50 protein-coding genes (2 of these 50 cut by a window edge) are annotated in these 57,671 nt (G+C 45.2%); 19 read left to right on the top strand and 31 right to left on the bottom strand.

Going from position 1 to position 57,671, the window contains the following annotated elements; all coding sequences use genetic code 11:
- Together IRQ95_RS09650 and IRQ95_RS09645 are read left to right on the top strand one after the other, a co-directional pair.
- Positions 1-1,395: the 3' portion of an ATP-binding protein gene (locus IRQ95_RS09650; RefSeq protein WP_194436741.1), read on the top strand. It extends 36 nt beyond the left edge of the window; the window shows 1,395 of its 1,431 coding nt (coding positions 37-1,431); its start codon lies off the left edge, out of view; its stop codon occupies positions 1,393-1,395.
- Between the two features lie 2 nt (positions 1,396-1,397).
- The gene (locus IRQ95_RS09645; RefSeq protein ID WP_194436740.1) at positions 1,398-2,630 is read left to right on the top strand and encodes an ABC transporter substrate-binding protein; all 1,233 of its coding nucleotides are present in this window, start codon (positions 1,398-1,400) and stop codon (positions 2,628-2,630) included.
- 64 nt (positions 2,631-2,694) lie between these two features.
- On the opposite strand, the gene IRQ95_RS09640 is transcribed toward IRQ95_RS09645, so the two are convergent.
- Positions 2,695-2,889, bottom strand: a complete 195-nt coding sequence (locus IRQ95_RS09640) for a hypothetical protein (protein WP_194436739.1) — start codon at positions 2,887-2,889, stop codon at positions 2,695-2,697.
- 439 nt (positions 2,890-3,328) lie between these two features.
- Here IRQ95_RS09640 and glgX point away from each other — a divergent pair, with 439 nt between their 5' ends.
- The 3 genes from glgX to IRQ95_RS09625 all read left to right on the top strand — a co-directional run bounded on the left by glgX (position 3,329) and on the right by IRQ95_RS09625 (position 8,228).
- A complete protein-coding gene (gene glgX, locus IRQ95_RS09635) occupies positions 3,329-5,293 on the top strand; it encodes a glycogen debranching protein GlgX (RefSeq protein WP_194436738.1) in 1,965 nt (654 codons plus the stop codon).
- A gap of 163 nt (positions 5,294-5,456) precedes the next feature.
- Positions 5,457-7,223, top strand: coding sequence for a sensor domain-containing diguanylate cyclase (locus IRQ95_RS09630; protein WP_228481360.1), 1,767 nt, complete (start codon positions 5,457-5,459; stop codon positions 7,221-7,223).
- Between the two features lie 135 nt (positions 7,224-7,358).
- Entirely contained in the window at positions 7,359-8,228 is an 870-nt protein-coding gene (locus tag IRQ95_RS09625; RefSeq protein ID WP_194436737.1) for a glycerol kinase, read from the top strand.
- A gap of 64 nt (positions 8,229-8,292) precedes the next feature.
- On the opposite strand, the gene IRQ95_RS09620 is transcribed toward IRQ95_RS09625, so the two are convergent.
- From IRQ95_RS09620 to IRQ95_RS09600, 5 genes are all read right to left on the bottom strand, one after another.
- Positions 8,293-8,724, bottom strand: coding sequence for a YccF domain-containing protein (locus IRQ95_RS09620; RefSeq protein WP_075650640.1), 432 nt, complete (start codon positions 8,722-8,724; stop codon positions 8,293-8,295).
- A gap of 168 nt (positions 8,725-8,892) precedes the next feature.
- Positions 8,893-9,627, bottom strand: a complete 735-nt coding sequence (locus IRQ95_RS09615) for a sulfite exporter TauE/SafE family protein (protein ID WP_194436736.1) — start codon at positions 9,625-9,627, stop codon at positions 8,893-8,895.
- Positions 9,628-9,720: 93 nt separating this feature from the next.
- A complete protein-coding gene (locus IRQ95_RS09610; RefSeq protein ID WP_194436735.1) occupies positions 9,721-10,929 on the bottom strand; it encodes an MFS transporter in 1,209 nt (402 codons plus the stop codon).
- Between the two features lie 7 nt (positions 10,930-10,936).
- Positions 10,937-11,116, bottom strand: a complete 180-nt coding sequence (locus tag IRQ95_RS09605) for a hypothetical protein (RefSeq protein ID WP_075650647.1) — start codon at positions 11,114-11,116, stop codon at positions 10,937-10,939.
- 99 nt (positions 11,117-11,215) lie between these two features.
- On the bottom strand, positions 11,216-11,641 hold the full coding sequence (locus IRQ95_RS09600) for a rhodanese-like domain-containing protein (RefSeq protein ID WP_194436734.1): 426 nt from the start codon (positions 11,639-11,641) through the stop codon (positions 11,216-11,218).
- A gap of 153 nt (positions 11,642-11,794) precedes the next feature.
- On the opposite strand from IRQ95_RS09600, the gene IRQ95_RS09595 reads away from it, so the two are divergent.
- On the top strand, positions 11,795-12,754 hold the full coding sequence (locus IRQ95_RS09595; protein WP_194436733.1) for a helix-turn-helix domain-containing protein: 960 nt from the start codon (positions 11,795-11,797) through the stop codon (positions 12,752-12,754).
- Positions 12,755-12,826: 72 nt separating this feature from the next.
- Complete coding sequence (locus tag IRQ95_RS09590) at positions 12,827-13,117, top strand: putative quinol monooxygenase (RefSeq protein ID WP_194436732.1); 291 nt, start codon at positions 12,827-12,829, stop codon at positions 13,115-13,117.
- A gap of 60 nt (positions 13,118-13,177) precedes the next feature.
- Here IRQ95_RS09590 and IRQ95_RS09585 read toward each other — a convergent pair whose 3' ends face one another.
- A complete protein-coding gene (locus IRQ95_RS09585) occupies positions 13,178-13,984 on the bottom strand; it encodes a Cof-type HAD-IIB family hydrolase (protein ID WP_194436750.1) in 807 nt (268 codons plus the stop codon).
- Positions 13,985-14,152: 168 nt separating this feature from the next.
- Between IRQ95_RS09585 and IRQ95_RS09580 the strand changes: the two genes are divergently transcribed.
- The 4 genes from IRQ95_RS09580 (at position 14,153) to secF (ending at position 19,507) form a co-directional block, all read left to right on the top strand.
- Entirely contained in the window at positions 14,153-16,000 is a 1,848-nt protein-coding gene (locus IRQ95_RS09580; protein ID WP_194436731.1) for a M3 family metallopeptidase, read from the top strand.
- Positions 16,001-16,206: 206 nt separating this feature from the next.
- Positions 16,207-16,686, top strand: a complete 480-nt coding sequence (locus tag IRQ95_RS09575) for a hypothetical protein (protein ID WP_228481359.1) — start codon at positions 16,207-16,209, stop codon at positions 16,684-16,686.
- Positions 16,687-16,793: 107 nt separating this feature from the next.
- Positions 16,794-18,608, top strand: a complete 1,815-nt coding sequence (gene secD, locus IRQ95_RS09570; protein WP_194436730.1) for a protein translocase subunit SecD — start codon at positions 16,794-16,796, stop codon at positions 18,606-18,608.
- Positions 18,609-18,610: 2 nt separating this feature from the next.
- Entirely contained in the window at positions 18,611-19,507 is an 897-nt protein-coding gene (secF, locus tag IRQ95_RS09565) for a protein translocase subunit SecF (protein WP_194436729.1), read from the top strand.
- A gap of 115 nt (positions 19,508-19,622) precedes the next feature.
- Here secF and IRQ95_RS09560 read toward each other — a convergent pair whose 3' ends face one another.
- From IRQ95_RS09560 to ppsR, 3 genes are all read right to left on the bottom strand, one after another.
- A complete protein-coding gene (locus IRQ95_RS09560) occupies positions 19,623-21,050 on the bottom strand; it encodes a coniferyl aldehyde dehydrogenase (RefSeq protein ID WP_194436728.1) in 1,428 nt (475 codons plus the stop codon).
- Between the two features lie 100 nt (positions 21,051-21,150).
- Positions 21,151-21,582 carry a hypothetical protein gene (locus tag IRQ95_RS09555; RefSeq protein WP_194436727.1) on the bottom strand — a complete coding sequence of 144 codons (432 nt, stop codon included), beginning with the start codon at positions 21,580-21,582 and terminating at the stop codon, positions 21,151-21,153.
- Between the two features lie 133 nt (positions 21,583-21,715).
- Positions 21,716-22,549 (bottom strand): posphoenolpyruvate synthetase regulatory kinase/phosphorylase PpsR, encoded by an 834-nt coding sequence (gene ppsR, locus IRQ95_RS09550; RefSeq protein WP_194436726.1) that lies wholly within the window; start codon positions 22,547-22,549, stop codon positions 21,716-21,718.
- Positions 22,550-22,725: 176 nt separating this feature from the next.
- Here ppsR and ppsA point away from each other — a divergent pair, with 176 nt between their 5' ends.
- The gene (gene ppsA, locus IRQ95_RS09545) at positions 22,726-25,095 is read left to right on the top strand and encodes a phosphoenolpyruvate synthase (RefSeq protein WP_194436725.1); all 2,370 of its coding nucleotides are present in this window, start codon (positions 22,726-22,728) and stop codon (positions 25,093-25,095) included.
- A gap of 146 nt (positions 25,096-25,241) precedes the next feature.
- Here ppsA and IRQ95_RS09540 read toward each other — a convergent pair whose 3' ends face one another.
- The 3 genes from IRQ95_RS09540 to norV are packed head-to-tail and all read right to left on the bottom strand — an operon-like array spanning position 25,242 to position 28,285.
- Positions 25,242-25,580 (bottom strand): TehB family protein, encoded by a 339-nt coding sequence (locus IRQ95_RS09540; RefSeq protein ID WP_194436724.1) that lies wholly within the window; start codon positions 25,578-25,580, stop codon positions 25,242-25,244.
- Between the two features lie 14 nt (positions 25,581-25,594).
- Positions 25,595-26,776 (bottom strand): NADH:flavorubredoxin reductase NorW, encoded by a 1,182-nt coding sequence (gene norW, locus IRQ95_RS09535; protein ID WP_194436723.1) that lies wholly within the window; start codon positions 26,774-26,776, stop codon positions 25,595-25,597.
- Between the two features lie 9 nt (positions 26,777-26,785).
- Positions 26,786-28,285: an anaerobic nitric oxide reductase flavorubredoxin gene (gene norV / locus IRQ95_RS09530; RefSeq protein ID WP_194436722.1), complete on the bottom strand. Its 1,500-nt coding sequence runs from the start codon at positions 28,283-28,285 to the stop codon at positions 26,786-26,788.
- A gap of 188 nt (positions 28,286-28,473) precedes the next feature.
- Between norV and norR the strand changes: the two genes are divergently transcribed.
- Positions 28,474-30,012 (top strand): nitric oxide reductase transcriptional regulator NorR, encoded by a 1,539-nt coding sequence (gene norR / locus IRQ95_RS09525; RefSeq protein ID WP_194436721.1) that lies wholly within the window; start codon positions 28,474-28,476, stop codon positions 30,010-30,012.
- 63 nt (positions 30,013-30,075) lie between these two features.
- Here norR and IRQ95_RS09520 read toward each other — a convergent pair whose 3' ends face one another.
- Positions 30,076-31,653, bottom strand: coding sequence for a phosphodiester glycosidase family protein (locus tag IRQ95_RS09520; RefSeq protein WP_194436720.1), 1,578 nt, complete (start codon positions 31,651-31,653; stop codon positions 30,076-30,078).
- Positions 31,654-31,824: 171 nt separating this feature from the next.
- Positions 31,825-32,808, bottom strand: coding sequence for a 3',5'-cyclic-nucleotide phosphodiesterase (locus IRQ95_RS09515; RefSeq protein WP_194436719.1), 984 nt, complete (start codon positions 32,806-32,808; stop codon positions 31,825-31,827).
- Positions 32,809-33,145: 337 nt separating this feature from the next.
- Between IRQ95_RS09515 and IRQ95_RS09510 the strand changes: the two genes are divergently transcribed.
- Positions 33,146-33,439 carry a PTS sugar transporter subunit IIB gene (locus tag IRQ95_RS09510; protein WP_114764849.1) on the top strand — a complete coding sequence of 98 codons (294 nt, stop codon included), beginning with the start codon at positions 33,146-33,148 and terminating at the stop codon, positions 33,437-33,439.
- A gap of 32 nt (positions 33,440-33,471) precedes the next feature.
- Entirely contained in the window at positions 33,472-34,869 is a 1,398-nt protein-coding gene (locus tag IRQ95_RS09505) for a glycoside hydrolase family 1 protein (protein ID WP_194436718.1), read from the top strand.
- 78 nt (positions 34,870-34,947) lie between these two features.
- On the opposite strand, the gene IRQ95_RS09500 is transcribed toward IRQ95_RS09505, so the two are convergent.
- From IRQ95_RS09500 to IRQ95_RS09475, 6 genes are read right to left on the bottom strand one after another with little or no spacing between them, the layout of a single operon-like run.
- A complete protein-coding gene (locus tag IRQ95_RS09500) occupies positions 34,948-36,114 on the bottom strand; it encodes a tetratricopeptide repeat protein (protein ID WP_194436717.1) in 1,167 nt (388 codons plus the stop codon).
- Positions 36,098-36,766: an energy transducer TonB gene (locus IRQ95_RS09495; protein WP_194436716.1), complete on the bottom strand. Its 669-nt coding sequence runs from the start codon at positions 36,764-36,766 to the stop codon at positions 36,098-36,100. The genes IRQ95_RS09500 and IRQ95_RS09495 overlap by 17 nt, the downstream gene beginning before the upstream one ends.
- Entirely contained in the window at positions 36,741-37,142 is a 402-nt protein-coding gene (locus IRQ95_RS09490) for an ExbD/TolR family protein (protein WP_194436715.1), read from the bottom strand. Before IRQ95_RS09490 ends, IRQ95_RS09495 begins: the two co-directional genes overlap by 26 nt.
- On the bottom strand, positions 37,126-37,644 hold the full coding sequence (locus tag IRQ95_RS09485) for a MotA/TolQ/ExbB proton channel family protein (protein WP_194436714.1): 519 nt from the start codon (positions 37,642-37,644) through the stop codon (positions 37,126-37,128). The genes IRQ95_RS09490 and IRQ95_RS09485 overlap by 17 nt, the downstream gene beginning before the upstream one ends.
- The gene (locus tag IRQ95_RS09480; RefSeq protein ID WP_194436713.1) at positions 37,645-38,934 is read right to left on the bottom strand and encodes a MotA/TolQ/ExbB proton channel family protein; all 1,290 of its coding nucleotides are present in this window, start codon (positions 38,932-38,934) and stop codon (positions 37,645-37,647) included. It lies immediately after the preceding gene.
- Positions 38,934-39,716 (bottom strand): DUF3450 domain-containing protein, encoded by a 783-nt coding sequence (locus IRQ95_RS09475; protein WP_194436712.1) that lies wholly within the window; start codon positions 39,714-39,716, stop codon positions 38,934-38,936. Before IRQ95_RS09475 ends, IRQ95_RS09480 begins: the two co-directional genes overlap by 1 nt.
- Positions 39,717-39,942: 226 nt before the next feature.
- On the opposite strand from IRQ95_RS09475, the gene IRQ95_RS09470 reads away from it, so the two are divergent.
- From IRQ95_RS09470 to IRQ95_RS09460, 3 genes are all read left to right on the top strand, one after another.
- Positions 39,943-42,417, top strand: coding sequence for a TonB-dependent receptor plug domain-containing protein (locus IRQ95_RS09470; RefSeq protein WP_194436711.1), 2,475 nt, complete (start codon positions 39,943-39,945; stop codon positions 42,415-42,417).
- Positions 42,418-42,480: 63 nt separating this feature from the next.
- Positions 42,481-44,163, top strand: a complete 1,683-nt coding sequence (locus IRQ95_RS09465) for an ABC transporter ATP-binding protein/permease (protein WP_194436710.1) — start codon at positions 42,481-42,483, stop codon at positions 44,161-44,163.
- Between the two features lie 4 nt (positions 44,164-44,167).
- The gene (locus tag IRQ95_RS09460; RefSeq protein WP_194436709.1) at positions 44,168-46,999 is read left to right on the top strand and encodes a M16 family metallopeptidase; all 2,832 of its coding nucleotides are present in this window, start codon (positions 44,168-44,170) and stop codon (positions 46,997-46,999) included.
- A gap of 79 nt (positions 47,000-47,078) precedes the next feature.
- On the opposite strand, the gene IRQ95_RS09455 is transcribed toward IRQ95_RS09460, so the two are convergent.
- The 4 genes from IRQ95_RS09455 to IRQ95_RS09440 all read right to left on the bottom strand — a co-directional run bounded on the left by IRQ95_RS09455 (position 47,079) and on the right by IRQ95_RS09440 (position 51,330).
- Positions 47,079-48,065, bottom strand: a complete 987-nt coding sequence (locus IRQ95_RS09455; RefSeq protein ID WP_075650234.1) for a cytochrome-c peroxidase — start codon at positions 48,063-48,065, stop codon at positions 47,079-47,081.
- A gap of 361 nt (positions 48,066-48,426) precedes the next feature.
- Complete coding sequence (locus tag IRQ95_RS09450; RefSeq protein ID WP_194436708.1) at positions 48,427-48,966, bottom strand: GNAT family N-acetyltransferase; 540 nt, start codon at positions 48,964-48,966, stop codon at positions 48,427-48,429.
- Positions 48,967-48,991: 25 nt separating this feature from the next.
- Positions 48,992-50,155, bottom strand: a complete 1,164-nt coding sequence (locus tag IRQ95_RS09445) for a MerR family transcriptional regulator (protein ID WP_194436707.1) — start codon at positions 50,153-50,155, stop codon at positions 48,992-48,994.
- Between the two features lie 155 nt (positions 50,156-50,310).
- Entirely contained in the window at positions 50,311-51,330 is a 1,020-nt protein-coding gene (locus tag IRQ95_RS09440; RefSeq protein ID WP_194436706.1) for a zinc-binding alcohol dehydrogenase family protein, read from the bottom strand.
- Positions 51,331-51,467: 137 nt separating this feature from the next.
- On the opposite strand from IRQ95_RS09440, the gene IRQ95_RS09435 reads away from it, so the two are divergent.
- Positions 51,468-52,376: a GntR family transcriptional regulator gene (locus IRQ95_RS09435; protein ID WP_194436705.1), complete on the top strand. Its 909-nt coding sequence runs from the start codon at positions 51,468-51,470 to the stop codon at positions 52,374-52,376.
- A 30-nt stretch (positions 52,377-52,406) separates the two neighbouring features.
- On the opposite strand, the gene IRQ95_RS09430 is transcribed toward IRQ95_RS09435, so the two are convergent.
- The 6 genes in view from IRQ95_RS09430 to IRQ95_RS09405 are tightly spaced (at most 51 nt apart) and all read right to left on the bottom strand, a layout consistent with a single transcriptional unit that may run on beyond the window.
- Positions 52,407-53,036 (bottom strand): bifunctional 4-hydroxy-2-oxoglutarate aldolase/2-dehydro-3-deoxy-phosphogluconate aldolase, encoded by a 630-nt coding sequence (locus IRQ95_RS09430; RefSeq protein ID WP_194436704.1) that lies wholly within the window; start codon positions 53,034-53,036, stop codon positions 52,407-52,409.
- Positions 53,033-53,992, bottom strand: a complete 960-nt coding sequence (locus IRQ95_RS09425) for a sugar kinase (protein ID WP_194436703.1) — start codon at positions 53,990-53,992, stop codon at positions 53,033-53,035. Before IRQ95_RS09425 ends, IRQ95_RS09430 begins: the two co-directional genes overlap by 4 nt.
- 10 nt (positions 53,993-54,002) lie before the next feature.
- A complete protein-coding gene (locus tag IRQ95_RS09420) occupies positions 54,003-55,289 on the bottom strand; it encodes a TRAP transporter large permease (RefSeq protein WP_075650220.1) in 1,287 nt (428 codons plus the stop codon).
- A gap of 2 nt (positions 55,290-55,291) precedes the next feature.
- Positions 55,292-55,825 (bottom strand): TRAP transporter small permease, encoded by a 534-nt coding sequence (locus tag IRQ95_RS09415; RefSeq protein WP_075650218.1) that lies wholly within the window; start codon positions 55,823-55,825, stop codon positions 55,292-55,294.
- A 51-nt stretch (positions 55,826-55,876) separates the two neighbouring features.
- Complete coding sequence (locus IRQ95_RS09410; protein WP_194436702.1) at positions 55,877-56,869, bottom strand: C4-dicarboxylate TRAP transporter substrate-binding protein; 993 nt, start codon at positions 56,867-56,869, stop codon at positions 55,877-55,879.
- Positions 56,870-56,905: 36 nt separating this feature from the next.
- A protein-coding gene (locus tag IRQ95_RS09405; protein WP_194436701.1) for a tagaturonate reductase crosses the window boundary here: on the bottom strand, positions 56,906-57,671 show its 3' portion. 668 nt of this gene lie beyond the right edge of the window; the window shows 766 of its 1,434 coding nt (coding positions 669-1,434); its start codon lies off the right edge, out of view; its stop codon occupies positions 56,906-56,908.

The following is a 57,671-nucleotide window of genomic DNA, read 5'->3' as shown; positions in this document are numbered from 1 at the left end:
CGCACTAGTCTATTTTTGCTGTGCGTGATCATTATTGCGCAGTTTTTAGCTGGCCTCATTTGGTACCAACACAGCAGCGATAAAGATGAGCAGGGCTTGAAGACAACGGTAAACAGTTTGGCACTAAGTGCCGCGTCAACGATTTCATTTTTCCAAACCCTACCGCCTGAATATCGCCATTTAGTTCTAAACCAATTACGTAACATGGGCGGAACACGCTTTTTCGTTTCCCTTAATAACCATCAGATCCCAGTGGCTCCTCTGCCAGAAAGTAATAGAAAAGCGATGGTAATAAACGAGGTTGAACAAGTCCTGCACAACGAACTGCAAGATGCGCCCGATATTCAGGTCGAGTTCACCCGTCGTGACAAACTCAAAGTGTTCAATAAAGAGTTACCGATAGACGAACTGCCAATGTTGTGGGGGCATTACTCACTCTCTTATGGTGATCTTAATCCACCGATTTTAGTGATCCAAGTAAAAGTCGACCAACAAGCTTGGTTCTATCTGGCCGCGGTGTTGCCCGCACCCTATATCAATTTAGAAACCAGCTATTTTGATATAAGAGAGTGGTTCACTATGTTGCTCTCGGCACTTTTACTGTTGATTTGCACTTGGTTTGTCGTCCAGCGTGAAATTCGCCCAATTCGCCAACTGGCGAAAGCGGCGACCTTGATGTCGAGCCGCCTAAAAGTGCCTGAGGTGAAAGAAGAAGGAAGTGCAGAACTTCGCGCAGCTGTACACGCATTCAATAAGATGAATCGACGGATTGATAGCCACATTAAAGATCGTGAAATGCTATTTGGCGCTATATCGCACGACTTAAAAACACCAATAGCCTGCCTTAAGCTACGCGCAGAAATGCTCAACGATGAAACCGAACGAGAACGCTTTAGCCGTATCGCAAATGACCTCGATTTAATGGTTAAGGGCGCACTGCAATGTATCAAAGAGACCGACATTCACGAAGATATCGAGCCTATCGATCTTAATCAGTTAGTCACCCATATCGCCAGCGCTATCGACCCAAACGGCGATAAAATCACAGTTCATAACCATAATGTTGACTATTACGCGGGTAAGCCGTTGGCCATTAAACGCTGCATTCAAAACTTAGTCGATAATGCGATCAAATACGGCCATAAAGCTGATATTCACCTTACCGAGTCCATTGACTCAGTCACCATCAGCGTACAAGACCACGGCACCTCGCTTGATTCAGCCACATTAGATAAATTGACCCAGCCCTATTACCGAGGTTCAAATGACCAAGAAGGTAATGGACTTGGTTTAACGATTTCCCAAAGTATTGCCAAAGCCCATGGAGGACAGCTCTCACTCGAGATGAGTAACCGAGGTGGCTTAATCGCAACACTTGCCTTCCCAAGAGATTAGTTATGAGAAAAATAACCCTAGCAGTCGTCCTTGCTAGCCTTTCAGCCAATAGTGTTGCTGACGTAGAATTCTTACATTGGTGGACATCTAAGGGTGAGAAAAAGGCACTCGATGCTCTCGAACAACAACTTCTCACGCACGATATCCCTTTACTGCCATCACCGATTCTAGGTGGAGGCGGTGATAGCGCAATGACGGTACTTCAAGCTCGCGCTCTCGCTGGCAATACACCCGATATTGCACAGATAGAGGGTCCAAGCATCAAAGCTTGGGATGAGGTGGGGATTGTTCATACGATCAACCAAACCGCCACTGAACAAGACTGGGACAACAACCTTTATCCGCTCACGATTAACATCAATAAAACCGATAATGGCTATGTTGCACTTCCTATTACTCTCCATCGCCTTAACTGGATGTGGGTAAACCACGACTTATTGGAAAAGCTGGATCTTAGCGTGCCAAAGACATGGCCAGAAATGTTTCAAGCAATGGAAAAAGCAAAGCAACAGAATGTCATCCCTCTTGCGGTTGGAGAGCAAGCATGGCAAGTGGCATTGTTGTTCGAAAGCTTAGTGATTGCGAACGGCGGTGTCGATTTTTACTACCAAGCACTGGTCGAATTACAACGAGACCACATCGACAGTGATCAAATGCGAACCGCATTGCGCCAATTGAGACAAATATCCAATTTGGTACCCGCGCAGCAGCCCAACCAAAATTGGGATACCGCAACTCAAGCGTTAATTGATGACCAAGCGCTATTTCAACTTGGTGGTGATTGGATATTAGGCGACTTACTGGCCTCTGACGTTAACGTTCCACAAAAGATAGGTTGCTACCCTGCTCCTCAATCTCACAACGCCTTTCTCTATAACATGGATAGTTTTCTGTTTATGGTAGCGAGTGACTTTACACAACAGCAAGCGACTCAAGTTGCCAACGTTCTAGCGGACAAAGAATTTCAAACAACATTTAACCGAGTGAAAGGCTCAATACCAGTCCGTACTGACATTGACTTAGCTGGTTTTAATCCATGCCAAATTCAATCTCACAAGGACTTTATCCAAGCGACCGAGCAAGGATTGGCGGTACCAAGTATGACTGATTCAATGGCGGTTAATCCGGTTGCCCAACAAGCCATCAACTCTGAAATCTTCCGCTATTATCGTAACCCCGAGGTTACAGAGAACGAAGTGCTCAGACGTATTATTTCAATTGCAAAAAGTACCTAACAGACACGGACAAATTAACAAGACCGCCCAAATGGCGGTCTTGTCGATTTAAGATTTCATCCCACTATTTCGCGATAGACAAACCTGCATCTTCGACTCGCTGAATAAATGCATCGACGCTTTCTGCTTGATAAGTAGGTGAACCATTAAAATAGCGTGGCTTTTCTGGTGCTAATGCATTTTTTAACGCTTTCTCTTGCTCAATATCATCATGGTAAACGGTTACTCGATTTGGAATGTCCTGCTTAAATGTCGCCATTATAGTCTCCTTTCATTTGGCTTCCGATTACCTCTAAGCGTAGATAAGCAAACAAAAGAGTCAAAGCAAGCACGCTCACACTGTGTAACAAAAGTTGATTAAAAATGAAATAAACGATTAGTTTTTAGAAACTTATACGGCACAAGCGTTAAGTATGATTTACCTTACTTTGTGATCCTAGTTGCGTTAGCTGAGAACTTCGACTAGCACGAATTCCTTCACCACCCCGCCTTATCACGTGACTATCACAACAAAAAAATAACGTTATTCGAACTTGATCACTATTTAGACAACAAATTACTGGCTGGGGCACACTTTTTGTCACGAGTAATGCCCTATAGTTCACTATTTAAGACATAAATTAAAAGCAATGCGCCCATAAGTAGAAAAATTAGCACTATCCAGACGCATTGCACTGCATTGGTAATAAACGACAGACATGACAACAACAGTTTCTAGCCCATTCCCACTAGGGGTAACCTTGAACGATCAAGGTTGTAACTTCGCTATTTATGCACCCGACAGTGAAGATATTCGTTTGGCTCTTTTTGACGCTCAAGGTCAACACACCACTTATGAGTTAACTGGTGAATATGCAGGCATCAAACACGTCTTTATTGAAGGTATTCAAGCCAGTCAACGTTATGGCTATATCTCACTCGTACAAGGTCAAGAACACTATATCGCCGATCCTTACGCGAAAGCGCTTGATCATCCTCTTGACTACAAAACACCTTTTAATGCCCGAAAAAGCTTCCAACTTGCGAAATGTGTCGTCACTGACGATCGATTTGATTGGCAAGGCATTGAATCACCTAAACGAGCCAAAGAAGAGATGGTTTTGTTTGAAACGCACGTTAAAGGTGTCAGCAAGCTCAATCCGGAAGTTCCCCTTGAGCAGCAAGGTTGTTATCTAGGGTTAATCAGTGAAGCCATGCTGAACTTCTACAAACAGCAAAATATCAACACTATTCAGCTTCTCCCTGTGGCGGCTTGTATGCACGAACCTCACCTACTCAATATGGATAAGGTGAATTATTGGGGTTACAACCCATACCTCTTTATGGTGCCAGATCCAAGATATGCCGATAAAGACGCGGTAATTGAATTAAAGACTGCGATTCGCGAACTACACAGAAACGGCATCGAAGTGATACTTGACGTAGTCTACAACCATACAGCCGAAGGCGGTCCTGATGGACCTGTCTTTAACCTTAAAGCGCTAGATAAACATTACTATCTTAAACATGGTCAACACTATGCTAACTATACTGGCTGCGGTAACACCCTAGATTTATCTTATCAGCCAACGCTCAACTTAGTGATGGATACCTTACGCTACTGGGTAAGTGAATATCATATTGATGGGTTTAGATTTGATTTGGCAGCGACTCTGGGCAGAGAGGGTGAAAACTTTAATCCGAATGGTGGGTTCTTCAAGGCCATAGCTCAAGACCCAACCCTAAAACAAACCAAGTTGATTGCTGAACCTTGGGATATTGGACCTAACGGCTATCAGGTAGGCAACTTTCCATTCGGCTGGAATGAATGCAACGACCGTCTGCGAGATACTAGCCGTAGCTTCTGGCGGGGAGATCAAGGTTATCTTACCGAACTTGCCACTCGTATTATGGGCTCACGCGATCTTTATAGTGCAGCCAACTGGCCCTACCGCCTAACAATCAATTACATCACTTACCATGATGGCTTCTGCTTACAAGATCTCGTTTCCTATAAATCGAAGCACAATGATGCCAATGGTGAACAAAATCGAGATGGTCATGGAGACAATCGTTCGGCCAATTATGGGCAGGAAGGAGAAACTAACGATCCTCTTATCTTAGAGCGACGAGAAATCCAAAAACGAAATTTCGTTGCCACTCTACTGTTCTCTTTTGGCATTCCACATTTATTAATGGCAGACGTTCTGTCACACAGTCAAAAAGGCAACAATAACGCCTACTGCCAAGACAACGAAATAAGTTGGTTAAGCTGGCAATTGGATGAGCGTAAACAAGAATTTCGCACATGGATGGCAGCGATGATTTCGGCACGGCAAACCTACATGGTACCGTTTATTCATGCGTTCAGCGGGGAGAGTCGCAATAGCAACCGTGTATATTGGCGCAAACTGGATGGCAATCCACTCAGTCATCAAGATTGGAACACCGTTACCGCCGTTGGACTGCACATGGGTATTGGAGAGTTTGGTGAACAACTCTTCTACGCCATTAACCAAACAGATGCTCCCGCTAGGTTTACTCTACCAAATAAAACCGGCCAGCAATGGCAAATGATATGTGACACTTCATCAACGCTGATGCATCAGTGTGTCGAGCGAAAACATGTCATGTTGGAACCGCGCTCTATGGCAATCTTCACCTGCCAATTGAACAAAGAATAATCACCCTATCAAATAAAAATCGTGATAAACAACCAAGCAGAGTAATACCCTGTTACTCTGCTTATTATCTTTACATGCATAGTAACCAATTGCTTATAACAAGAATTGCCTTTAAAATAAGACATAAATCACATTATTTACACACAATCTGGCAATTTCTATCATGAGCTTACCGAAACTGGTCACAAAAACACTGAAACCGTACGTTATTCTGTTATCTATCGGAATGTTGTTTCTAGCCTACGACCAACTTAAAGCTTCGGAACAAAACGCTCACTTACAGTCATTAGATAATCTAACTACCGCAACAAACCTAGTTTCTTATCAAGTAGAAGCCGCTTCAAGCAAGCTGTTCTTACTTAATGAAGCAAAAACATTAAACGATTTCGATATTGCGGCCAAAAGAATTCTAAAACATTCGCCGATATATGCTGATATTATTTCTGTCAATTTAGAGACGGGGCAATACCGCTCGGCTTTACTCCACCCGACATTACCAGAAAAAGATCCAAATATTATTTGGACACCGCTAGTGAGCATTTCTCCTAAGGTTGCTATCTCATCTCTCTATGAAAAATACCCTGACTACTGGGTATTCGCGGTGAAATATACCCCGAATGATAAAAAGCAACTATGGCTAGAGTTCGATTTAATGCATGCCACTCAGAGTTTGCGTGGCTTACGTACACTCGATAATGGCTATGTCTTCGTGATTGATAGACACACTGGTCGCCTAATTTTCCACCCAAATCCAAAACGCATTGGAACCGCTTCAATTAGTTACAACAGTGGTATTAGCCAGCTAGTCGAATCTGGTAACAAATTCTCAGAATTTGAGTATTACTACCGTAATAAAAACAAAGTGGCCATATTCGATGCAGACAATAGCTTTGACTGGGTGTTTATTGCGGGTACCGACCGCTCAGATATTTTAGCCACATCCTACCAATTTGGTTTAACTGCAATATTTATTGCATCATTACTCTATATTTCACTGGCAATTAGTTACCTAACCCGTCAGCTTAGTGTCGCTCTGGCAAACCTCAGCAATCAAAAAGACATCAGTAATTATAAACTTCAGCTTCGTTACACCATCGATCGGTTTATTCCCAACCGAGGCATTCAATTCTGTTTATATGATAATCAAAGTGGCGAATTTTCTACGATTGATTTCCATGGTAACAGCCGAGTAGTCATGAATGACAAGGCACTTGCGGCGAGTTTTGTACCAAATAAAACGCTCTTTTCAAGCAAACAGAATGCTGACCGTCTCGCTCAAAAACTGCAGATTCGTACCAACCACCACATCATGCCACTTTGTAACCAAGGTCAGCTCATTGGCGTAGTTTATATACAAACCCGCTTGCCTATGGGGGGCAGTATTATGCGTATCATTCGAGACCGCGGTGAAATTGTATTAAGCAACCTATTGCTTCATAAGAGCCTACTGTGCAAAGACGTCATGACGAAGCTTGACAACCAACACACGATGAATGCGTCGATTGATTGCCATAAAAACAATGAGAATGTCTATTTCGCACAATTGGAAGTCGACTTCTTTGACCAAATCCTCAATCACCATGGTTCTCAATGCGCGGACAAAATTACCCTTGCAGTCGCGGAAATGATGCAAACATGTTTTCCTAAACCTCGAGCGATCAGCCTATCGCGTGATGGCTTAGGTAAATTTAGTTTACTCTTCCACGCTCACGATCAAAGTGATGCGCTAACACGCTGTGAAGAGTTGCGAATGATGATTGAAAAGAACCCTGTCAGAGTTGGGGAACAAAATATTCCTTTTACCGCAAGTATTGGGGGTGGGGTGATAGTAAACAATCATCAAGAGACGATTTGTCGAGTTGAAAAAGCCCTACATAAAGCAAAAGGCTCCGGCCGTAACCAAGTCAGTTTCGAGGTCTACGCTCACTAAATCATCGTAAATAAGGAGGCTATGCCTCCTTATTCTCTTGTAAAACACTGCCCCTTATCTCAGATTCATTGTTTTCATTTGGCGAACAAATGATCCACTGCGAAAATAGAATCGCTATTTTGAATAGGAACCATCATGGCAGCAGATAAACTTTCAACTTCGCAACTTGCTAAACTTCGTGATTTACCAGCCAAAGAGCTTTTCCATCAGCTCAAGCGCGCAGGTTACATTAATCGAAGTGAAGATGGCTGGGTACTTACCGAGATTGGCGCTAAATTTGGTGGCGAATATATCCAACACGCAAAGTTTGGCCAATTTATCGTTTGGCCGGAAAACTTACTAATAGATGACACCTTGAGCAGCGGCAACTTGCTTAGTGCGACTCAACTGGGAGAACGACTAAAACTCACCGCCAAGCGACTCAATCTATTGCTCAGTGAATTGGGTTGGATTGTTAAGACAGATCAAGGCTGGCAAGTAACACCAGCTGGACTGACTCATGGGGCTCAGCAAAAAAGCGATAAACAGAGCCAACAATTATTTGTTATGTGGCATGACACGATTACGCGCAATCAAAGGCTCAAGCAGACCGTCCTTGAATACTTAGGGCAAGATGCAGAAGCCAAGGCTACTGATAAGTCATTCTCTAACTTTCAGCAAAAGTTCGCAGCCAAACATCGCACACTTGATGGCCACTATGTGCGCTCTCGATCAGAGCTAATCATTGACAACTGGCTCTATATGAACGGCATTGTCCATGCGTATGATCGCCCACTTCCCATCGAAGCAGAACAACTGAGTGATTTTTACTTACCGAGTGGTAAAGTCTATTTGCAGTATTGGGGAAATGATCACGGCGCAATGGCCGAGCAAGAGATTGAGCGTATTCGCGACATTTATCAACAGCATCAGTTTGCGCTAGTAGAAGTATTCGCGGATGAGATTGATAAGTTAGACGACATACTACCAAGTAAACTGCGCCCTCACGGGATCAAAGCTTACTAAAAAGCCGTTAGTCACTGACTAACGGCTTCTAATCAATTTAGCAGACTATGTTACTTGCGAAGTGTTACTTGCGAAGTGAGTAACGCGCCGCTGCCGCTTCTTCTTTTGATACGACGGTCTTACCAATTGGCGCGAGTGAAATTACCGCTAATTTCAAATGCTGCAATGCAAATGGAATACCGATGATAGTAACAAAGCACGCTACCGCCGATAAGATATGACCAATAGCAAGCCAAACACCAGCCAACAAGAACCAAATCACGTTACCAATCACACCGAGAGGACTGGTGCCAATGTCCATTTCATTGGTCAGTTCATCGCGAGAAATCGCTTCTTGGCCAAATGGGAAGAATGAAAAATTACCCATTACGAAGCAAGCTCGGCCCCATGGAATACCGACAATACTGATAAATGCCAGCAAACCAAATAGCCACCACATCAATCCCATAACCACACCACCACAGATAAACCAGATGATGTTTCCTAATGTGCGCATAGTTTTAAACCCTCTTTGTAAAAACTGGCAATAACTTACATAGGCAATGTAAATTAGTATAGAAGTCGAGAGCGACTATAGCTTATCCCACCTATTATGTGGCTCATATGCAGAAAAATATTATCCGTTAATCGCCATTATCCACAGCCAACATGAACTGGATATGAATTATATTGAGGTAAAACCTTGCCATACTGCGGTGGCCCCACTTATCGAGCATAGCAGTAACGCACCGATACGGATTTTTTCTTTCGGCAAACTGTCTGTCGTCTTACGCGCCAATTGATAGCCAAGCCAGCCTGCAGGAATCAACGGAATAGTAATCCAAATATGATGCAAAGTTAAAAAGCCTGCCGGAGCTTGCACCGCAAGTGAAATCATTGAGCTGAATACAAAGAAAGCTGACAGGTTACCGCGTAGTTGGTTTGCTTCTTGATGCTGTAGAAGCAGCGCCATCGGTGGCCCACCAATCGCAGAACTGGTACCAAAAAAACCAGAGAAAAAGCCAGCAATTCCCATACGTGTTGGCGTTGGCTCAACACGAAATGGTAGTAGGCTTACCACCACAGCAAGCAACACCAAAAAGCCCAGCCATAATGCCAACACATCCCCTGACACCAATACCAGCAGCAAGCCACCAGCGATCGATCCCGGCACGCGCCCAATTAATGCCATTTTCAGCCCACCAATTTCGACATTATTACGGTACTTGTAGGCGTTTAAGATAGAGATAAACAGGGCGACCATGACAATTGGTGATGGTACATAGATCGGCGAAACAAAAAACAATAAAGGTGCCGCAACAATCGCGAGACCAAAACCTATTGAGGTTTGAACAAAAGAACCAACAAAGATCAGCAGCGCAGCCAATAGCGCTTCTGAGGTGAACCACTCGGAAAACATGGATGGGAACCAATAAGAGATAAAAAAGAGAGCTAAGTATAACTCAGCTCTCTTCAAATCGGTTAGTGATTAACCTAATAATAAGCCCAGTGCTTATGCCATTGCTAAGCGAGCCACTGGCTTATCATTAATTGGAATATGCAATAGCGCTGCAATAAACGCGAGAACGACAGTTGACCACCAGATCGGCTCATAGCTACCGTAATAATCATAGATACGACCACCAGCCCATGCGCCCAAGAAACTGCCAACCTGGTGAGTAAAAAACACCAGTCCGTACAACGTCGATAAGTAACGCGCACCAAAGATTTGACGAACTAAACCTGAAGTCAGTGGCACGGTGCCCAACCAACAAAAACCAATCGCACCACCAAAGATGGCTGCAGTATTTTCAGTGATTGGCAGCGTCACAAAACCCGCAATCACCACAGTACGCATCAAGTACAACGCAGACATTACATAACGCTTGTTGAACTTGTCACCCATGATGCCCCAAAAGTAAGAGCCAAAGATGTTAAAGATGCCCACATAAGCCAACGCCATTGCAGCGCTTGATGCTGGTAAATGCTTGTCAGCTAAGTAACTTGGTAAGTGCGTCGCAATAAACATTACATGGAAACCACACACAAAGAAGCCAGCATGGATCAACCAATAACCCTTGTGATTAAACGCTTCTTTCAGTGCTTGCAATAGGGTTTGATCATCTTGAACTTGGTTTACTGCACCTGTGTTCGCTTTTGGCGAAGTTTTCATAAACAGGCTTAACGCCATGATAATGGTACACAGCATCGCAAACACTTGCAGCGCTTGTTGCCAACCAAAATCGGTCAACAGCCATTGTGCTCCGGGGATCACCGCAAACATACCAAACGAACCCGCTGCGGTCGTCAAGCCAAATGCTTTTGCAGCATGCTCAGCTGGCACCACTTTCGCGACCGCGCCAAGTACAATCACGTAACTCGTCGCACTTAAACCTAAACCAACCAAAGCGCCAAGCGAGATATAGAGCATGCTCGCTTCGCTGGTGATGGAAGTTAAGTAGAGACCCAACGCATAAGAAAGTGCACCTAAAAAGATAATGCGTTTAGAGCCATACTTGTCTGCTGCCATACCAATAAACGGTTGGAAAGCACCAAATAAGAGGTTCTGTAAAGCAATGGCAAAACTAAAGAACTCACGTCCAGTACCAAAATGCTCTGAAATAGGCATCATGAAAATGCCGAATGATTGGCGAATGCCAAGGCTAGTGATCAAAATGCCGATCCCCAGCCATACTAATAATGGAAAACGAAAAATACTCATAGCAACCTTAGTGATGATGAGAGTGTGAAGAGTGTCCCTCTGAGCCACTATTTTGGTGGCAGCCCATATCAACCGCTTGCTGAGCCAACAACTCAAGCAAAGGTTCGCAGTGATGTACCGCAACCAAAGTGATGCCAAGCAGCAACACCATTCTGGTTAACTGAGCAGTCAAAGATTGTGAGAACATACTGTGTCCTAGAAGAAAAAGAGCGCGGAGTGTATGGATGAAAAAATAAAACATCCAATGATATTTTTTCACATCATATATGCGCCCTATGCATGGCGATTATACTTTGGCTAAAGCTTGTGCATAATCCACCTCTGGCACTAATTCAAACCCTTCATCAAGCCACCCCGTGACACCACCAATCATCTTTTTCACTGGTCGACCGAGCTTTGCTAAGCGTATCGCCGCTTTCTCTGTTCCGTTGCAATGAGGACCTGCACAGTAAACCACAAATAAAGTCTCAGGCGGGTATTGGACTAGATTTTTCTCATTAAGGCGTGGATGGGGAATGTTCACCGCACCAGCAATATGACCTTGAGCAAACAGTTCATCGCCACGCACATCAACTAACACAAAATCTTGCCTTTGATTGCTGATCGCATGATGAACATCCCAACAATCTGTCTCAAACTCTAACAGTCGAATAAAGTGAGCGAGCGCTTGCTCGCTAGTTGCAGCTGGAACTCTGGATACCGCACTCGACATAAACTCTCCTTGTTTTCTTTTGCGAATTGACCATTTCATTATTACGTCATGGTTAAATTTCAACCATTGGCTTTCTAGTCAATGTTCGTTAACATCAAGCCAAGTTAATCAAAAACTACTCTATACTTTCACGACGGCTTAGCGAGGTAATGGATGACCAAACAGCAAGCAACCCCGTGCCGAGTCGCGATACTGTCGCACCCGCACGTCTCTCTGTTTGAACTCGGCTGCGCGGTTGAGCTATTTGCACTACCACGCCCTGAATTCAAGGTTTGGTATCAAACCGACATTGTGAATCTGAACAACCAAACAATCACCACCACTGGTGCTATCGTGATGCAAACCCAGTATGTTGCAGACTTAGCAAGCTATGACATGCTCGTTGTACCCAGTTGGCCAACCGACCCATTCGACATCGACCCGCATTTGGCGGAGCAAGTCTGTCAATTTGCCAAACAGAACAAACGAATCATCTCATTCTGCTCTAGCGCTTTCCTGCTTGCAGAGCTCGGGCTTTTGCAAGACAAGCAAGCAACCACTCACTGGGCATTCGAGCGCAAATTCCGCGAGCGATATCCGAGCGTAGATTACGCCAGTAATGTGTTGTATGTGTTTGATGGTCAACTAGGATGTTCAGCGGGAAGCGCAGCTGGGCTCGATCTCGGACTGGCCATTATTCGCCAAGACTTTGGTTATGAGGCGGCCAATCAAGTTGCGAAAAGGTTAGTCGTTTCTGCACATCGTAGTGGCGGGCAAGCTCAATTTGTTGATACCCCGATGCTGCAAGTCCCTAATCAGTTTTCCCAAGCGTTGGACTGGGCAAAAGCCAACTTAGCGCAACCGATCCAAATTGATACTCTGGCAGAGAAAGCCAATATGTCGCGTCGTACCTTTGATCGTAAGTTTCGCAGCAGCATGAGCCTTACGCCACAAGAGTGGCTCATTCGTCAGCGAACTGAATTAGCTAAAGGCTTACTGGAAAGCAAAGAGATCAATATTGAACAATTGGCAATTGAAGCAGGCTTTAATAATGCGGTTAGTATGCGTCACCATTTTCGGCGCATTGTTGGTGTCTCGCCGAAACAGTATCGCTCTCAATTTCATTGCGACTAGTATCACGGCAGAACTTACTAAAACCTCTACACTTAGCAAATCTATACGAAACAAACTCAAATAAGGAACGTTATGGCTCACCTCACTATCGTTGCCATTATTGTGGCAAAACCAGATAAAGTTGATTTAGTTAAACAAGAACTACTCAACCTAATTGAATTCACCCGCCAAGAGGAAGGCTGCGTCAATTACGACTTGCACCAAGATAACAGTAACCCTGCCCATTTCCTGTTTTTTGAAAATTGGACCAATAGAGAGCTTTGGCAACAGCATATGGCAAACTCTCATATAGAAAAGTACCTCGCCGCGACTGAGGGTGCAGTAGAGAGCTTTGTCGTTAATGAAATGACGCACATTGGCTAATAAAAAAAGCCCTGCAACTATGGCAGGGCTCAATTTATCCGGCATTGGCAAACACTGCTCTTACCCAGCGTTAAGCACTTTTTCTTTAATCACGGTCAGTACACCATTATCAATATTGCTTGGCGCACCAAAACGAGCCAATTTCTTCACCTCTGGATGCGCATTTTCTACCGCATACGAGTGATAGCTCGACTTAAGCATCTCAACATCATTGAAGTAATCACCAAAACTCATGGTTTGCTCATGAGTAAAACCAAGCGTTTTTTGCAAATGTTCAATCGCTGCGCCTTTAGACGCCTCTGCGTGCATAATATCTAACCAGATACGAGCACTCACCACCACTTGGTTGGTCGCACCAAACTTCTCATTCAATATCGGGTAAACATGCTTTTCTGTACTATCGAAGTGACAAATCGCTATCTTGATAAACTCGTCTTCAACTTGCAGTAAGTCATCTACATACTGGCATTCCGCGTAGTATTTACTCAACTCATCAATCGCTTGTTGATCTTGCGTTTCAATATAAGCAGTACGTTTACCACAAAGAACGATGTAAGCGCCCTCGATTTGACGAACTTCGTTGATAATCCCTTCGACAACTTGATTACCAAGTGGGCAGCAATACAGCTCCTCTTCACCACGCATCACCAAAGTTCCATTTTCAGCGATATACATCAGTTCATCTTGGATCGGCGCAAAAGTTTTACGCAAACTCGCATACTGACGTCCAGAGGCTGCTGCGAAAATAATGCCCTTTTCAATCAGTTGATGGTAAACATCATAAAACTCAGGTGATAACTGAGAAGATTCGTTCAGTAGCGTGCCATCCATATCGGATGCGATAAATTTGATCTGGTATTGTGACATTGGGAAATAGCTTAAATAGAACTGGGACATTGAGATTGCTTGATCTCTCCAAGAATGTAAACCCTCTAATGCTGGGATTAACTTACGCAATATGCATAATGATTAAACAAAGTTGACCTGTCCGGCGATACAACCCGGTGACTCAGAGCACAGATGTAAAGGAATCAAATGAACGCTACTCAATTTGTTAATCAATTGAATCGCCAATATTTGGCTATTCATCGCAATAAAGAAGACTTCTTTTGGGAAACCTATATGGGGATCAGTGATGATCACCAAGGTGCAGCCCAAGCGCAGACTGAATGGACACAATTTCTTGGTCGCGCAGATAACTTACGCCAAGTGAAACATTATCTCGAACTGGCAAATGAAATTGCAGATGAGCAAGAAAAACAAGCAACTATCCATGCATTAAATGGCTGGCTTGCTGTGTTTAACTCGCACGGTATTGAAGATCAACAAACCGCGCAGCAACAAGCCGAGCTAATTCAATTTGAGTCTGAGCTTTTCAAAGCAAAACAAGATCATCAAATGCTCTATACCAATGACAAAGGTGAGCAAGTGGAAGGCTCTTTGCCCGTACTGTCTTCGGCTATTAGAACCAGCAATAACTCAGAAACTCGCCAGTCAGCTCACCAAGCATTACTAGATTTAGAGCAATGGTTGCTTGGCAATGGCTTTCTTGACTTGGTTAAGCGTCGTAACCGCTTCGCTCGCGCACTCGGTTATGCCAACTACTTTGACTACTCAGTACAAAAAACTGAGCATATGAGCAGTGAAGAATTGTTCTCTATTTTAGATGACTTCGAGCAACGTACCCGCACTGGTCATCTGCAGGCTCTCGAGCAACTGGCGCAACAAAAAGGGGCTGAGTCACTACAAGGACATAACTTTGTTTACGCATACTCTGGCGACGCGATGCGCGACCTTGACCCGTACGTGCCTTTTTCGCAATCGCTACGCCGCTGGATTGAATCCTTTGGTCGTTTAAATATCGACTATTCAGCAGCGGAACTGACACTCGACCTGCTCGATAGAAAAGGGAAATACCAAAACGGCTTCTGTCATGGTCCTATCCCCTCATTCTATGACCAAGGTAACTGGGTGGCGGCTAAAGTGAACTTCACAAGCAATGCTAAACCCGATCAAGTGGGCAGTGGCTATAGCGGTATCAACACTTTCTTCCATGAAGGCGGACATGCTGCGCACTTTGCCAATATGAAGCAGAACTCACCTTGCTTCTCAATTGAGTTTGCGCCGACTTCGATGGCCTATGCTGAAACCCAGTCGATGTTCTGCGACAGCTTACTCAATGATGCCGACTGGCTAAAACGCTACGCCCTGAACCATGAAGGTCAACCAGTGCCTGACAGTATCATTGAAGCGATTACTACCAGCAAACAGCCATTCAAAGCGTATGAAGAACGCTCGATTCTGGTTGTACCCTATTTTGAACGCGCCCTTTATCAATTGAGTGATGAAGAGTTACAGCCTGCACGCGTCACTGACCTTGCACGCCAAATGGAAAAAGACATTCTTGGCTTAGAATGCAGTCCTCGTCCATTAATGGCGATTCCACACTTACTTTCTGACGAAGCTGCGTGTGCGTACCAAGGCTACTTATTAGCGCACATGGCGGTCTACCAAACTCGCGCATATTTCCTCGGCAAGTTTGGTTACCTTACAGACAATCCGGAAATCGGCCCATTATTATGTGAACACTACTGGCAACCAGGTAACAGCGTAACCCACAATGACACCATCAAGAGTCTGACTGGCGAAGGCTTCAATGCTAAATACCTTGCTGACGAGTGTAACTTAACCGCAGAACAAGCTTGGCAAAAGCAACAAGACAAAATGGCAGCACTTGCAACGCGCACACAAACTAAGCCGAGCCCGCTCAATGCAAAAATTACCGTGGTGGATGGTGCAACCGTTTTGGCAAGCAATCAGCTATCTGACTGGGATATGTGTGAGCAATTTGAACGTTATATTTCTCGCCAGTATGGTTGTTAACTTATCGATTTTATTGATATTTTCCACTGAGTAAATACTTACTAACTAAAAGCCGCATTGCGGCTTTTTTTGCTTAGATAACCACCCGCATAGATGAGCATTTTTTCACGCAGCGTGATAGTTAATTTGCAACAATTAACAACTACCACTTGTTGAATACCAAAAGCAAGCTTATGATAGCGGCGATCAGAGATGTGAGTGATTGTATGAATTGTCAGTGGATTAAACAGTGCCGTATGGTGAGCGTAATGCTTAGCCTGCTGCTCGCCTGTTTGTTTGCTGGTAGTGCACTCGCTAGCCAAACAACTAGCGTCGCGCCAATCATTAAGCCTCTGCTCACCCAGCCTATCGAAGTTACTGTTTCAACCGCGCCTGTTGAACAAGACGATCCTGCGCATTTTTTCCAAATTGAACAACGTGCTCCGGCTAAATCGCTCTCTCCTAGCCTAGCCTCAATCCTGCGCAACGGTTCGTTTATTCCAGAACGCTTACACGAAGCAGAACCTACTTATGAATTAGTTTTCGACTTTACTGATTCAACCGCATCGACCTTAGTTTGGCGTGTCTACCTCACGCTCGATAATTGGTACGACTGGACACTTCATCCACCCTCGACCATGCACCGTATTGCTGGCTGGAAAGAGTCCAACATCCTCTATCGGTTTATCAGCCAAGCCGACGCCTAACATTTCTCTATTTATTGCTCCTCGTTTATGAACGAGCGTTTTGCTGTGCGTAAAAAACGCATAGCATCAATTTAATCATTTGGCGTTTGCCAAAGAGACCAATGTTTATGCGTACAAAAAAAACGAATCGTACCGTGCTGAATCATTACTCAGCATGGAAGTACGTGGTTCTTGTAACCACAATCATTATCATGCTGCTGAGTGCCTTACCCTCTTGGTTTGGTGAAGACGCAGCCGTTATTATTAACCACGAAAATAGCCCATTGCCTGTTGTTACCGTTAAACAACAACTTGAAGCGCATGGTATGGCAGTTAAGCGTATCGACCAGAGTGATGGTGAAACCACCGTCGTTTTAGATGATGCAGCAGATCAAAACCACGCCAAAACATTTTTGGCTGACTTTACCCCTGAAGATGACGTGGTAACGCTAGCGATGGTTCCAGCCGCTCCGGCTTGGTTACTTGAAATGGGCTTTAAGCCAATCAAATTGGGTCTTGACCTTCGTGGTGGTGTCCAGTTTTTACTTGATGTGGATATGAACGAAGTATTTCGCTCTCATGCACAACAAGCCGAAGAAGCGATCAAAGATTACGCGCGTCAAGAGCGTTTACGCGGTGTTCGTGTGGAAACAAATCGTGATTCTGGCTTGAACATCAAAGCACCGACAGAAGAAGCAATCACAACCATTCGTCAATTTGTCCGTGAGCAATACCCTCAATGGCAAGTACGCGGTGAAGGCGACAATGGCTTAGAGATGGCGCTGACTGATTCAGAAAAGCAAACGCTAACCAGCCTAACTGTGCAACAAAACTTGCAGACGATGCGTAGCCGTATCGAAGAGCTAGGCATCACTGAAGCTGCGGTTCAACGCCAAGGTGAACACCGTATTCGTATCGAGCTGCCAGGCGTTCAAGATCCAGCTGCGGCGAAAAATGTAATCGGTGCAACCGCAAGTTTGGCTTTCTATGAAGTAAAACCTGAGCGCGCAATCAACACCATTATGATTCCTGACCAAGATGGTCGTCCGGTGCACGTGGTACGTAAACCTGTCCTAACTGGTGAACACATTGTTGATGCCCGTGCTGGAATGGGCGAAATGGGCATGCCAGAAGTTAACATTTCGTTAGATTCCACTGGCGGTCATATGATGTCGGACTTCTCAGGTAAACACATTGGTAAACCAATGGCGACTGGCTACAGTGAATACAGCCGTGACGCTGAAGGTAATGTTGAGCAATCAAACACCATCATTAGTATCGCAACCATTCAGTCTCAGCTAGGAAACCGCTTTAGAATCACCGGCGTCGGCCAGCTTAATGATGCACAAGATCTCGCTTTACTATTGCGTGCAGGCTCGCTAACTGCGCCAGTGACTATCGTAGAAGAACGTACCATTGGTCCATCTCTTGGTGCTGAAAACATTGAAAATGGCTTCGCTGCATTAGCACTTGGCTTAAGCCTTACTTTGCTATTTATGGCCGTTTGGTATCGCAAACTCGGTTGGGTTGCAAACGCTGCACTGCTTATCAATATGGTGATGCTGCTGGGCTTGATTGCTTTACTGCCAGGTGCGGTATTAACCCTGCCGGGTATTGCTGGTTTAGTTCTAACAATCGGTATGGCCGTCGATACCAACGTACTAATCTTTGAACGTATCAAAGAGAAACTGCGCGAAGGTCGTAGCATGGCGCAATCCATTGACCTTGGCTTTAGTAGTGCTTTTGCCACTATCCTCGACTCCAACATCACAACACTGATCTCAGCGGCAACCTTGTACGCGATCGGTAATGGTCCAATTCAAGGCTTTGCTCTGACGCTTGGACTTGGTCTATTGACCAGTATGTTCACTGGTATTTTCGCTTCACGCGCAGTGATCAACATTATTTGGGGTAAAGATTCACGTCGCGGTGTGAGAGTATAATTATGAATAAATTAAACAAATTAACCAAATTGCGTCACGCAGGCAGCCTACTTTCATGCTTGCTGATCATTGTTTCAGTCTTTGCTCTTATGACCAAAGGCCTAAACTTTGGCCTCGATTTCACTGGCGGTATGATCAGCGAAGTCCGTTTGGATAACACACTTACCGCGCCGCAAATTCAAAGTAAGCTTGAAGCGGCCCTACACCAACCAGTTTCCGTGGTAGCAACAGGCGATCAAGGCCAATGGATGCTTCGTTACGCAGCGCCAGAGAACCTTGAACAACAACCTGAAATACGCTCGCTACTAGAGAGCTTCTCAAATAAAGTGGAGATGATTAACGTCAGTTTAGTCGGTCCACAGGTTGGCCAAGAGCTAGCGGAGCAAGGTGGCTTGGCTGTTTTGATCACACTGCTAGTGATCCTGGCTTACCTAAGCTTCCGCTTTGAGTGGCGCCTAGCTTCTGGTGCACTCCTTGCGCTAATGCATGACGTGTTTATTCTACTCGGTTTCTTTGCCTTAACCGGACTGGAGTTTAATTTAACCGTACTGGCAGCACTATTGGCGGTATTGGGTTACTCGCTTAATGACTCGATCATCATCTCTGACCGTATCCGAGAGCTACTTAAGGCCAACGTGAAATTACCGATCGCTGAGCTAAACAACCAAGCGATCCTTAATACCCTATCTCGTACCTTAATCACGTCAGGGACTACGTTAATCTCTGTTATCTCTCTATGGTTACTTGGTGGTGAGCCGCTTTACGGATTCTCAGTCACAATGTTTATCGGTATCGTTGCGGGTACATGGTCCACCATGACTATTGCGACAATTATTCCTGAAGTAGCAAAACTAGGTCCGCAACACTACGCACCAGTGCCTATTTCAGACGCGCCATAAACAGTCTAACTGCCAGTAAAGTCAGCCTCAAAAAATACGATAAAGTGCTAAGCAAAACAGACCCATTTGGGTCTGTTTTTTTATCGCGATACTTGCGTGCGGTACTTCAAGAACACTAACGTAGAAAAAACGTCGACATTAGCTGCTTTAAGTAACTTTGATGCTTTAAAAGCAAGCGACTACGAGGTAGCCATGAGGGAGTAGTGAGTACGGTTTTGGCTTTTGAGAAGGTACGAAACCCCTCAATGCCATGATAGTGGCCCATCCCTGCCTGACCGATACCTCCAAATGGTGCATCTTTGGCTGAAACATGCAGTAATGTATCGTTGATACACAAACCGCCACTATGAGTTTGCTTCTTTACCTGCTCAATCAAGGCTCTATCGTTACTCATCAAATAGAGCGCCAATGGTCTTGGCTTGTTCTCAATATACTCAAACACTTGATGTATATGCCGATAACCAATCACGGGTAAAATAGGCCCAAAAATCTCTTCTTTCATCACTAACATACTGTCCGTTAAATTAGTGATCAGATGAGGCAACAAGACGCGATCTTGGGCTTTTGCCTCAATAGTATGGATATTTGCTCCCTTCTCTTGCGCATCTTCCAGATAACTGTTCAGGCGATCAAATTGAGTCTGATTAATCACTTTAGTTAAAGGCTGACATGACTCGATAAATAATTCCGAGAAGCGCTGTAAGTAATATTCAATAAACGTTTTTTGTTTGTCCTCAGGTAACAAAACGTAGTCAGGAGCAACACAAATTTGGCCAGCGTTAATCGATTTACCCATCAAAATGGCATCCACTGATTTATAGATATCCGCATCTGGCGCAATGATCACTGGCGACTTGCCTCCCAGTTCTAGCGTCACTGGAGTGAGGTTTTTGGCGGCTTCCTGTGCCACCAATTTACCGACCTTCGTGGAGCCAGTAAAAAGTAAGTGGTCAAACGGTAGCTGCGAAAAATACTGGGCAATTTCCACATCCCCTTCCACGACATAAACATGATTATCGACTTCAGAAAATACCTGAGTTAAAACCTGATTGGTATGGGGTGTGTGCTCACTCAATTTCACCATCACTCGGTTACCCGCAGCGAGAGCCGTCGCTATTGGTCCAATGCTCAGAAATATCGGGAAATTCCAAGGAACAACGACACCAACCACACCTAAAGGTTGATAGATCACTTCGAGTTTTGATGGCGTCAACATCAAGCCTGCTCGACGCTTAGACGCTTTCATCCACTTCCCAAGATGTTTACTGGTGTAGTTGATATGCTCTATTGCAGGTAGTAAATCACAAATAACACTATCAAAATCACTACGATAACCGTAGTCATCGCTTAGAGCTTGCTCTAACTGAGGTTGAAAGCGAAGCAGGGCTAATTTGAGTCTCTCCAACAAGGCACGTCTTAAAGCAATGTTTGCATAAGAATCTGCTTGATAAAGCGCACTCATTTCATCGAATAAAGCATTCAACTCCGCTTGTGATTTAACATGAGCCTTTTGCCAAAGGTTCAAATCAACAACTTTCTCCATTATCCCACTTCACTTCAAACCTAATACAATTCATGCGAACTTTGTTAAGAGCATTTACTTTTAAGCCGCTGTATAAGATTAGCCATTATTGAGAAAAAAATCACTGGCGACGCATCATCCAAATCCCTTTGCACGGACCATTAGTCAAAAACCAACGTCCCTCAATCTGGTTGGCCACAACTTGCGCTGAAAACCGATAGTCCCACTGACGGTTATTGGCATACAGTTGCAAATTGCCTTGCGTATCTATCCAACCCTGCAATAGCGTTCCGTTATAGGTCAGAACTAATTTGGCAAATCCATTTTTCACTGTGCCTGCCATCGTGGTGCGCTCACAAAGATTATTGCCAGTTACGTCAATACGACGTCCTTGCCATTGCCCATCAAATTCCTGCGAAACTTCAAAATCTGCCTCTTCAGGTAGTTTCGGAAAGGACTCTGGATTACCTGAACCAAACCAACCTTGCTGACGCCCTACCACCACCAACAGTACAAACCCTATCGATATCGAAACCAACAGCGCTTTTTTCATTAAGTTTTCTCCACTTTTCTCATCGCTTAACTTTAACAATCCGCTCCGAGAGAAAGGGAACAACTGACATGATATGACTCGCAAAATAAACAGCATTACATATGCATCAATACTCAAATAAAGTGAGTTAGCTCTATAGCAAGCGCCTTCTCAGACCTGACTTCTCAAGAATACGAGTCGAGATCTCTTCAACCGACAGTGCCGATGTATTGATATAGGGAATCGCCTCACGGCGGAACAGAGCCTCAACGCTGGCAAGCTCCGCTAAACATTGCTCACTGCTGGCGTAGTCGCTGCCCGCTAAACGATTTTCACGAATTTGCGTTAAACGCTCAGGATCGATGGTTAAGCCAAACAGTTTGTGGCGGTGAATTTCAAACTCAGGTAATAGGCGAAGGCGACGGATGTCCTCTTCGATAAAGGGATAATTCACTACGCGCAAACCAAACTGCATTGCCATATATAAACTCGTTGGGGTCTTACCGCTGCGAGAAACACCCAGCAAAATGATATCGGCCTTTTCTAACCCTTTTAGGGTGATGCCATCATCGTGTGCCAAGGTGTATTCAATTGCCGCAATACGGTCAAAGTAAGTCTCTGAATCTTTGCTGACACTGCGCGAACGCTGCAACTTTGGCTCAGGCATTAAATTGGTATCGTTCTGCACTCGCTGCACCATGCTCTCGATCACATCATAGCAATGAGCGGGAGATTCCAGCAGCATTGCCTTTAGTTCAGGCAATACAATAGAGAAAAAAACTAACGGCTTTTCACCGTTTTTTTGATATGAGCACTGGATTTCTTTTAACAAATTTGTCAACTTTTCTTCACTTTCTATAAAGGGGAAAGTTTTTTCATTTGCTTTGAAAGGAAATTGACCCAGAACAACATGCCCTAAGGTCTCACATGTTATGGCGGTTCCATCAGAAACATAGAATACATCACGACTTTGACTATTAATTTGCATGTTTTATTTAAACTTTCAAAATTATTTGATTAGGATAGCCCCATAATACAAATAAATAACCCGAGCAGACTATTACGCTGAGCACAGCTTTGAAAATCTGTTAAAAATTTTTTGAGATCTCACGTAAACGTTTGCCATAAAACCCCTACACAAAATGCTGCATTCTGGAGAAAGACATGCAAAACAATACCCTATGGTTTAATGGCCTATCCATGGAAGATGTTGATAAGGTTGGTGGCAAAAATGCCTCGCTGGGTGAGATGGTTTCCAACCTCTCGAAAGCGGGTGTTTCCGTTCCTAACGGATTCGCGACGACCTCCTATGCCTTTAACCAATTCCTTGACCATGACGGTCTTGACGATCGTATTCACCAATTACTGGATGAACTCGACGTGAGTGACGTTGACGCGCTACGCAAAACCGGTGCGCAAATTCGCCAATGGGTGTTAGATGCCCCTTTCCCAGTCGATTTAGAACAAGATATTCGTACAAATTATGAGGAACTGACAGCCGGCAAGCCTGAAATGTCGGTTGCAGTTCGCTCATCTGCAACAGCAGAAGACTTACCAGACGCTTCATTTGCTGGTCAGCAAGAAACCTTCCTCAACGTTAAAGGTATCGACGCGGTATTAGAAGCGACCAAACACGTGTATGCATCGCTGTTTAATGACCGTGCGATTTCATACCGTGTCCACCAAGGTTTTAACCATCGTGGTATCTCGCTTTCAGCAGGTATCCAATGCATGGTTCGATCTGATAAAGCCTCTTCTGGGGTAATGTTTACGCTAGATACCGAGTCCGGCTTTGACCAAGTGGTATTCATCACCTCTTCATGGGGCTTAGGTGAAATGGTAGTTCAAGGCGCGGTGAACCCAGATGAGTTCTACGTTCACAAACCAATGCTTGAAGCGGGTCAGCATCCGATTGTAAAAAAGACCTTCGGATCGAAACAGATCAAAATGATCTACTCGCCAAACCCGGAAATTGGTAAGCAAGTGGAAATCATCGACACCGATGAGCAAGAGCGCAACCAATTTTCACTCAACGATGAAGAGATCAAAGAACTTGCCAAACAAGCGATGATCATCGAGAAGCACTACCAGCGTCCGATGGATATTGAGTGGGCAAAAGATGGTATCGATGGCCAGCTTTACATTGTGCAAGCTCGCCCTGAAACCGTATGTTCGCAGAGCAACCAAAACGTGATTGAGCGTTACGAGCTAAACAACAAAGCTGACGTACTACTGGAAGGCCGTGCGATTGGGCAACGTATCGGCAGTGGTCCTGTGCGCCTCGTCGATTCACTTGATCAAATGTCACTGGTTCAAGATGGCGATGTATTGGTTACCGACATGACCGACCCAGACTGGGAACCGGTAATGAAAAAAGCCTCTGCCATTGTCACTAATCGTGGCGGCCGTACTTGTCACGCAGCCATCATTGCTCGCGAATTGGGTATTCCTGCTATCGTTGGTTGCGGCAATGCGACAGAGCTATTAGCCGATGGTTCAACGGTGACGGTATCCTGTGCGGAAGGTGAAACGGGTTATGTTTATCAAGGTGAATTGGACTTTGCGGTTAAGCGCTCATCGGTCGACGAACTGCCACTGCTGCCAACCAAAGTGATGATGAACGTGGGTAACCCAGACCGAGCATTCGATTTTGCTCAGATCCCAAATGAAGGTGTGGGTCTTGCGCGTTTAGAATTTATCATCAATAAGATGATTGGTATCCACCCGAAAGCATTGCTTAACTTCGATGCACAAAGCGACGAGCTAAAAGCAGAGATCAGCCAACGCATTCGTGGCTACAAAGACCCTGTCGATTTTTACGTGAGTAAGCTGACCGAGGGTATTGCGACTATCGCGTCTGCGTTTTGGCCTAAACGCGTTATCGTGCGTATGTCAGATTTTAAGTCGAATGAATACAGCAACCTGATTGGCGGTAAAGATTACGAACCTCACGAAGAGAATCCAATGCTGGGCTTCCGTGGGGCTTCTCGATACATCTCTCCAGACTTTGAAGAGTGCTTCGAGTTAGAGACCCGCGCGATCAAACGTGTCCGTAATGACATGGGCTTGAAGAACGTCGAAATCATGATCCCATTTGTACGCACGACCGACGAAGCCGCTTCGGTTATCGATCTGCTGGGTAAGTTTGACCTACGTCGTGGTGACCAAGGCTTAAAAGTAATCATGATGTGTGAGCTACCTTCAAACGCAATTTTAGCAGAAGAGTTCCTTAAGCACTTTGATGGCTTCTCCATTGGTTCAAACGACATGACTCAGCTTACGCTTGGCTTAGACCGTGACTCTGGTGATGTCGCCTATCTATTTGATGAGCGTAACCCTGCGGTTAAAGCCATGTTGAAGATGGCCATTGATGCCGCCACAAAAGCGGGCAAATATGTCGGTATTTGTGGTCAAGGTCCATCGGATCACGATGATCTTGCTCAGTGGTTAATGGAGCAAGGTATTAGTTCGGTATCATTAAACCCAGACACCGTCATCGATACTTGGCTTAAATTGAGTAAAGTCGGTCAATAATCACGCCCACTCATTGATACAAAAAAGAGTGTAGATAATCATAAAATTAAGCCCCTGAATTTCAGGGGCTTTTTCTAGGTGCCATTTTTTCCCGATAAATAGACCTGATTCAATACCTATCGCTTTAGTTATCACTATAGGTATCGCTATTTCTTAGTTTGAAATAACGCTTCACCGCTCTTATCTTGATTCGACCAAAAATTGATATTGAACTGCGCGTCTTCACTCAACTCAATACGGTGCCAGTACTGAGGCGGGCTAGTGGCAAATTGCCCGGCATTAATTACCACGGTCATTTCTGGCTCCGTCGCATGCTCATCAGCAAAACCAAAGTAAGTGACTTGCCCTTCCATTACACATAGCTGACCAAATACACCTTGAGCGGTATTATGATGAGTAAGCAATGCACTAGGTACCGTCGCTTTAGTAAAGAACGGCGTCGAACGTTGAATCGTCCAATCATGTGGAATACGTAGATGTGACATATTGATCCCCTTATCTAATTTAAACTCGCTTGATTTGCTTTCAATTCCGATTTAGACGCTGATATAGACAGTTCTCTAAGCAAAGGGAAAGCTTGCGTCACTTGTTCCCCACTGACAACAAAACCTGTCAGCTGGTTATTGGCATTTTCTGCTTTTGCAACAATACCGCCTTTAGAAAACTGCACACTCCAAGTCTCAACTTGAGCGAAACTGCCCGCCAATTGAATTGGATAACTGGGCGTTTTTACTTTCACCATCATTGGCGGCAATACTAACCGTGCCTCCTCGCCCAGCAACTGTTTAGCCAGTACATTAGCGCTTAAAACGATGGGTTGCAGATAAGGAAGCACCTTCCCTTCTATCTCAGCGCAATCGCCTAAGGCATAGACATTGATTACGGAAGTTTGCAGTTGAGGGTTAACGCAGATACCTTGATTGATTGTGATACCCGCGTCTCTTGCCAGTTTGGTATTGGCTCGCAACCCTGCGGCACAAATGACCGCATCAGCGGTAATGTTTTGTCCATTGCTCAAAGTCATCACTTGAGCACCATCAGCATAATTGATCTCTGAGACACTGCTGCTAAGCAGCAACTTGATACCTTGCTGAATAAGATGATGCTCTAAAGGCAGCGCCACAAACTCGGGCAGTAAGTTTGCCAGTAAGCGAGTATTGGGTTCGACAATACTCACCTCTTTACCACTGCTCGCCAGATCCATCGCAAGCTCGACACCAATCAAACCGCCGCCGATGACCAGAACTCGTTTCGCATAGCTTAATGTTGCTTCAACCGCTTGATACTCTTGCAGCGAGTTTAAGGTAATCACTTCTTGCACCGCATCACCTAGCATTGGCGGCTCGAAGGCTTGTGCCCCAGTCGCAAACACCAATTTGGCGTACGGATAAGTGCAGCCATTCACCACAATTTGTTGTGTTTGAGTATCGACACGTTCAACCAAGCTATGGCTGAAGAGTTCAATATTGTGCTGCTGAGCAAACTCTTGCGCCGTTTTTACCACTAAATCCCGTGCGGTTTGCTGCTTACTAAACACATGACTAAGATCTGGCTTATTGTATTCAGCGCCATCATCAGCAGTAAACACTTGAATCGGGCTTGAGGCGTCGAGACGGCGCACGGTCTTAACTAGCTGATAAGCCGCAAAGCCACTACCAATAATAACAATCGGTGCTTTCATTTCGCCCCCTTAACCTTGGTACTCAACAAACACATCTTTACCCAAATGACACTCTGGACATAGGAAGTAATCCGGTACATCAGACCAAACTGTTCCGGGCTCAATGCCTTGATTCGGCTCTCCTTGCGCAGGGTCATATACCCAATTACATACCGTACATACCATACATTGGCAGTTATCTGGATGCGCTTGAACATTCGCTTTATCTGATTCAACTCCAACAACAGATTGCGTAGTCTCTTGGGCGACGGGTTGCTCTGCATTGATTTGGCGAGTGAACGAAGAGGGATTAACCACTGAATAAGTTAGCTCTTTTTTTGCCCATAGCTTAGCTATGTTCTGACCGTGTTCGCGACATTCACGCATCGCTTTACCATCAGGTCGCCATTTCGTTTTAAGGCTTAACGCGGTTTCAAAACCAGCATCAGTTAAACGCGCATGAATACGGTCTACCGCCCCACCATTCCAACCGTAGCTACCAAACGCTGCGGCTTTCTTTGCTTTAAAGCGAAGTCCTGTAATCTCCTCTAACATGCCGGCGATCTTAGGCATCATCACATTGTTCATGGTTGATGAGCCAACCAAGATGCCTTTCGAGCGAAATACATTCGCCAGAATTTCATTTTTATCCTGCTTCGAAACGTTGAAGACTTTAACCGCAACACCAGGATCAACATCGTGGATCCCCTGAGCGATAGCATCTGCCATCATGCGAGTATTATTAGACATCGAGTCATAGAAAATGGTAATGCGGTCTTCTTGATAGTTGTCTGCCCACTCTAAGTACTGTTCGATTATTTGGGCTGGGTTCTCGCGCCAAACAATACCATGTGACGTGGCAATCATGTCGACAGGCAAATTGAAACTGAGTACCTCTTTAATCTTAGCGGTCACTAAACTGCTAAATGGCGTCAAAATATTTGAGTAATAGCGTAAACACTGTTCCATTAACTCATTTTGATCCACTTCGTCATTAAACAACCGCTCATCGCAGTAATGCTGACCAAATGCATCATTACTGAACAGCACAGCGTCGCCTGTTAGGTAGGTCATCATACTGTCTGGCCAATGCAGCATTGGCGCTTCAACAAAGATCAATTGCTTACCGTTACCAATATCAATGCTGTCACCTGTTTTGACGGTTTTGAAATTCCATTCCGGGTGATGATGATGACCAACAATCGAGTCAATCGCCGCTTCAGTGCAGTAAATCGGCGTATTAGGGATTCTTTCCATCAAGGCAGATAACGCACCTGAATGGTCTTCTTCAGCATGGTTGATTACAATAAAGTCAATGGTATTCAAATCGACTTCCATCGCTAAATTTTGAATAAACTGCTGGCTAAATCGATGGTCAACCGTATCAATCAGGACTGTTTTTTCTTCACGGATTAGGTAACTATTGTAACTCGTGCCTTTGGTCATTCTATATTCGGTTCCGTGGAACTCTTGAACTTCCCAGTCGCGTTGACCAACCCAATGAACGTTGTTTTTTACGTGAATTGTCATAATTACAGCCTCAGATAACAAATAATCAAAAATATTTTCTTAGTTATTGCATCGTGTATGCCAAGTTTTTATACCTAACAAATTCATACACTTAACCAAAAACAAATCACCAAAAATGTCCTTTTGACACAGTTGAATTTTGTTATTAAGACACTACAATTGTCATATAGACACAGACGGTATTCATTATGACTTCATTAATTGCTCAGTGGCTTCACATTACACAAGATCTCAACTCGGCACTGACTCGACAGGCGCGCTTTGACACTCTACTCACCACCATTCGTGAGGTACTTCAATGTGACTCTTCGGCTCTACTTCTTTTTGAAGATCAGCACTTTAAACCACTAGCAATTAACGGGTTGGCAAGCGAGGTTCTAGGCAGACGCTTCTCTATAGAGCAGCACCCTCGTCTAGAAGCCATCGCTCGTGCAGGCGATATCGTCCGTTTTCCATCGGATAGTGATTTACCCGACCCGTATGATGGATTGATTCCCAACCATGACGATAAACTCCATGTGCATTCTTGTATTGGTTTACCGCTATTGATTGATGATCAATTAATTGGGGCAATTACCATCGATGCCTTTGACCCCAACCAGTTTGATGGTCTATTAAACCAAGAGTTGCGCTTTATTAGCGCGTTAGCAGCGGGCGGGTTACATACCGCGCTATTGCTCGAACAGTTGGAAACTCAAACCAGCCTGCCACGCAATTCTTATGCGGAAAAGCGAACATTAAGTAATGAGATCATTGGTCACTCCAGTGGAATGCTCGCACTACAACAACAAATCGATGCGGTAGCAGATACTGAACTGTCCGTATTGGTGATGGGAGAAACCGGCGTTGGTAAAGAGTTGGTTGCCAATGCGCTCCATCATCGCTCGAGCCGAGCCAATCACACCTTGGTCTATCTCAACTGTGCCGCGTTACCCGAGTCTGTCGCAGAAAGTGAGCTATTTGGTCATATCAAAGGGGCGTTTACTGGCGCAATCAGCAATCGTAAAGGCAAGTTTGAGCAAGCCGATGGCGGCACTCTATTCTTAGATGAAGTGGGGGAACTCTCTTTAGAGTTACAAGCAAAATTGCTGCGAGCTTTACAATATGGCGACATTCAACGTGTTGGTGATGATCGTCATATCCGAGTCAATACTCGGATTGTTGCTGCCACGAATCGAGTGCTACATGAAGAAGTGACGGCTGGCCGTTTCCGCGCTGACTTATACCATCGTTTGAGTGTATTTCCTCTGCATGTGCCGCCACTGCGTGAGCGAGAAAACGATGTCGTGCTGCTCGCTGGCTTCTTTGCCGAGCAACTACGAAATAAGTTAGGGCTCAACAGTATCCGCCTTGCACCGACTCTCGTGCTGGCTCTCAAAGAATACGCATGGCCCGGAAACGTGCGTGAGTTAGAGCATGTAATTAAGCGCGCGGGTGTACTGGCTAAAGCACGCTCTCACAGTTTAGATATTGAATTAGTCGAACAGGATTTTGATATCAAAATGCCGAATCAAGGCTTAGTGGAGACACAAACTACCACTGATAAAGGACAAGCATTACCTATCCTAGCTGAAAAAGGATTGAAACAAGCGACAGATACCTTTCAGAAAACCATGATTGTACAAGTGCTAGAACAAAATCAAGGTAACTGGGCTGCCACCGCACGGCAATTAGAGATCGATAATGGCAATTTGCATCGTTTAGCGAAAAGATTAGGGCTTAAGTAAAAAGCTCCCGAAGGAGCTTTTTTATTCTCTACCTACGCACCTAGCAGGAACGGATTAAAACTCTTAACGAGTAAAGATAATCGCGTCTGAGACTTCCCTTTCACTTGCGTCAGAAGAAGAACCTGTGCGCTTACCTTCAAGCACCATCATTGAAGAACCGCCACCATCAAGGTTAATCGCTCTTTCCGTATCCAATGCTTCCATCAATGCGGCCATATCAGTAATGCTGGCTCCCTCGGTTACAGTTGGTGCGCGCCCATAAACAACCGCTGCATACAACACATTGTTATCTGTAATACCTAGCGCTGTACGAGGATGACGACGCAATACCCACCCATTGTAAAAGCCTTCTCGGTTTTCCATCGCACCACTAACACCCAAACCATCATCATCTTGAGAGCCAGCGTGATCGCCAGTGGAAGGATAAGGATTGAAACCTTGCGTATTACGCGAGGTAATATCAATCGCTGAATTGGTGACAAGACTCGGGCCGGCATTTAACATTGAAACGCCTTCACGCAGTTCATATTCTTGGCCATCAACCACAACTTTACTGTTTAAGTTAATGCTATCGCCAACGTTGACATTAAGTTTGGCGTCACCGGTTAACTGCACATAACTATAGTTAGGCTCAATCACACGACCACGCTGGGTTAAGATCTCTGTGACCTTACCATTTGGATCAATCACGATCTCTTGACCTGCGCCTTGCGGGGTTTGATTATCATAAGCAGCGTTGTAAACAATTACCTCACTTGCATCGGTACAAACAAAGTCATGGATCGCTTCGGTAGATGGCGTATCGTCGTAGCCACCACAGTTAAGAATAACGCCTGGTTTTCGGTTAATACCATCAATACGCACCGCCTTACCGTTGATATCAAGCAACACTTCCGTTGTCACTGAATTACCAATCGATACTTTTGAGTGTTTGCCGGAGTTATCAATAATCAACACCGGACGCTGATTTGCTGCTTCTCGCAATAGCTGACCATTTTTGACATACAAACCTGCCGGAGCGCCTAAGTCACCCACTTGATCGTTAAAGGCAAAAAAGCCACCGTTGATGGCTGCAAGTGCTTCATTTCGCTTTGCCATACTTGAAACGGTCTCAGCAGTCGTGACCTTATCGTTAGCCAGTATGCTCGAAACTTTGCCTTGATATTGGTTTAGATCAACCCGTAGCAAGCTAATCTCAAAAGGCCCATGGGTTTTATAACCGTCTTGTGCAGAAAATCTCGGAGAAAAGTTGAGACCATGTTGTTTAAGCACTTTCGCCTGCTCTGCTGCTTGCTCAGCAGATTCAAAGCCTCGCAGACGAATAATTTTATCCATTTTTTCGCCGTTTGGGGCGGTTTCTGGCGCAGATTCAATATGATACTCCACTTGGAGTTCATTAAGTTTTGCGGAGTAGTCCTTGATGGTAGCGTCATTGACAATACCACTCGATAACAAGTACTCCTCCCCTTGAGATGAACCTCTTTGAATCTGATAATAATCGACACCATCGACTAAAGGTTTATGCTCAACTGATTGAGGTAATTCAGCGCCGCCAATGGCTAAATCTGGTACGTTCCACTGCGCAGCATAAGAGCCAAATGCAATACTAGAGACTAAAACTGCAAGTAAGGTTTTTTTCATTATTTGATCACTTTTATTTCACGGGTAAAAATAAGTTTATAAGCGAAATAATGATTCTGTCTGCGAGAGAACTCACATGCTATTAGCATATCATTCTGAAACTGTGAGTTAACACAATAAAAAGCCCCGTAAAATCACGAGGCTAATGAAGATCAAACGAAGTCGATGAGGTTAAAAACTTAACGCATCACCTTGGGCTGGGAAGTGGAAGTTCACACCAAGCTCATTGCCCTGTTCCAATTCACGTTGAATGACCACTTGTGGGTCCTCGCCTTTCTTCAAGCTGTATTTGATATGGCTAATCACCACATCTAGATCTTCTAGGCTACCTTTGCCTGCAAGTGTCTCAAGTGCAGTCAGCTCTTTTAACAACCAATTTGGTGTTAGATGACCAAACAGCATTTTATCTGGCGTTTTATTGGTAAAGGAGACTTCAATCACAATACCTTTTAGCTGCCCCTCTTTCACAAACGGCGCTAGCGTTTGCCACACTTTGCTCAACGCATCGCTTTTCTCGACCGCGTCAGGTCCCGTATCACCAAAGTAAACAAATAGGTCGCCGTCACTATCTTTCAGTGCAAATGCCGTAGATTGACCACCAGAGTGCGCTAATGGCATCGCCATCACTTGCATGCTGGTGCCTTTTACTGGTTGCCATTGGTATTGTGGCAAATCTGTGTAGGTGTATTTACTTAGCTTGAAACCATTACCTTCGTTACCGAAGTTTGGCCATGCTGACCAGTTAAAATAGTTATTCATCAACGCTTCATTGGTGGCAGACAAACCATAGATTGGTTTATTGCTGTCATCTGGAGAACTGATAATCATACCCGCGACGTGGTCAAGGTGAGCGTGGCTGATCAAGTAGCCTTTCACCTTCTCTTTTAACAGGTAGCCAACTTTGGTTAAGTTAGACTCTTGCGGCACTTTCACATCATCAAACGCGCCTTTTTGCTCAGAAACAATCAAACCGTTAACCACTGAACCGGCATCAAGCAGTACATAGTTGTCATCTTGCTCACTTTTGAGCATAAATGCGGTCAAGTTGCCGTCTTGAATGCCACCTTTACTACCTAAAGTCACCGCTTCAAAACTGGCGGCATTAACGCCAAAAGACAAACAACCAATCAATAGCGCTAGTTTCGTTTTTAACATATCTATCCTTATTACGGCTTAGTGCCACTTAGTCATGCTCAAGTTATCTTGAGATGTTTCAAGCAAACGATATCGTCATTGTATTACAGATAGTTAGTTGCAAACTGCCGACTTCGACTCAAACATTTTATCGACATCATTAACCGAGCCAATCCATTCTCAGTTGCATATTCCGTCGTCGAGCCTCGTCTTTACTGAGCTCAGACGATGCTGATAAGTTAACCAACCAGTCGCGAAATTCTCATCCTAGTTCACTTTCTGACACATTCCCTCTACCTCTAATCTAGAGAATCCGCATAATCAACTTTCAGCTGTATAGATAATGAGAGATAGAAACGTGCTTACTTTTCTGCGCCGTTTTTTTGCTTTACTCACGCGTGTTAACCCTGACCTTGATCAAGAGGTTGATACCATCATTAGCGCATTGGGGGGACTCCATAACATTTTGGATTGTGGAGCATGTGCTACTCGATTGAGACTCGAACTTAAAGAGCTTTCATTGTTAGATGAAAAAGCGCTTAAGCAAGCGGGAGCCATTGGTGTGGTTCGTATCGACCAACACCATGTTCAAATTATCTACGGCTTGAAGGCAAACAGCTATGCTCAATGTATCGAACTAAGACGTAGCTAATTTATTCGCTTGCGAACAATCGGGAATTCCCAATGACAAATACAACATTTCCAAATGATTTTTTATGGGGCGGCGCTATTGCTGCTAACCAAGTAGAAGGGTCTCACACACTAGATGGCAAAGGTCTATCGACTTCTGACATGCTGCCTAACGGCATCTTAAGCCCGCATCAAACTCGTGAAGAACGCACCCCGGGCATCAAAGATCTCGCCATCGATTTCTACAATCGCTACCCAGAAGACATCGCACTATTTAAAGAGATGGGCTTTACCTGTCTGCGCCTTTCTATCGCGTGGACACGTATCTATCCAAATGGTGACGAGCTAGAGCCAAACCAAGCAGGTCTAGAGTACTACGACAAGATTTTTGCGGAATTAGCAGCACACAACATCACACCATTTGTAACACTGTCACATTACGAGATGCCTTATGCGTTAGTCGAGAACTACAATGGCTGGGGCAGCCGTAAACTGATAGAGTTCTTCACTCGTTATGCGCGTACCGTGTTTGAACGTTATAAAGACAGCGTAAAACTGTGGCTGACGTTTAATGAAATCAACATGTCACTACACGCGCCTTTCACTGGTGTTGGTTTACAAGAAGAAGCGTCAGAACAAGAGATCTTCCAAGCGATTCACCACCAACTAGTGGCAAGTGCGCAAACAGTTCAGCTATGCCATGAAATCATTCCTGACGCCAAAATCGGTAACATGCTACTTGGTGCTATCGCTTACCCACACACCTGTAACCCTGATGATGTCATCGCCACCATGCACGAAAATAACCAATGGCTATTCTTTGGTGATGTACAAACTCGTGGACGCTACCCAGGTTACATGCTGCGCTACTTCCGTGATAACGGCATCACAATTGAAATGGAAGATGGCGATCTAGAAACATTAGCCGCAGCGAGTGTCGACTTTATCTCTTTCAGCTACTACGCATCAGGCTGTGCTAGCGCGAAAGAGCAAGAAAAAGAAGTCGGTAACATCGTGGCTGGCGTACCAAACCCATACCTTGAGAAGAGCCAATGGGGCTGGTTGATTGACCCGAAAGGTCTGCGCATTCTGCTTAACTTCCTATACGATCGCTACCAAAAGCCACTCTTTATTGTTGAAAACGGTTTAGGCGCGCGCGACGAAATTACGGCTGAGGGCGAAATCATCGATGATTACCGCATCTCTTACTTAAACGATCACCTTGTTCAAGCACGCGAAGCAATTGAAGATGGTGTTGAGCTGATGGGTTACACCACATGGGGACCTATCGACCTGGTGGCGAACTCTACCGCTGAAATGAGTAAGCGCTACGGCTTTATCTACGTTGACCGCGACAATGAAGGCAATGGCGATCTCACTCGTCTGCGTAAGAAAAGCTTCTACTGGTACCAAGAAGTGATTAAGACGCAAGGCGCATCACTGAAAGTCTGATCCACGCTTCGATAAGGTCTTCAAATAGGGTTAGCTGCGGCTAACCCTTTTCTATCTCATTCCACGCTTGCTAGGAACTTATTCACTGGTTAGATAATCAATCTGACTCAACCACTGAGTCGCCAGCTCAGCATAATGCGTACCTGCCAAGCGTTCAAACGCGACTCGGGCTTGTTGCCAGCGTTGCAATTCAAACTCACTAATCGCCGCTAACAATAGCCAATAGTGATTACGCTTTTTAGCCACATCAAGCGAAGAGAATAACGTCACAACCTGCTGCCACTGCCCCTGTTGGTAGGCGAGTAAACCTCGGGTAATGTTGGCATCTTTCTGTGTCGATTTCGCCAACCATTTCGCCGCATTTTCTTTATCCCGCGCTAGTAGATAGCTTTGCGTCAGCAACGAGTTATAGATAGCATGGCTAGCTAGATTAGGATGTGCTTCCAACACATTTGCCGCTCGATCAGGAGCATTAAAACGCAACAACATTTGTGCATATAAAACAATGCTACGCTGCGGTAAGTTACCCGCTTTGTAAGCACTGCCTAATGCGTGCAGCGCTTGCTTTTGCTGATCAAGCTTAAGAAATGAGTAAGCGTATTTTTCCCAGTATTCTGGTTTATGGGCATGTGCAGAAACTAGGGACTTCAATACGCGATTAACATTGCGCCAATCTTTCTGCTGCTGATATAACCCTAAAGCGAACAGCTCTCTTTGTTCTGTTTTTTGATGCTTAATCGCACGCTCAATCGCAACAATAGCAGATTGATAAGCTTGCAAATAAAACTGCCCATAAGCCTGCAAAGAGTACATCTCCGCCCAATCTTTTGCCGATGGCGAGACTTGCTGCGACTGACTTAGGTTCAACCACTGTTGCACATGGTTGATTACCGTGTTGTAACTCTGAGTTTGATAATGCAGCTGGGCAGATAACTTGAGTAACTCAGGTTTACGCGTTTCATCTTGATTTAACGCCAGCAAAATCTCTACTGCGTTTGCCGCGCAACTATAACGATTAAGCGCAATACACGCTTGCAACTGCAAATAGGCTGCCATCTGCTTCGACTGATCGTCTGCTGAGGCAACTTGCCTAGTAAACAACTCAATCGCCGCAAGGGTTGCAACCGGATCTTTTTGTAGCTGCATCTGTAAACGTTGATAGGTTTGATAGTGCCTTGTCTCGCCACTTGCCCATGAAAGAGACGAGAACAGACACAATAGGATGAAACTATTTTTCCAATTCATAACGAATAGTGATCCTTTGCCATTGGCTTTCTTCGGGAGCGGCAAAACGCCAACGAATGACCGCACGTTTCGCCGAGCGGGCAAACACGCCTGCTGGAGTTTCTTCAACCACTTTAATGTCTTGTGCTCGACCACTCGCATCAATCAGTAAGTCGAGGGTGACATGCCCTTCAATGCCATTTTGTTTCGCTTTCGCCGGATACTGTGGTGGAATTTGAAAGACTGGTTTTGCATGCGCCATCGCACTCGTCATCACGCTACCGAGCCCATTGCCTTGCGGACTAAACGTCAAGCTCACCATTTGTAAATTGGGTTTACTGGTTTCAAGTGGCACCTTAATGTTGGGAATCGTCACCGATGAATCAAACTCCAAACTGGTGACATTCAATGCCATTGGTGGCGGTGGCATCGAAGCGCTTTGTGGGGCTTGGCTAACCTCAAATAACGGTTCCATCTCCGGCTCAACGCTCTCGGTCTGACGCGCTTGAAACACGGTAGACAAACTCACCGACTTAGTGCGACCCATGTTTTGATTCCCCATCGTCAGCCAATACATCAACCCGACCAGCGCGAGATTAATCAATAGTGCAAATAGCAGTGGTTGATGGTACCAACAGCGCTTTAGACTAGGACTCTGTAGCAACAGCGACATTATTCACCCCAGCAATACGTACCTTATCAATCACTTGAATTAAGCGCCCACTATCGACCGATTTATCAACGTCAATCACAACCGAGACATTGTTCGCTTGGGCGGCTTTCTGCTGCACTCGGCTGGTGAGCATTGCCACTTCCACCGCTTGATTATCAAGCCAAACTTGTCCTTGTTCGTCGACAGCGACAGTTAGCGACACACTGGAGATAGAATCGGTGACTTGGCTATTGGGGCGCTCGACTCGAATTTGATTCTGCTGCTGAAATGAGGCAGATAAGATAAAGAAAATCAGTAAGATAAACACCACATCAATCAATGGCGTCATATCCACATTTGCCTGCTCGGCAGAATCTTCACTATGACGAAAACGCATGTGTGACCTCTAGATGTTTAACCTCAAGTTGACTGCGAAACTCGGCTAAGTAACGGCGCTTGCGCTGATTAAGGTTATGCACAAAATACAAGCCCGACAGTGATGTCACTAAGCCCGATAATGTGGTTAATAAAGCTTGGGAAATACCACCAGAAAGTTGGCGTTGAATATCCAGTTGATCAAGCTGCTGGAAGCTATCGATCATACCGTCTACCGTCCCTAGCAACCCCAATAGCGGAAGTACTTTCACCAAAACCGATACCCAAGCCAGACCTTGATTGAGTTGCTGTTCCGCTTGGCTTAACCAAGTACGGCACACATGCTGATAGTCGTGAGTAGCCAGTTCACTTTGCATCTCTCGCTGCATAACTAAAGACGATTCAAAGCTCATTCGGCAGCAAGATTGATTGCTATAAGCGCGTGCGATCAACCACCACATCAAGGTAGAAAGCGCGATGATCCCCCAAACTAAAGGTCCCGCTGTCTGAATAAAATTGAGCATTTAAGACCTCTTGGCATTCGCTTGCTGGCGTAACACAACCAAGCCAACACTCTGTTGCTCCAGTAACTCGATTAATTGAGTACTTTGTGCCTTTAGTCCGCAATGCAACAACAACAGCGGTACCGCGACAATCAAGCCCATTTCAGTGGTTAGCAATGCTTGAGAGATACCGCCTGATAACAGCTGACTGTCCGCACTGCCATGCTCAGTAATAATCCGAAATGTCTCGATCATGCCGCCAACTGTACCAAGAAGGCCTAAAAGTGGAGGAATACTTGCAAATACAGCCAAGCTACCGACACCTGTCTTAAAGCTTGGTACTTCTTTTAACACCGCTTCGTCAATCACCGATTCAAGCTGTGCGTTTTGGCATTTTTCACTGGCTAACATCACCCGTCCTAGGGCATTGTCATCACTGACCTTCTCAGCACTCATCTGTGCATACATCTGACGTTTGGCTTTACGCAAAGCAAGGCTACGCACCAACGCAATGCCTGCACCTAGCACACCAATCAGCACGATCAGCGCACCCACCACACCAGCTGGAGCCATTCGCTCCAACCAACTCGGGGCATGGGCTTGTTTATCAAGTAGTGCACCAAAGCTAGGGTCAATCGTTGCCTGCTGCTCGGTGACTAAAATCGAAGGTTGCGGGTCCATCACCATCCACGCTTGTTCACCTGGCAAATAATGCAACCACGATAGCTGTTCTAGCTCGGCATAAGCATTGAAAGGACCAAATTGAGTCACCTTTGCATCGCGAGGCTGACCGTTGGCTAACACAATAGACTGCTCACTGCTGATCGCTTTACCGGAAAGAATCGTCTGTTCTAGCAGTGCCATCCAAAGACGTTTGATCTGGGCAATATCGACCGCGTCTTCATCCACAGAGACAAAGTCAGACTGATCAAACTGCCAAAGACCATGCGGCGTCACTCGCTGCAACATCATATCGCCATGCTCGACCACATGAGTAAACACGCTGCTCATTGACTCACGTTGCGCTTGATATTGATCTCTTCTCTGCTTCAAGCTCGCTTGCAGCTGCAAAATGCGATCTTCTAATTCGATGTTAACCGCATTGCTCTCAGCCAGATTTTTTCGCGCGGCAGTGAGCGCGGCTTTTGCTTGAGCAAATTCACCAACAACTTGATTCACTCTCTGCTCTGCTTGGCGTTTTTCCACCAATGAGCCTTGTTTTACTTGTTGTAATACCTTGTCCAACTCTGATGCCGAGACACTAGTTTGCCAGCTCAGTGCTAGCGCCAACATTAGCCATACTGATTTCATTACTTGTTCTCGATATTGATAGCTGGGAGAGTGAGAAGTGAAGGTAATTGCTGTCCGCTAGCCACCTCTGCCGCTTGTTTTAACGCATCAATCCAATCGACAGAAAGAGGTTGCCAACCTTGCTGCCACACCGCGGCTTGCTTTTCATCAGGAGTAAAGTAGTAGAACCCCAAGCGACCAACACGCACGAAGTTAACCAATGCACCATCCACTCTTCCCTGCCAACTTTCCGTGGTATACCCGTAACTCAGTTCAACTTGGTAAGCATCCAGCACGGAAAGGACTTTCTCTCCCTCACTCAAACTGGCATCAACTAACAGGCGCTTCAAATTCGCTACTCGCGCTTGTCGCTCTGGTAATAAAAATGGCGCATCGACTTTTACTAACATTGCTAACGACTCAATCATTTCCTCCAACAGTGGTCCTAGCGTCATTCGCGTCGCTCTTAATTGGGTTTGTTTCGCTTCAATTTCAGCGAGCGCAGCTTCAAGTTGGTCTATTTGTTTATTTAGCAATTGGTTGTACTTATCGGCTAACTGCTGTTCTCTGAGCACTTGTCGATACTGCTCTACGATAGCTAATGTTTGATCATCAAGCGCTTCTACTTTTTTTTGTGCTTGCTGACTCGCTTTTAAACCCACTCGATCTTGATGAAACACTTCATCTATTTTTTCCGCTTTAGAACTCGCAGAAATAAATAAAAAACTCGCAGCAAAACCTAGCAGAACGCTATTCCAAGTTTGCTTTTGACTAATAGAAAACAACCTAAATTTCTCCGACATCGCGCTATTCACTCGCGATCATGCCCTGCTTAAAAAACAAACAGAACTATCGATGCGAGAGCTGAATTCGCCCTAAAAATTGATGTGAAGATTATCATTAAATATTAATGATAACAATTGCTATTTAGATTTGCGTTATGATATTGTGCCGACGAATAGGATATCAGCCTATTTATCATAACAAATACAGAATTTTAAAAACAATTTAACAATACGGACAGAATGAATGAAACCCGCAGCCGCTCTCTTATTTGGGCTATTTTCCGCGTCTAGCGTCTTTGCTAATGACGACACTCCTCAGCAAGAAATTATCGTCAAAGATAAAGTTGAGGCACCATTAACCAGTAAACAAACTCTTAATGCTGAAGATATTAATAAGAGACCGACTGGCGATGGAAATATCACCGACTTATTGAAAACAAATCCAGCGGTTCAATTCTCGAATAGTGGGAATAATAGTCTGAATCAAGGTGAAATTAAGCCATCTGATATTTCGATTCACGGCTCTACCGCTTATCAAAACTCATTCACTTTAGATGGGATGAGCATCAATAATGATATCGATCCTGCCGACAATGGTTTAGGTGTCACTAACTCAAACCTATCCTCCGACGAACAAGGCTTTTATCTGGATAGCCGCTTAATTGAGAGCGTGACGGTTTATGATGCCAACGTACCGGTTGAGTTTGGTGGCTTTACTGGTGGTGTGGTTGAAACCAAAAGCCGCAGTTGGCAAGGTGAGAGCTCAGCCAATGTTTATTATCGACAAACCGACTCTTCTTGGAACAAAACTATCGTCGATGACAAACTGAACTTTGACTCTAGTGGCAACGATATTAGCAACCCTGCCCGTTTCCAGCCGGACTACAAAAAACGCAGCTACGGTGTTTCTGTAGAAACCGGGATCACTGATGATCTCGGCTTTGTCGCTTCTGTCTCTCGTCGAGAATCCTCAATTCCGATGGCAAATGCCGGCGGTCGTAGCGTGGTACTCGAAAACAATAAACTCAGCGGCTTCGAATACCAAGACAGCATCAAAGATCAGACCCGCGTTTCGGACAACATTTTCACTAAATTTACTTGGTACGCAACGCCTCGAACCACAGCAAACCTTAGTGTCGCACTTTCTCAGTACGAGTCTGAACTCTTTATGAATGGTGTTGCTAACTCAGACTACACCGAAGAGCACAATGGTCTTGCTACCACACTGCAAGTCGAACACATGTTAGATGCCGGTGTACTGGACGTATCCCTTGGTTATCAAGCCATGGAAGATGTTCGCGATAGCGAACAAGACTACTTTGTGCAATTAGAGGACTTCTCAGATTGGCAAAACCCCGTAACTTACGCCTCTGGCGGACCGGGCGATCTGCGCACAGAACAAAACAATACCAGCCTTAAAGGCAAAATGACCTTTAACCCTAAACGTCTCGGTGATACTACACATCAATTTGTGGTAGGTGGTGAAACGACCCGTACTACGGCGAAATACATCCGTGATGAGACCTACTTTAGAAATGGTTACCGTGGCACTTGGGATACGATGGAATGGCTCAACTATTCCGATCAAGTCGATGCATTCTTCGCTGGCACCTACACCACCAATTACACTAATAGCGCCATTTTCGCCGAAGATACTATCGAAATTCACAACTTTACCCTGCGTACAGGTTTACGTTTTGAACGTGATGACTTTGTAAAAAACAACAACCTGGCACCACGTGTTACTGCCAGTTGGGATGTGTTAGGTGATGGTGACACGGTATTCACTGCCGGTGCTAACCGTTACTACGGTCGTTCAATGTTGACCTACGCCCTTTATGAAGGTCAAAACGCAGGGCTTAAGCACTGTTACATGATGTGTAACCCAAATAGTGAGCATCAAGATAGCTGGACCACCACGTCAGACTATGAAGGTATGTCTGATCTGAAAACGCCGTACAACGACGAGCTCTCTCTTGGCGTGCAACAAATGTGGCGCAACAGCATTTGGTCCCTAAATTACGTACACCGCTTAGGGAAAGATGAAGTTCGCAGCCGACCGAAATACCCAGGTACCAATGATCCAAATGAAGCACGCATTCGCACCTTCGATAACGGCGGTGAAACAACTCATGACTCGGTTTCTCTAACCGTACGTAACCGTCTGCCGGTTGTGATTGAAAATGTTCGTAACCAACTGAGTGCATCACTTGTGTGGCAACAAACTCAAAGCAACACTCCTAGCGATATGGGTTACGCATTCTTTGATCCAAATACCAACCTTGATTACGACAAAGTGTGGTACGACGGCAAAATCATTAATGCGGCTGACCTACCAAGTACTGACTTTAACTCGCCGCTACGCGCCAATGTTGAGTGGATTGCGGAACTGCCTCAGTACGGCACCACTATCTATAACTTGTGGCAATGGCAACAAGGTCGCGCGCAAGCAACACGCCACGAGAACGACTACGCGGTCGATCCGTCGACAGGTAAACAAGTTCTTAAGTATCAACGTGTCGACTTTGAAGACACTTTCCGTTGGGACGTCAAAGCAGAATGGAAACCAAGTTTTGCCTATGGCGCAGCTATCTCAGCTGAAATCACTAACTTGTTAAACAACGAAAACGCCACCGATTCATTCGTCCATCAAGGCGAAGTCTACCGCGTTTACGAAGCTGGTCGCCAATTCTGGCTCCAAGCAAGTTACGACTACTAATCTTTTTTCTTTAACTTGGGCAGACTATTTCGTCTGCCCTTTGATCGTAAAGCAATAATAATCATGAATTTTCTCTCTCATTACTGGCAGCTAGTAAAACCATTTTGGCTCTCAAAAGAGCGTTTACCGTCGGTAGGCTTACTGTTGGTCATCATTGGCATGACCTTTGGTTCCGTATGGCTTAGCGTCCAATTTAACCAATGGAATGGCGATTTCTACAACGCATTACAACAGCTTGATGGTTCAAGCATCTATCGTTTACTTGGTCAGTTCGCTCTGCTTATTAGTTCACTGATTTTAGTGCAGGTTTACAGCAGCTATTTGCAGAAAAAACTGCTTATTGACTGGCGCACTTGGATGACCAAGCAACTGACTGAGCAGTGGTTATCCGATCAACATCATCATTACCACATCAAGTTGGCACAAACGGAGCCGGACAACCCGGATCAACGTATTGCTGAAGATATCTATCTACTGATCGATCTGTCGCTCGATCTACTGCTGTCATTCTTGCGTTCGGTGCTCACTCTCGGCTCATTTATCACCATCTTGTGGAATCTATCCGGTGAGATGAGTTTTAACTGGGCAGGACAAGAGTGGCATATCCCAGGCTACATGGTGTGGATGTGTATCGCTTATACCCTAGTGGGAACCGCTATTACACATTGGATTGGCAAGCCACTACAAAGACTGAACTTCAATCAACAAAAACGCGAAGCGGATTTTCGTGCCGCATTGATCGAGCGTCGTGAGAACAGCGAAATGATCGGCGCACAAAATGGCGAAGCAATCGAACGCCAAACACTCGGGAATACATTCACCTTTGTCGCGCAAAATTGGTACAAGTTAATGGTAAAAGAGCGCAACTTAGGCTTTTTTACCGTGGGTTACGCGCAAGTATCTAGCCTTGCACCTATCTTTTTTGCCCTTCCGCAATTCCTCTCCGGTGCCATTCAGCTGGGTGGACTAATGCAAATTAAAATGGCGTTTATGCAAGTTTCTGGCTCATTGAGTTGGTTTATCTACTCATATCGTGACTTAGCCAAACTGAGTGCAACGGTAGAGCGTTTAACGGTATTTCAGCAAAAACTGAACGACGTCGCCCTACCACAGAAAGCAAGAAAGCCGATCGCGCCCAATTCGCTCAGTGCGACATTACGCGTACAAATTGATCACGACCACCCACTGCTAACAGTGAACAACCTCATCGTTAAGCAAGGTCAACTTGTGATGCTAAAAGGGCGCTCTGGGTTAGGTAAATCCAGTCTGCTGCGAACATTAAGTGGTTTTTGGACCAACTATATCGGTGAGTATCAACGTGATGAATCGATTTGGATTCCGCAAAAGATCTACCTCTCAACCACCAGCCTCAAAGCCCTGTTGTGTTACCCACAAGAGCAGACGCTGTTTGATGACAACATCTGTACCCAAGCCCTTAATCAAGTTGGGTTAGGCTCGCTGAGCAGTTCCCTAGACGAAGTAGCCCCTTGGGCGAATCAATTGTCGGGAGGTGAGCAGCAACGCCTAATGTTTGCTCGTCTACTTATGAATAAACCACAACTGATCATGCTTGATGAGACTACCTCATCTCTCGATCAGCATGCGGCTAAACAAATGATTACCACCTTAAAACAAGCCTTACCCAACAGCGCCATTCTAATGGTTACCCACCAGCCAGAGCTATGGAGTATGGCGGATTCCTTAATTGATTTAGATAACTCTCAACCTGTTGCACTAGGAGCATAACACTATGATTAAACCGACCTTAATTTCACTCGCCCTTGCAGTGGCTCTTGGTTTAACAGGCTGCCAAACCACGACTATCAACCCACCTAATCTCGCACAGAGCGAACAATATCAGCCGCTGCCGGTACGCGAAGATATCTTCCAATATTGGCTCGATAACGGTATGCAAGTGATCCTACAACCGAGGAAAACTCCGGGCGTAGAAATGCGCCTTGCGGTTCATTCAGGCTCATTGCAGGAAGAAGAGCAACAGCGCGGATTGGCACACTTTGTCGAACATATGGCATTTAAAGGCACAACCAATTTCCCTGATAGTCAAAGCTTTAAAGCTCTTGAAGCCCAAGGCATCAACCTTGGCTCACACGTAAATGCCGTCACCAGTTACGGCAGCACGGTCTATAAACTATCGCTACCAAACTCGGCTCGCCAGACGACTGATTTGGGTTTACGCATCCTCTCTGATTGGGCTAGTGAAATCAGTTTTGACCCACAAGCTTTCGATCGCGAACGTGAAGTAATTGTCGAAGAATGGCGTCTGCGCCAAGGTGTCGGCTCTCGCATTAATGACCAACTTGAGGCGCTACGCTACGAAGGTAGCCGCCTTGCCGAGCGTAACGCGATTGGTACTATCGACGTGATCCGTACTGCGCCTGTTGAAGAAGCCATTGCGTATTACCAAAAGTGGTATCAACCACAGCGTATGACGCTGGTTATCAGTGGCTCCTTTGATAATGCAGCAGTAAGAAGCCAAATCGAAGCCTTGTTCGCCAGCAAAGCAAAAGGCAGCACGCCAAGCGACCCTATCGCATGGCAGCAATTTGAATCGCAACCTGAGCTGCAAGTAGCAACGGTATTTGACCCAGAAAACAGCCGCCGTTTTATGCAGTTGTTATTGCAAAATGATATCGATACGCCGCTGAACACGGTCGAAGGTCAATGGCAGGAGACGCTCGATTCGTTGTGGCTTGCCATTCTTAATCAGCGACTGGCTATTTTGGTTGCCAATGGCAAGTTAAAAGCCGCAATGGTCGCGCCGCAGAGCCATCTGCTCAGTACTGAACGAGTTCAGTATTTGGTCATCGCTCACCCATTTAAACACGGTTATGACGACGCTTTCCAACAGCTCGCCACCGAGTTGCAACGCCTCGCGAGCCAACCTGTCAGTGAGACTGAACTGGCGTTTGCGAAACAGCAAATGCTAAATAAAGTCGCGCAACAAGCGAAGCATCGTGCTGGTTACTCCAACCAATACCTCGCCGACCAATTGGTGCAAGCCGATAACTATCAACTGCCAATGATGGATAAAGAGCAGCAATTACAGTTAACAGAAGCTTTTTTGGACTCTTTGACTGCGCACGACATTCAGCAACATGTGGCGAAGGTATTAAACAACACCTCACCAAAACTGGCGCTAATCGGTCCTGATAGTGACCAAGCCAAAGTCGATATCCGTCAATTACCACAGCAGTGGCAAACCATTCGTGCAAGCCAACCTGAGCCGTTTAATCTGACCAAACCGGAAATCGACTTGAAGGTGACACCGCAAGCCGCAGGTGACATTGTGGCTAAAAACTCACAGGTCAACTTTGGTGAAACGCCAGTTTATGAGTACCAACTAAGCAATGGTATGAAAGTAGTGGTAGTAAGTAAGTCCGATCTTAAAGGTGGCACGCAAATCAATCTGCGCATTCCAGGAGGTCGCTCACTTGAAGCAGCCAATCAACTGGGCATCGTAGACTGGGCAGGGAAACTCGCAGAGCAATGCGGTTACGGTGACTATACGCCTCACCAACTGACTCAATGGAGTAAGCAGCATCAAGTAAGCGTGGCACCTTACAGCGAGTTGCTATTCCATGGTTTCAGCGTTTCTAGTGAAACCGACCAATTGGACGATGCACTGGCGTTGCTTCACTTGAAACTGACTCAAGCCAATAGCTGTGAGGATAAACTCGCCGACATGAAACAATCGACGCTGCAAAACCTATCAAAAGTGCCTGCCGAACGTATTTTTATGGATCAAATCAGCCTACAAGCGTTCGATAATGGTCAGCGTTTAGTGGCAACCGTAGACGGTGATTGGAATCAGTTTACTGCTGAGGAACTGACACAATGGCGTGAAAAACTGTATGGCGACCCAGCACAGATGATCACCACCATCGTCACCAATGCAAAGCCAGAAGCAATTGAGCCAAGTATCAAACGTTGGTTGGCATCTCTAGCAGCGAATCCGCAGCCAGAGCTCAAACCAATTGATCGAGGCATCGAGCCAAAATCTGTCACCGAAGAGTATACCTACGCGATTGGTAGCAGTAATAAAGCCATGGTACAGATCCAATACAGCGCGGAGCATCCGTGGTCTTTACAGCAGCAAATGCAATTGCAACTACTCGAGCAGATCACCAATAACCGCCTGCGCGAAACGGTACGAGTCAAAGCGTCCGGTGTGTACGTGATTAACATGTCACAAATGCTTGCCCGTGACCCAGCCCCGTACTATCTGGCACGCCTCAACTTTACCACTGCCCCTAACCGAGCCCATGAGCTGGCAAAACTTGCCAGCAGTGTCGTTGAAGATATTCAGCACAATGGCATCACTCAGGCAGAGTTAGATCAGGCGAAAAAAGCTTGGGCAGTTAACCAAGCCCAACAAGAGGAATACACGGACTACTGGCTCGCCGCTTTCAGCCAAGATAGCTTCTCAGCGCAGCCTTATCAAGCGGTCACGCACAGTGTCACTATGATCAATAACGCCACGGTGGAGAGTGTTAACCAGTTAGCCAAGCAGCTAATGGACCAAAATCAGAAAACGTTCTATTTGCTGCCAAAAGCTAAATAAAATAAATTTTCCGCACACAAAAAAGGAGCTCAATTGAGCTCCTTTCACTAACGATCTTTGAGTCATTAGCTAGGTTAAATTAGATGTTTGGACGTACCGTTTCGTTACTTGAAGGCGGTAAGTGCGGTAATGTCACTTGTGGTAAGTCGCCAGTCAGTGAACGTAGGAATTCAGCAATTTTCACCGCTTCTTGCTCATTAACACCCATACCCAGTTGAATATCCGCCATCAACATAATCGCCTCTTCCAAATCCCACACAGAACCATCGTGGAAGTAGGGATAGGTCAATTCGATATTGCGCAGCGTCGGGACTTTAAAGACAAACTTATCAAAGTCGTTACCCGTGATCGCTTTACGCCCAATATCTGGGTTATCCGTTGCAAATGGTTTAACTAACCCCATCTTTTGGTACATCTGCCCACCCGCCAATGGACCAGCGTGACACGTCGTACAGCCTTTGGCTTTAAACAGATCGTAGCCTTCTTTTTGCACTTGCGTCAGCGCCATATCATCGCCTTTTAACCACTGGTCAAACGGTGCGTTTGGTGTACGCAAAGTCTTCTCAAAAATCGCGATGGCGTCTGTGACTTCTTCAATCGTGATTTCATTCACGCCATAGGCTTGTTTAAACATCTCGCGATATTGGGGAATTGACTGCAACGTCTCAATCGCCAACTCATGAGTAAGCGCCATTTCTAATGGGTTAGCAATAGGACCTGCTGCTTGCTCTTTAAGATCTTTGGCTCGACCATTCCAAAACTGGACGAAGTTAAGATCCGAGTTAAACACGGTTGGTGAGTTAATTGGCCCGATTGCCCACTTATGCCCAATCGACGTTGGCAAGTTATCAACACCGCCACGCGCTAAGTTATGGCAGGAGTTACAAGAGATAGTATTGGATGCCGATAAACGTGGCTCAAACCATAAGGTTTTGCCCAGCTCGACTTTTTGTGCATCTAAGCCCGTAATGGGTTCGATGACTTTGATTGGCTCTTGATCTTGTCGCTCAGCATAAGCACCAAACGATAAAACCGACATTACACAGACTGCTAAGATTGTTTTCATTGAGACTTCCTCTCTCAGAGATCTAACAAACCTCACTAAGGTGGCGTTTTTCTTACTGAAACGCTCTGGAAATCAAAATAGAGCAATCGTTTAAACGGATAAAATGTAAAAAATCGATGAAGATTATGGCAATAATCGATGTTAAAACCGCTCAATCTTTAAACACCTTGTTGTATCTAGCTTACAAATGTATCAGTTACTTTTTGTTTACAATTTTATCGATTTTCTTACCGCACACTTCCTTGATTTACATCAATTTGCAATTTAGCGAAATATCAAAAATTAAGGCGAGAGTTTCCCCTCGCCTTGTAATATTAATCAGCCGTAAGCGCAGCTCAATCAGAGCCGCACTCTACGCCATTTACCAGTATTTTTGTTCGTTGAGAGCTGGCGCACATAACGTTTCGCTATCAATCGCGACTAAGTCGCTGCCATCAAGCTTCTGACCTAGCCAGCCGTGCGGGTAGCTAAGCACCAATGGCGCTTTCACTTGTTCTTCCGTGATCTGAGCAAAACCTACTTTAGAGTAGAAGCTAGGGTCACCATAAGTGACGACTAGCTCGACACCTTGAGCTTTTAGTGTCTCTAAACCAAACGTAATCAGCTTCTGACCAATACCTTTGCCTTGAGCTGACGTTGCCACTGCAGCTGGTGAAAGTAAGTAAGCATTGGTGCTATTGGACTTGAAGTGGAACTTGGTGAAAATCACACAGCCCACTAGCGTGTCGTTCTCGCTTGCGCCGACAATTACCATCTCATCACTATTGGTGGTCACCACAAGTTGATTAGCAAGTTCTCCAATCACCGCACCTTCGTCCACGCCTTCTGAGTCACTGAACGTTGCTTGGAATAAGTCTTTAATTTCGTCTTGTTGAGTTAAATCTAAAATCGAGTAATTCATTGTTTTGTCTCTATGCGAAAGCGGCTTAGGCTTTCGTTAAAATAAATATTTGATAGTCAAATTGGTCATTGCGCTGCGAGTACGCATGCAACTCACGTTCAATATCTTTAATCGCTTGTGAGTCTGGCATCTCCGCTTTCAATGCTGTGACTTGGTTGGCAAGTGGTTGGTAGTAACCGTCCCACGCCTCGTCACTAATTGCAAAGCTATCAACCATTTTATAGCCAGCGGCTTTAGCTTGCGCGATACGCGTTTCAGCATTGGTCATGTCTGGGTATTCACTCCCCCAGAAAGCTTGGCTAACCTCACTCGGCTCATCGGTCGCCCATACCAAATCACTGAGCACTAAAACCCCACCATCTTTGAGTAAAGGTCTCCACTGCTTAAAGGCGTTGTTCACCCCCATGATGTAGGCGCTACCCTCAGACCAAATTAGATCGAATGACTGCTCGGCATAAGGCAAATCCGTCATGCTGGCACATTCAAACTTAACTTTGTCCGCGTCTGCGGCAAATTGAGTTTGCAAGGCGCTAATCGCCTCTTGATCGTTATCTATCGCAGTAATGTGTGCATCGGAATGCTGCGCCAACAACTTAGTTGCAATCCCCAAACCACAACCAATTTCCAACACAGTGCTAAAGCTTGCTGGCACTTTGGCTAATGCTTTTAAGGTATCGGCTTCTGAGCCTGGACCGCGTCTTTCCAGTGGGTCGAAAATGCGATAAAAGTCAGCCATATAGGCTTCATGTGTGTTCATATCTTTGGATAACCATCGTAAGCGCTGCGCATCTGTTTCACTAAACCCCTGCTTGATTAGCCAATCTATGTGAGCATCTGGCGCAACTTTATCTAACATCTCGTGCCAATCAGTCAGCGGCTTTTCACCGAGTAACGCCGCCAACAAATCGCGAGACTGCTGCTTTTGCGCAATCTCTTGATCGAGCTGATTGAGCCTTTCAAGTAATAACTGACGTTCCACTTTTGCTTCAAGGCAGGCTTTGCACTCTTTGAGTGTCAGCCCCCCACTTTGCAGTTGTTGAATTAGGCGCAAACGCTGCAAATCCATCTCACTGTATGTGCGATAGCCATTGCTCATCCGCTTACCTTGAATCAACCCCAACTTTTCGTAGTAAAGCAGTGTTGTGCGAGATAAGCCGACGAACTCACCGAGTTCAGAAATTCGATACATCAGATAAAGCCTTAAAAACTAGGTTTATGTTTAGGTTTGTGCTTGTCAGTATAGGTGCATCCTAAACTGTAGAGCAGTAGACAGGTCAATCAATATTTAAAAAAAGCCCCAGAAAAATATTCTGGGGCAATAAAACGCGATGGCTTGCTGCAATGCTAGTTAAATTCTATCAAGCCTTTTAGTAGCTCTTTATTATTCACTACGGCTTCTTCATAGTCATGACCAAGGGTGTCAAAATCAAAAGTATGGGTGAGCATCATGCTGGCACTCAATAAACCTTTTTCCATCAATTGTTGGACTTTACTAAAATCTTCCATCGTCGCGTTACGGCTACCCATCAATGTCGTCTCTTTCTTATGGAAATCAGGATCGCTTATCTCCAAATTGCCTTTAAACAGACCAACAAACACTATCTTTCCGCCATGACGAATGTGGTTCACCGCGCCGTTCATCGCATGAGGGTTTCCAGTAGCATCAATCACGGTTTGAGCAAGTGAGCCGTTAAAGGCTTGTGTCAATGCTTGATGAAAGTCTTCATCCAGAGGATTAAGCGTTGGGAGACCTAGCTCTTGTTCTGCATGCAATCGACGTTCAGCTTGCGTATCGGCAACAATCACATTTGCCCCATCCGCTTTGGCAATCGCAGCTGCCCCTAAGCCTATGGGCCCAGCACCGACCACCAGTACTGCCTCATCTTCTTTAATATCAGCACGACGCACAGAGTGAGCACTGATAGCAAATGGCTCAATCAATGCCGCTGTCGCACTGTCCACGCCATTTACTTTTAGTACATTGGTTTGTGGGACGGATAAATACTCACAAAAGCCACCATCTTGATGTACGCCAATCACAGAGATGTTTTCGCAGCAGTTGGTTTTGCCACTTTTACAAGACGCACATTCAAAACACGCCACGTACGGAATCAACGCCACTTTGTCGCCAACCACAAAACCTTGGTCAACATCACTACCAAGCTCGCACACCGTACCACAGAGCTCGTGACCTAGAATGCGTGGGTAGCTAAAGAAGGGTTGATTACCCGTGTATGCATGAATATCCGTTCCACAAATCCCAACCGCATTCACTTTTATTAGTAACTCGTCTGCTCTCGCAGCTGGCTTCTCTTGCTCAACGTAACTTAATTGATACGGCTTTTCACAAATCAATGACTTCATCTGTTTATCTCTCGAAGTTGGAAACTTTCCTCAATTGTATTGCCGCTGTTTTTTATTTAATTAAATCCCAAGATAGTTGAGCTGCGCATCAATTTTTGCTGTTTTTTAATGGTATTTTATATATCTGGAGGAACCCTATGGCGAGAAATAAGAACCTACGTGAAACGACAACCAATCAGCTTCTAGATGCGATAAAACTTGGTCATGTTGAATCACCATTACCATCACAATCAGCACTATCCGAGCTATTCAGTGTCAGCCGCACTACCATGCGCCATGTGATGAATGACTTACTTGAAAAGGGTGTGTTGCAGCAACAAGGTGAGACTTGGCAAGTCAGCCGATCGCCAACCGAAAATGATGGTTACGTCACCCCATTATCAGAAAACGATATTCAAAGCGCAGAGTTTGAGAGCTTCTTTAACGATGCGATTAAAAACAAACACATCAAACCGGGGCAGGAATTTACCGAGCTGGAGCTGTCCAAGCAATCAAAATGCTCCACCACCGTGGTACGTGAACACCTGATCCGCTTCTCTCGATTTAGTTTAATTGAGAATATTAACCGCGGTCGTTGGCGTATGGTGCGTTTTGAGAAAAGCTATGCCGCCAGTCTGTTTGAACTACGCGAAATGCTCGAGTGTCATGCGCTCAACCGCTTTATGAACCTGCCACGCAGTGACGAACGCTGGCAACAAGCGCAATACCTGCTACATGAACACCGTGCTTTACGCGATGCTATGGTGAATGACTATCAGCAGTTTTCTGAGCTTGATCATCGCTTTCACCGCCTGATTTTATCAGCGTCTAACAACCCATTTATGGATCAGTTCTACGACATTATTTCGGTGATCTTCCACTTCCATTATCAGTGGGACAATAGTGATTTACGTAAACGTAACATGGTCGCGATTGAAGAGCACATGGCCGTGCTGAGTAATATCATAAGTGGCGATGATATTGGCGCGATGGGCGAATTACGCCATCACCTCCAAACCGCAAAACGCACCATGGAAAATAGCCTTATAATGGAAAAGCCAGCGTAATGCTGGCTCTAATTCAAAGCAGGAATTGGACTATTGATTGACTAACTCAACGGCTTCTCGCGTTAGCTCGCCAATCTTCTCCCACTCGCCATTGTTAATTAAGGCTTTGTCTACCATCCAAGAGCTGCCACAACAAATCACGCGAGGAATTGCCAGATAATCGCGAATGTTGCTTAGATTAATCCCTCCTGTTGGCATGAGCTGCACATGACCATAAGGCGCGAGGAGAGATTTAACCATCGCAATCCCACCCGAGGCTTCAGCAGGGAAAAACTTCAACGTGGTCAGTCCCATCTCTAATGCCGCTTCCAGAGTCGTTGGGTTATTAATCCCCGGCACAATGGGAATGTATAATTCCTGACACGCTCGAACTGTATTGGGATTGAAGCCTGGGCTGACAATAAAGCTTGCGCCAGCCTCTTTCGCCGCCATCACCTGCTCGCGATTAAGGACCGTCCCAGCGCCGATGACCATATCGGGTTGAGCTTGCTTAAGCAGGCGAATCGCTTCAACCGCTGCGTCTGAACGAAAAGTAATTTCCGCCACTGGCAAACCGTTTTCAGCCAGTACTTTGCCAAGCGGCAAAATGTCTTCGGCCTTATCAACCGCGATCACTGGAATCACTTTAAATTCAGCTAGTTGTGCAATAATTTTGCTCATTTTAATTCCTTAATTTGTGCTTTAATTGGCGTCGTGACATCCAAATCGATAATCGCGCCTGAATGCTGAATAACATGACTCGCTAGAAGGTTGCCCGCCTGACAACAAGCCGACAACGGCTTACCACTCACGTATTGCGCGAGAAATGCGCCATTAAATGAGTCGCCCGCCGAGGTCGTATCAACCACTTGTTCAACCGAATTCGCAGGGATCGATTGTGGCTCGGATTGCGTTTGAAAATCTTGGCTTAAACAGCCTTGTGCGCCTAATTTGACGACAACTTTATTCACCCCTAGTTGTTTAAGACGAAGCAACGTATCGTCTGGGGTTCCGTCTTGCCAAACCATCGCTTCATCATCGAAAGTCACCAATGCAATATCAGTAATCGCCAAGAGCTGCTGATAAGCATGACGAGCTAAGTCCGCATCCTGCCACAGCGCTGGGCGGTGATTACTATCAAAAACGATTTCTACGCCGTTCGCTTTATACACCGCTAGCAAAGTCAGCAATATTTTTCGATCTTGTTCAGGGAGAATCGCAAGGCTAATCCCACTCAGAAAAATAAGCTTAACGTCAGCCATTTGTGCGGCGATACGGTTCCAACCTGAGTGCTGAAACATATGTTTCGCCGCAGATTGGCTACGCCAATATTGAAAGCTACGCTCACCTTCATTATCAACATGGATCATATACAACCCTGTCGAATGCACATTGTCTCGTAACACCCAGTCAGTATTGATTCTCTCGTCTTGCCAACGTTCAATCATTCCATCGCTAAGCGCGTCATCACCTAACGCCGAGACGTAGCACGTTTGAACTTGCTCATCACTCATACGCGCAAGATAAATTGCGGCATTGAGCGTATCGCCACCAAAACTCTGCTTCATCACGCCAAATGGTGTTCCGCTCAACTCAATCATGCACTCACCAATAATGGCGATTTTATTGCTTTTCATGCTTTCCACCTTAGCCAAACACCATATTCGGCAACCCAATTGAAATCACTGGGATATAGGTGATCAGCAATAAGGCGACAATTAGCAATAACCAAAATGGCAGGATCTCTTTGACAAACTCTTCGATGGCAACTTTCGTGATTGAACACGTAGTAAACATCACTGTCCCCAACGGTGGCGTGATGGTGCCTATCGCACTATTGAAGATAAAGATGATGCCAAAATGAACCGGATCGATACCGTATGATTGGGCAACGGGAGCAAGCAACGGTGCCAGTACGATCATCACGGCATTGCCTTCTAAGAACATACCAATGATCAGCAGGAACAAGTTCACTAGCAGTAAAAACATCAATGGACTATCCACTGAACTGGTTAGCCATGTCGCGAGTTCTTGTGGCACTCGCTCCCAAGTAAGGAATTTTGAAAAGCCTACAGCGACACAAATGATCAGCAACACGTTTGCCGCTGCAAGGACCGACTCTTTGGTCGCGCTCCACAGTAATTTACTGTTCATTTGCTTGTAAACAAACATACCAAGGATCAAGGCATAAAGGACGGCTGCAGCCCCCGCCTCTGTTGGCGTGAATACACCTAAACGAATACCACCAATGATGATAACTGGCAGTAATAACGCCAAAAAGGCATCTTTCGCTGAAACAGCAATCTCTCCGATAGAAGCTCTTTTTTCACGAATTGGCGCGTAATTACGTTTTTTAGCAATAACCGATACTAAGCCCATCATCATAAAACAAAGCATCGCTCCAGGGACTACCCCGGCAAGAAACAGCTTACCAATGGAGACGTTATTTACGTAACCATAGATAATCAATGCGATACCCGGTGGAATTATCGGTGTTATCAACGATGATGCAGCGGTGACAGCTGAAGAAAATGAGGCGCTGTAGCCGCGGGCAACCATTTGTGGCACAAGCAATTTTGAACTCATGGCCGCATCAGCAATATTAGATCCTGACAAGCCGCCCATTAAGGTACTTAGCACCACGTTAACCTGCGCTAAGCCGCCACTCATATGACCGGTCAATACCTCAGAGAATTTCAGTAGACGCTGGCTGATCCCAGAGTGGTTCATAAACACCCCCGCCATAACAAAAAATGGGATCGCAAGCAGGGTGACCGACTCTAAACCACCCGCTAAACGTTGTACCAACATCATCATCGGCAGGTGATCATTAATTAGGAAGTAAGATAAAGTTGCAATGAAGATACAGAATGCAACCGGAATCCCCAGCGTAAACAGCACAAGCAGTGCAGAAATAGGCAAAATTACAGACATAATTATACTTCCTTGTTACTGGAAGGAACAAAAAACGAATAGAGATGCTTTAGCTGGTGATAAAGCATAAATGTGCCGCTAACTGGCACTGCCGCATAAATATAGACATATGGAATCTTCAAGGCTGGCGTAAAACGTACTTGTGAAAATGGCAACAATTTCCAGCCCCAGTACACCATAAAGCCCAAGGCAAATATCACAATTAAAGGGCGCAGAAGATGATCAAGAATTCGCGCGGCCTTGGTTGGCAATTTATGCACTAGATAATCGATTCGCACCACTTCATCTGTGCGCATCAACGCACTCGCGCCCATAAAGGTCATCCATACAAATAGCGCTAGACAAACCTCTTCAACCCAAGAGCTTGGGGAGTTAAATACATATCGAATCACCACGCTGTAGCTCATCAACAATACGATTAACCCAAGGAACAGCCCTGCGATGATCGTGTCTAGTTGGCTGATGCGATCAAGAACCGCAATCCATTTGTTCTTTGCTTTCCCCTCATGATGAGAAATCGAAACTTGCGTTTGCATAAAAAATACTCCTACAAACTAAAAAGGGGCCATTACAGCCCCTATACAGCATTACAGTTCAGCTAGCTTAGCTTGTGTGTCTTGGTACAAATTCGGCGTCCACTCAGGGAACTCACTTTGAACCACTTTACGAGCAGACTCTTCAAACGCAGAGATATCAACTTCATTCACCGTTACCCCTTCCGCCTTCAATTGATCAATCGCAGATTGCTCACTCTCAGCAATGAGAGTTGCGCCATAACTCACCATGTCGCGACTGGTATCTAAGATGATTTTTTGCTCTTCAGCAGAAAGTGAATTCCAGAAGTTTGAACCGGCTACAAACGGTGACATATGTTTAGTGTGTGCAGTTAAGTTAAGGTTTTTCGCCACTTCATAAAACTTACCGCCATGGAGAACCACAGCTGGGTTCTCTACTCCTTCGATCACTCCTTGAGACAGACCAGGGTAAACATCAGCCAATGACATCGGCGTTGGCACACCACCCATTGCTTTTACAGTCGCAACGAATAGACGAGAATGCTGCACACGAACCTTGACACCATTAAGGTCAGTTGGAGACTTCACCTCTCCTTTAGATAACAAGTGACGAGTCCCGTAAACCACATCAGGAACAACAATCTCTAGCCCTTTCGCCGACAGCTGGTCATTCAAACCTTGGAACCATTCGGTATGCAGCAATTTCGACTTTTTCTCGAAAGACTGAGTCAAATATGGAGCGTTAATAATGCCAAGATCTGGCACTGTATCCATGAGATAACCATAAGAGCTGATAGTGATAATGTTGGCACCAAATTTAGCCTGCTCCATTACTTCTGTTTCGCTACCTAGCTGGCTTGAAGGGAATAAGCGGAACTCAATCTCACCATTCGATTTTTCTTTTACTTGCTCCGCCCAGTAATGCATCGCTTTATCAATCGGTTCACCTGGTTGGTTACCATAAGCAATCATGATTTCTGTGGCCGCACTAGCGCCGAAGCTAACTGTCATCGCAAGACCGATTGCAGCGGAGACTTTAGTAAGTTTGGATTGTAGAGTGTTCATAGATGTTCCTTTCAAATAATAGTTATCGTTGCTGTTTTACAGCTGCTTCATTGCTTGTTTCATACCCAGTGTTTGGATAGCGTTGACATACGTGGCTACCGTTTGCGTGAGCTCAGGTAACTCGTTTAAGTCAATATCCCAGTGATGTGTCATGGCTAGAAACTGCGCCACATTGTCACTGTGGTCAGTCGTGGTTTGACGCCATGCGCCAAAAGGTTCTAGCAAATGCTGGTCATCACTAAGAGGAATATCTTCCTCACCGCGTTTACCCAGATAAAAACAGTACAGAGCCGCTAAACTAAAACTCAGATGTTTCGGTGCTGTGCCATTCTCTCGACTGTAGGTAATCAATTGAGGAAGTAAGCGCGTTTTGAACTTAGTTAATGAGTTCAACGCGATTGAGGTTAAGTAGTGGGTGATAAAAGGATTACTGAAACGTGCCAGTACACTTTGTTTGAATTGTTTAAGATCCTCAGGATCCATCGTTAAAGAAGGGATCACTTCATCATTGAGTAGACGATCCACGAATGCTGAGATCTCGGCGTCTTGCATCGCGTCTTTCACCGTATCGATGCCCGCTAAATACGCGACAGGAACCATCGCTGTATGTGCGCCGTTTAAAATACCAACCTTCCGTTCTTTGTAGGGCTTAATGTCATCGACAATTTCAATATTGAGTGGGCACTGTTCAAGTTTTAATTTCTGTTTAAGCCACTTTGGACCTTGAATGACCAACAGATAGAAATACTCAGCAGCAACCAAGAAATCGTCTCGGTAACCAAGTTCAGTCTCAATCGCATTG

The organism is Vibrio fluminensis (assembly GCF_015278125.1).
Taxonomy (GTDB): domain Bacteria; phylum Pseudomonadota; class Gammaproteobacteria; order Enterobacterales; family Vibrionaceae; genus Vibrio; species Vibrio fluminensis.
This window is presented reverse-complemented; position numbering and strand designations above follow the sequence as displayed.

Coding starts and splice junctions, on each gene's coding strand:
- IRQ95_RS09460 (WP_194436709.1), top strand. CDS start 44,168: ATGATTAAACCGACCTTAATTTCACTCGCCCTTGCAGTGGCTCTTGGT.
- IRQ95_RS09520 (WP_194436720.1), bottom strand. CDS start 31,653: ATGAAAAAAACCTTACTTGCAGTTTTAGTCTCTAGTATTGCATTTGGC.
- IRQ95_RS09425 (WP_194436703.1), bottom strand. CDS start 53,992: ATGAAAAGCAATAAAATCGCCATTATTGGTGAGTGCATGATTGAGTTG.
- IRQ95_RS09470 (WP_194436711.1), top strand. CDS start 39,943: ATGAAACCCGCAGCCGCTCTCTTATTTGGGCTATTTTCCGCGTCTAGC.
- IRQ95_RS09445 (WP_194436707.1), bottom strand. CDS start 50,155: ATGTATCGAATTTCTGAACTCGGTGAGTTCGTCGGCTTATCTCGCACA.
- norR (WP_194436721.1), top strand. CDS start 28,474: ATGACTTCATTAATTGCTCAGTGGCTTCACATTACACAAGATCTCAAC.
- IRQ95_RS09560 (WP_194436728.1), bottom strand. CDS start 21,050: ATGGAGAAAGTTGTTGATTTGAACCTTTGGCAAAAGGCTCATGTTAAA.
- ppsA (WP_194436725.1), top strand. CDS start 22,726: ATGCAAAACAATACCCTATGGTTTAATGGCCTATCCATGGAAGATGTT.
- IRQ95_RS09430 (WP_194436704.1), bottom strand. CDS start 53,036: ATGAGCAAAATTATTGCACAACTAGCTGAATTTAAAGTGATTCCAGTG.
- IRQ95_RS09500 (WP_194436717.1), bottom strand. CDS start 36,114: ATGAATTGGAAAAATAGTTTCATCCTATTGTGTCTGTTCTCGTCTCTT.
- IRQ95_RS09625 (WP_194436737.1), top strand. CDS start 7,359: ATGGCAGCAGATAAACTTTCAACTTCGCAACTTGCTAAACTTCGTGAT.
- norW (WP_194436723.1), bottom strand. CDS start 26,776: ATGAAAGCACCGATTGTTATTATTGGTAGTGGCTTTGCGGCTTATCAG.
- IRQ95_RS09440 (WP_194436706.1), bottom strand. CDS start 51,330: ATGAAGTCATTGATTTGTGAAAAGCCGTATCAATTAAGTTACGTTGAG.
- norV (WP_194436722.1), bottom strand. CDS start 28,285: ATGACAATTCACGTAAAAAACAACGTTCATTGGGTTGGTCAACGCGAC.
- IRQ95_RS09465 (WP_194436710.1), top strand. CDS start 42,481: ATGAATTTTCTCTCTCATTACTGGCAGCTAGTAAAACCATTTTGGCTC.
- secD (WP_194436730.1), top strand. CDS start 16,794: ATGCGTACAAAAAAAACGAATCGTACCGTGCTGAATCATTACTCAGCA.
- IRQ95_RS09610 (WP_194436735.1), bottom strand. CDS start 10,929: ATGAGTATTTTTCGTTTTCCATTATTAGTATGGCTGGGGATCGGCATT.
- IRQ95_RS09585 (WP_194436750.1), bottom strand. CDS start 13,984: ATGTCACAATACCAGATCAAATTTATCGCATCCGATATGGATGGCACG.
- IRQ95_RS09475 (WP_194436712.1), bottom strand. CDS start 39,716: ATGTCGGAGAAATTTAGGTTGTTTTCTATTAGTCAAAAGCAAACTTGG.
- IRQ95_RS09495 (WP_194436716.1), bottom strand. CDS start 36,766: ATGTCGCTGTTGCTACAGAGTCCTAGTCTAAAGCGCTGTTGGTACCAT.
- IRQ95_RS09540 (WP_194436724.1), bottom strand. CDS start 25,580: ATGTCACATCTACGTATTCCACATGATTGGACGATTCAACGTTCGACG.
- IRQ95_RS09515 (WP_194436719.1), bottom strand. CDS start 32,808: ATGTTAAAAACGAAACTAGCGCTATTGATTGGTTGTTTGTCTTTTGGC.
- IRQ95_RS09605 (WP_075650647.1), bottom strand. CDS start 11,116: ATGTTCTCACAATCTTTGACTGCTCAGTTAACCAGAATGGTGTTGCTG.
- IRQ95_RS09450 (WP_194436708.1), bottom strand. CDS start 48,966: ATGAATTACTCGATTTTAGATTTAACTCAACAAGACGAAATTAAAGAC.
- IRQ95_RS09645 (WP_194436740.1), top strand. CDS start 1,398: ATGAGAAAAATAACCCTAGCAGTCGTCCTTGCTAGCCTTTCAGCCAAT.
- ppsR (WP_194436726.1), bottom strand. CDS start 22,549: ATGCAAATTAATAGTCAAAGTCGTGATGTATTCTATGTTTCTGATGGA.
- IRQ95_RS09435 (WP_194436705.1), top strand. CDS start 51,468: ATGGCGAGAAATAAGAACCTACGTGAAACGACAACCAATCAGCTTCTA.
- IRQ95_RS09575 (WP_228481359.1), top strand. CDS start 16,207: ATGAATTGTCAGTGGATTAAACAGTGCCGTATGGTGAGCGTAATGCTT.
- IRQ95_RS09455 (WP_075650234.1), bottom strand. CDS start 48,065: ATGAAAACAATCTTAGCAGTCTGTGTAATGTCGGTTTTATCGTTTGGT.
- IRQ95_RS09410 (WP_194436702.1), bottom strand. CDS start 56,869: ATGAACACTCTACAATCCAAACTTACTAAAGTCTCCGCTGCAATCGGT.
- IRQ95_RS09615 (WP_194436736.1), bottom strand. CDS start 9,627: ATGTTTTCCGAGTGGTTCACCTCAGAAGCGCTATTGGCTGCGCTGCTG.
- IRQ95_RS09415 (WP_075650218.1), bottom strand. CDS start 55,825: ATGCAAACGCAAGTTTCGATTTCTCATCATGAGGGGAAAGCAAAGAAC.
- IRQ95_RS09640 (WP_194436739.1), bottom strand. CDS start 2,889: ATGGCGACATTTAAGCAGGACATTCCAAATCGAGTAACCGTTTACCAT.
- secF (WP_194436729.1), top strand. CDS start 18,611: ATGAATAAATTAAACAAATTAACCAAATTGCGTCACGCAGGCAGCCTA.
- IRQ95_RS09555 (WP_194436727.1), bottom strand. CDS start 21,582: ATGAAAAAAGCGCTGTTGGTTTCGATATCGATAGGGTTTGTACTGTTG.
- IRQ95_RS09480 (WP_194436713.1), bottom strand. CDS start 38,934: ATGAAATCAGTATGGCTAATGTTGGCGCTAGCACTGAGCTGGCAAACT.
- IRQ95_RS09505 (WP_194436718.1), top strand. CDS start 33,472: ATGACAAATACAACATTTCCAAATGATTTTTTATGGGGCGGCGCTATT.
- glgX (WP_194436738.1), top strand. CDS start 3,329: ATGACAACAACAGTTTCTAGCCCATTCCCACTAGGGGTAACCTTGAAC.
- IRQ95_RS09420 (WP_075650220.1), bottom strand. CDS start 55,289: ATGTCTGTAATTTTGCCTATTTCTGCACTGCTTGTGCTGTTTACGCTG.
- IRQ95_RS09595 (WP_194436733.1), top strand. CDS start 11,795: ATGACCAAACAGCAAGCAACCCCGTGCCGAGTCGCGATACTGTCGCAC.
- IRQ95_RS09620 (WP_075650640.1), bottom strand. CDS start 8,724: ATGCGCACATTAGGAAACATCATCTGGTTTATCTGTGGTGGTGTGGTT.
- IRQ95_RS09490 (WP_194436715.1), bottom strand. CDS start 37,142: ATGCGTTTTCGTCATAGTGAAGATTCTGCCGAGCAGGCAAATGTGGAT.
- IRQ95_RS09580 (WP_194436731.1), top strand. CDS start 14,153: ATGAACGCTACTCAATTTGTTAATCAATTGAATCGCCAATATTTGGCT.
- IRQ95_RS09590 (WP_194436732.1), top strand. CDS start 12,827: ATGGCTCACCTCACTATCGTTGCCATTATTGTGGCAAAACCAGATAAA.
- IRQ95_RS09485 (WP_194436714.1), bottom strand. CDS start 37,644: ATGCTCAATTTTATTCAGACAGCGGGACCTTTAGTTTGGGGGATCATC.
- IRQ95_RS09630 (WP_228481360.1), top strand. CDS start 5,457: ATGAGCTTACCGAAACTGGTCACAAAAACACTGAAACCGTACGTTATT.
- IRQ95_RS09600 (WP_194436734.1), bottom strand. CDS start 11,641: ATGTCGAGTGCGGTATCCAGAGTTCCAGCTGCAACTAGCGAGCAAGCG.